We start from the raw sequence: 55895 nt of genomic DNA on the forward strand, positions 1-55895 counted from the left end.
CCCGCCGCGCACACCGCGCGCCTGGAGCGGGCACGGGAGGCATGGCAGCGGGCGCTGCTGACCCACGGCATGGTGCCCCACCTCCGCCGGTGCCTCGCCGAGGAGCCGTCGCCGCTCCCCGCGCCGGCCGCTCCCCCGCCCCAGCTGAAAGACACCGTTCCGCAGGCCGATCGGACCCGCCGCGCTCGCGCCCACCCGGCCGGGCCCCAGAGCAGACAGGACTCGCATCTCGCATGTTCGGACTGAGTGAACTCGCCGTCATCCTCATCGTCGTCATCCTGGTGATCGGCGCCAAGAAGCTCCCCGACCTGGCCCGCTCCGCCGGGAAGTCGGCCCGCATCCTCAAGGCCGAGGCCAGGGCCATGAAGGACGAGGACGAGCGGGCGGCGGCGCCGCCCAGGGTCGTCCAGGGGGAGACCGTCACGCGGGACGAGCCGCAGCACCCGGGCTCCCCGCAGCACCCGGGCTCCCCGCAGCCCCCGGGCTCCCCGCAGCACCGGCAGTGAGCCACGGAGCCCGCGCGGCCGTTCCCCGGACAGGGCGGGGGACGGTCGCGCGGCCGTTTCCCGGACAGGGCCAGGGGGACGGTCGCGGGCGCTGCCGGACCGGCCGGCCGGTGGCCGTGCCGCTGCCGGCGTGGTGTGCTGGGGGTGACGGGAAGGACCCGACGCGAGACGCGGGGAAGCGGCCCCGAGCCGCGCACCGCGCAATCCGGATCCGCGAGAAGCGGGTGGAGCCCTTCCCGTCCCCCCTGCCCGGAAGGACGTGCCGTCCGGCCCGTTCCCGCGCCCTCGCCGTGAGCGGCGGGGGCGTACGGGCCGCGCACCGGGCCGTCAGGCGCGGTCGTGCCCGGCCCTGGCGGCTTCGAGGCCGAGGATGACGACGCGCAGGCCGTGTTCGAAGCCCGCGTCCGCGTCCAGGCCGAGGAGGTCGGCGGACACCTGGGCGGTGAGCGGGAAGTGCTCGGCGTCGATGAGGCCGGCCAGCCGGCCGGGGGCGTACGGGTTGTCGTCGCCGTAGGCCGCGTTGCCGTGGGCCTGCTGCTCGATGGTCGAGCCGATCGTGTAGTGCAGGACCGCGGGGATGGAGCGGGCCGCTTCGGTGAGGGGGAAGCCGGCGTCCGTCAGGGTCCGCAGGCCCAGTTCGACGGAGCGGTGCACGGCCGGGTGGTTGACGTAGGTGCCGGCGAGGACGCGAGCGCCGTCGCGGTGGCCGAGCATCGCCTGCCGCAGGTGGCGGGCCCAGTCGGCGATCCAGTGCTGCCAGGCGTCGCCGTCGCGGGGCGGCTCCAGCCGCTCGGACGCCTCGGCGTAGACCAGGGTGGCCATGGCGTCGAGCAGTTCCTGCTTGTTCTTGAGGTGCCAGTAGAGGGTGGGGGCCCGGACGCCGAGTTCCTGCGCGACCAGGCGCATGGTGAGGCCGTCGAGGCCGACGCCGTCCAGCAGGCGCAGCGCCGCACGGGCGATCACCTCGGCATTGATCTTCATAGCGCTCGCGCTCCCTTTCCCGGACCGCTTGACACTCTAACAGCGTTAGGGGAAGTCTCTAACAGCGTTCGGGTCTCTAACGCCGTTAGAGGCGAGGGGCCCGGTGGGATGTCGTACGGGAGAGAGGCACGCGCAGATGAGCGGCATGAGGACGGACACGGACGTGGTGATCACGGGCGCGGGCCCCACGGGGCTCATGCTCGCCTGCGAATTACGGCTGGCCGGGGTCGACGTGGTGGTGGTCGACCGGCTCGCCGGGCGGACCGGCGAGTCACGGGCCGGCGGGATGCACGCGCGGACCCTGGAGGTGCTCGACCAGCGGGGCGTCCTGGACCGCTTCCTGGCGGCGGGCGTACCGCGTTCGATCGGCCACTTCTCGGGGCTGTGGCTGGACTTCGGGCGGTTCGACACCCGGTACACCCGGAGCCTGATGCTGCTCCAGTCCCGCATCGAGCGGCTGCTGGAGGAGTGGGCCGGAGAACTCGGCGTCCGGGTGCGCCGGTCGTCGGAGGTGACCGCCCTGCGCCAGGACGGCGACGGCGTCGAGGTCGCACTGGGCGGGCCCGGGGCCGTCCCCTCGGCACTGCGCGCCCGCTACCTCGTGGGCTGCGACGGCGGACGCAGTACGGTGCGCAGGCTCGCCGGCATCGGCTTCCCCGGCACGGAGGCCACCCTGACCGCGCTGCTCGGTGACGTCGAACTCGCCGACCCGCCGGCCGAGCCGGTGTTCATGCGGCGGCGAGCCGGGGGCGACTTCTCGGTGCTCGGCTTCGAGCCGGGCTGGTACCGGGTGATCACCACGGAGCACGGCCGTGTCGCCCCCGCGGGTTCCCCCGCGACGCTCGAGGAACTGAGGGAGTCACTGCTCAGGATCGCGGGCACCGACTTCGGGATGCACAGCCCACGCTGGGTGTCCCGGTTCGGTGACGCGGCACGGCAGGCGGAGCGGTACCGGGAGGGCAGGGTGCTGCTGGCGGGCGACGCCGCCCACATCCACTTCCCGTCCGGCGGCCAGGGCCTGAACCTGGGGGTGCAGGACGCGGTCAACCTCGGCTGGAAACTCGCGTCGGTGGTGCACGGCCGGGCGCCGGACACCCTGCTGGACAGCTACCACGCCGAGCGGTACCCCGTCGCGGAACGGGTGCTGCACAACACCCGGGCGCAGTCGGCGCTGAGCCGCCCCGGCCCGCAGACCGACGCGCTGCGCGACGTGCTCCGCTCCCTCATCGGGTACGACGACGTCAACCGGCACCTGGGCGGCATGATCACCGCGCTGGACGTCGGGTACGACCTGGGCGGCGGCCATCCGCTGACCGGCCTCCGCGTCCCCGACGCCGATCTGGAGACCGCCGACGGCCCCGCGCGCGTCTTCGGCCTGCTGCACGCCGCCCGCCCGGTCCTGCTCGACCTGCGCGGTGGCGGGGAGACGGCGGCCGCCGCGGCGGGCTGGGCCGATCGCGTCGACGTCGTGGAGGCGACGTCCGTGGCCGGTCACTGGCCCGTCTGGCCCGACGGCGGGACCCCCGCCCCGGACGCGCTCCTCATCCGCCCGGACGGCCATGTCGCCTGGGCCGCGTCCCCCGGGGCCGGCGGCCTCGACACCGGCGCCCTGCGCACCGCCCTCACGACCTGGTGCGGGCCGGCCACGGCGAAGGAGTGACCGGGGCCGCCGCGCATCCCACGACCTGCTGCCACCCGCGGCACGGCGACCGCGACGGCGACCGCGACACGGCGGACACGGCACGGCGGTGGCGGTACGGCGGTGGCGGTACGGCCTTCAGACTCGGCCCAGCTCGGCCGCGCCGAAGGACACGTCGAAGCGGTCGCACCAGATGCTCACGCTGCTGAAGGCGGACGGGTCGACGTCGGCGGGCACGGTGTAGTTCTGGCTGCCCTTGTTGCCCTTGAGCTTGCCGAGGCTGACGTACGCGCCGTCGTCGAAGACGTGCCAGCCGGCCCGTCCTTCCCTCACCGGCGCGTCGGTCAGCCAGACACGCAGGTCGGGGCCGTTGCTGGTGTCGAGGTTCTCCAGGCGTACGACATGGGAGCCGTCGGGCAGCCGGACCAGCTTCACCGTGCCGGAGGTGGAGTGCTCGTGGCTGATCAGCGCGCCGCCGGCCAGCGTCCGCGGATCCCGCGCGGGGGTCCGGGCCGGGTCCGGCGAGGCGTCCGGGGCCGGGTCCGCGGCGGACGCCGCGGCCGTCGGCAGGGCCTCACGCACGGTCTCGTCCTGCCACAGCTTCCACGGCTGGAACCAGTACAACCCGAATCCCGCGACGGCCACGGCCACCACCAGCACCCCGATGACCAGCGGCCTGCCCAGCGACGTCCGCACGCTTCTCCACCCCGCCTCACTCGTCGTCACCGCCCATTCAACGCGGCGGGCCGCCGCCGTGGGCCGCCGGAGGGATGACGAAACCCTTACGTCGTCGCGTCACGGGTCGCCCGGGGGACGAGTCCCCGCGCGCGCTTCCGGGGCCGTCGGCCGCAGTGCGCGCAGGATGCGGGTCAGGTCGGTCGGGGCGGCGGCGAGGCGGACCGGGGTGCCCGCGTCGTCCAGTTCGGCTATGTGCCAGGTGCGCGGGATCGTGTCGGGATCGCCGCCGCCTGCGCGTCGTGTCCGCTCGAGGGTGAGGCGCGACACCGGGACGGGCCGGGCCGCGAAGCGACCGGGTCCGGAGTGCGGGACCACCGCGGGCGGACCGTCGTCGCCCAGGACGATGTGGGTGCCGAAGTGGCGGGGGTTGTAGTCGGTGGCTTCCAGGAAGCGGGCCGGAAGGAAGACCTCGTCACCCGTCCTCTCCGTGGGGAGGGGTTCGGGCCCGCCCGGCGGGCGGAACCGGGTGGCGCGCCATGCCCAGGTCAGCAGGGCGATGGTGACGAGGGTTCCGGCCGCCGCCCACGCCGTCGTCACGGGGGAAGCGAACGGTGCTGTGGGATGCAGGAAGCACAGAGGAAGGAGCCACAGCGCCGTGAGGACCAGCGCCACCGCGAAGGGCAGGGCCGACGGCAGGACCTCGCCGTCGGGGCGCCGGCGACCGCGCAGCCGGATCAGTATCCGGGCGGCCGGGTAGCCCGCCCCCAGGGTCAGACCGGCCGCGACCATCACCACGTCTCCGGCGCCGGGGGTGTGGTCGCGCCACACATGGCGGTCCCCGGCGATCGTCTTCACCTCACCGCGCCAGAAGGTGAGCCGGACCCGGTCACCGGAGCGGAACTCCAGGGCCGCCTCCTCGGACACCGCCAGCCGCTCCAGCGGGCGGGCGTCGGTGAAGTACAGCCGGCTGGTCTTCTTGGGACGGCGGGGATCGGTGCGTTCGATCACGGCCGGTACGGTGCTCAGGCAGTCCCCGTGGTCCGCCCACGACGTCCCGGCCGCGCAGGGGGCCGCCGACTCCCACTCCCTCTCGTACGCCCCCACCTGCGGAACCATCCGCAGGGCCAGGCCCGCGCCCGCCAGCAACAGCACGCACAGGGCGAGTGAGCCGGTCCAGCCGCTCCCGGTGGTGCGGTGCGAGATGACGGTGAGGCGGGCCGGCTCCGCCGTCGTCCCCGCGGCACCGTGACGGCGGTGCAGCTCGCGCAGTGCGCTCAGCGTCGCGTCGAACTCCTCGGTGCGGGGGGTCCAGGTCCGCGGCAGCGGCAGGACCCATCCGCGTCCGTCACGGAGCAGCGCACTGACCCGGCGGCTCTCCTCACCGCGGGCCGTGTTCGCGTACTTCACCCGGAGGCGCAGATCCGCGACCTCGCTCCAGGGCACGCTGCGGCGGCGGAGCAGGGTGCGGGAGTGCAGGCCGTGGGCGTCGGCGCGGACCCGGGCGGTGACCCTGTGCAGTGCGGCGAAGCCCGCCAGGGCGAACAGCAGGCCTAGGGCCGGCCACGCGGCCGTACTCGTGCGCACCCCGAGCACCACCGCGGCCGCCGCCCCGGCCGCCCCGAGTCCGGCGAAGCACCACAGGGTTCTCGTCCATCGCGGACGGCAGGTCACTTCCCTGGCATCGATCACGGGAGAAGTCTGCCGACCCGTGCTGCCGGTGCGCTTGTGCACGGTGCGGCAACGTTGTGGCCGGTTACGTTGCCGACCGCCCTCACGTCTGGTGGGGTGGTTCGGGGCACTGCGGCTCGGGAAGGATCACGACATGATCATTTTTGGTACCAAGGGGTATCTGTACCAGCTCGCGATACTGACGCTGGTGTGCGCGCAATGCGGCAATCCCGCCGCGCACACGCTCAGGAAGCGGGTCACCAAGTTCACGCTGTTCTTCGTGCCGCTGTTCCCGGTCTCGACGAAGTACGCGACGCAGTGCACGTTCTGCGGCGCGGAGCACAAGGTGACCGGGGAGCAGGCCGAGCAGCTCCAGGCGCAGGCCGTCGGCGGGCCGGGCGGCGGCCAGGGGTACGGACAGCACCCCCAGCAGCAGCCCTACCAGCAGGGCTAGCCGTACGGGTCGGACGGGGGCGGGACCGGTTCGGCGGCCGTGACGTCGAAGTACGGGACCGGGCCGTCGTTGACGGGGTCCCTGGTGCGGCGCGGGGTGTAGGTGCCGGTGACCTCCAGCCAGGTGTCCGGCCGCAGGACCGGCGGGATCGCACCGGTCAGGGCGATCTTGACCGGCTGGGCGTCCGCGGCACAGCAGTTGAGGGTCATGCGGACCAGGTGGGGGGCGTCGGCGCGGTCCAGGGCCACGAAGCCGGTGATGCTGATGGGGCGGCCGCTCAGGTGGCGGCCGTCGTCGTAGACCGCGCGGGCCGCGTACTCCTCCACCCCCAGGCGCAGGGGGCCCCGCGCGGGGAGGTCAGGGAAGCCGAAGGGCTTCTGCAGGGCCGTACCGGTGTGGGTGGCGCTGTAGGAACCGAGGGCCGGCGGGGCCACCAGGATCAGCGCGAAGAGGGGAAGCGTCAGGAGCCACGAGATACGGGGCTCCCGGTGCGGCTCCGCGTCCTCCTCCCGGCGCCCGCGCCACTCGTACCGGAGCGTCGCCGCCGCCGTCGCGACCAGCACCGCGCCCGACAGCAGGAGCAGCGGGCGCAGGCCCGCCTTGACGTAGCGCAGGTGGAGGTCGGTCAGGCCGGCGTGCAGCACGGCCGCGCCGAGCAGGAACAGCAGCGCCGCCTGGGCCTGGCGGTTCAGGCGCACGCCCGGCACGCGGCCGGGGTGCGCGCCGGGGTCCGGGCGCCGGGTGGGCCTCACAGCAGTACCGCTCCCGTCACGGCCGAGACCGCCACCGCCAGGGCGAGGGTCACGGGGGCGAAGCGCAGGGCGAAGGCACGGCCGAACGTGCCCGCCTGCATGGCGAACAGCTTCAGGTCGACCATGGGTCCCACGACCAGGAAGGTGAGCCGGGCCGTCAGCGAGAACTGGGTCAGCGACGCCGCGACGAACGCGTCCGCCTCCGAGCAGATCGACAGCAGGACGGCCAGGGCGGCGAGCGCCAGCACCGACAGCACCGGGCTGTCCGCCGCCGCGCGCAGCCACTCCGCCGGGACCACCGCCTTCAGCGTCGCCGCCGCCATCGCGCCGACCACGAGGAAACCGCCCGCGTGGACCACGTCGTGCCGCACCGAGCCCCAGAACGCCGCGCCCCCGCTCCGTCCTTCGTAGGAGGCACGGGCCGGTGGGCGCAGCCAGTCCGTGCGGCCGAGGCGCTGCCACAGCCAGCCCATCGCGCAGGCCACCAGCAGGCTCGCGACGAAACGGGCGAGGACCATCCGGGGCTCGTCGGGGAAGGCGACCGCCGTCGCGGTCAGCACGATCGGGTTGACGGCGGGGGCGGACAGCAGGAACGTCAGGGCCGCCGCCGGGGCCACTCCCCTGCGCACCAGCGCGCCCGCCACCGGGACGGACGCGCACTCGCAGCCGGGGAGCACCGCGCCCGCCGCACCCGCGACCGGTACGGCCAGCCCCGTACGGTCCGGCAGGGCGCGGGCGAAGAACGACGGCGGGACGAACACGGCGATCGCCGCCGACAGCAGGACGCCGAGCACCAGGAAGGGCAGGGCCTGGAGGACCACCGCGACGAACACCGTCATCCAGCTCTGCGTCACCGGGGCGGCCAGGGCGCGGCGGACGGGGTCCTGGAACATCACGGCCGTGAGCAGGACCAGGGTGAGCAGGAGCGGGGAGGTGAGGTGGCGGGACTCCTCGGGGGGCGCCGCCCCGCCGTCGCCCTCGCGGTGCGGACCGGTTCCGCGCGGGGGCGTACTGGTGAGTGCCACGGGCCGGGTGCACCTCCAAGAGCGCGCGAGGGAGCGGGGTCGGTCACACCCCGTCCTCTTGTTACGGAAGGCGGGGCGCGGCCGTTCAGGCGCGGCCGGACCGGCCTGGAACCACCCGCCACGATGAGGCAGTCTCTACCCCTGTGGTGAGCCTCCTTCCCAACCCGGCCCTGCCCGACGACCCGTCCACGCAGATGGTGGTGTGCGGCGACGACGGGCTGGCGCACCGGCTCGCCGCCGAACTCCGGGGCGTGTACCGCGAGCAGGTCACCCTCGTCGTACGGCCGGCCGGGGGCCGGGTGCGGCAGCCGATGGTCGGGCGGGCCCGGGCGGCCTCCGCGGCCCTGCTGGACCGTGTCGTGACCGCCGTCAACCGGGGCAACGGCGGTGCCGACGGGACCGCCGTCGCCGGCGCACGGGTGGTGGAGGCCGCCGAACCGACGGAGGCCGTGCTCGCCGAGGTCGGTGTCGACCGGGCCGACGCGCTGGCGCTGGTGTACGACGACGACGAGACCAACATCCGCGCCGCCCTGACCGCCCGCCGGCTCAACCCCCGGCTGCGGCTCGTGCTCCGCCTCTACAACCGGCGGCTGGGGCAGCACATCGAGGAACTGCTCGACCAGGCCGCCGAGTTGGCCGGGGGCACGGCGGCCTCGCGCGGAGACGCCGAGGCCGACATCGCCACGACCGTGCTGTCCGACGCCGACACCACCGCGCCCGCGCTGGTCGCCACCGCGCTCGTCGGCACGAGCAAGGTCGTCGACGCGGAGGGGCTGCTGCTGCGGGCGGTGGAGCGCCGGCCCCCGCGGCCGGGGGAGGTGGCCGACCCGGGACTGTGCACGCTGGCGCTGCTGTCCGCGACGAGCAACGATCCGGCGGGCGCGGAGGGTTCGGAGGACAGCGGCGACCAGGGACCGCAACTGCTTCCCGACGCGGCGGCGGTGGCGGCGGCGACCGGGCGCGGCACGGTGGTGCTGGAGCAGGTGTCGTACTCCGGTACGCCGTTGCCGGCCGGGCGGGGCGGAGTGCCGCCGTTCGGGTCGCTGTTCTCGCGGCGGCTGCGGTGGTCGCTGGCCGGGCTGATCGCGGCCGTGTTCGCCCTCGCGGTGGCGCTGACCCTGGTGACCCGGGACCATCCGCTGCACGCCACGTACGTCACCCTGCTCGACCTGTTCGCGATCAACGAGCCCGCGCACAACGAGTCCACCGGACGGCAGGTGCTGCAACTGCTGTCCGGGCTGGTGGGGTTGCTGCTGCTGCCGGTGCTGCTCGCGGCGGTGCTGGAGGCACTGGGGACGTTCCGCACGGCGTCTGCGCTGCGCAAGCCGCCGCGCGGGCTGGGCGGGCACGTGGTGCTGCTGGGACTGGGCAAGATCGGGACGCGGGTGCTGACGCGGCTGCGGGAGCTGCACATCCCTGTGGTGTGCGTCGAGGCCGATCCCGAGGCGCGGGGGATGGCCACGGCGCGGCGGTTACGGGTGCCGGTGGTGGTCGGGGACGTCACGGCGGAGGGCGTCCTGGAAGCCGCGAAGATCCACCGCGCGGACGCGCTGCTCGCGCTGACCAGCGCGGACACGACCAATCTGGAGGCGGTGCTGTACGCGCGGTCCGTACGGCCCGATCTGCGGGCGGTGCTGCGGCTGTACGACGACGACTTCGCGAAGGCGGTGTACCGGACGCTGCGGACCGCGCACCCCGGTGCGCTGACCCGGAGCCGGAGCGTGTCCCACCTCGCGGCGCCCGCGTTCGCCGGGGCGATGATGGGGCGCCAGATCCTGGGCGCCATACCGGTCGAGCGGCGGGTGCTGCTCTTCGCGGCGGTGTCCGTGGGCGGGCTGACGCAACTGGAGGGCCGCACGGTCGGGGAGGCGTTCCGGCCGGGCGCCTGGCGGGTGCTGGCACTGGACACGGCGCGACGGGCGGACGACGACGGGCCGGTGGGGGAGGTACCGGCAGCGGGGCTGGTGTGGGACCTGCCCGATACGTACGTGCTGCGCGGGGAGGACAGGGTGGTACTGGCAGCCACCCGGCGGGGACTGGCGGAGCTGCTGGGCCGACGCCGCGGAACACGAGCCGCCCGCTGACCAACGGGAGGGACGCGAGCCGCCCTCCGACCGACGCGGGCGCATGGCGGGCACCGGGAGGCGGGGCAGACGCCAGGAGGCGGGGCAGGCGCCGGGAGACGGGGCAGGCGCCGGGAGACGGGGCAGGCGCCGGGAGACGGGGCAGGCGCCGGAAGGCGGGGCAGACGCCAGGGCCCGGTGCGGGCGCCACCGAGAGGCGCGGGCGCCGGGACGCGGCGCAGACACCAAGGCCCGGTGCAACCACCAGGGCGCTGGGCTCAACTCACCGGCGTCCGCGGGGTGCCGCCGCGCCCGCCCTCCCCCGTCGCCTCGGCAGCCCGACGCCCCGGCGACCGACCGACCGGCGGCCGGGCTGCCCGCAGCCGCGCAGCCGCGCGGCAGGCGCGGCAGGCGCGGCAGGCGCGGCCGCCGCCGCCGTCGGCCGACCGCTACTTCGCAGGAGGCAGGTGGCGGTCCGCGAAGTCCAGTTCCAGCCGTACCTGCTTGATGCGCTCGTCGACCACCAGGGAGCCGTGGCCCGCGTCGTAGCGGTAGACCTCGTGGACCGCGCCGCGGGACTCCAGGCGCTTGACGTAGTTCTCGATCTGGCGGATCGGACAGCGCGGGTCGTTGACCCCGGCCGAGATGTAGACCGGCGCCTTGACCCGGTCGACGTACGTGATCGGGGAGGACGCCTCGAAACGGTCGGGGACCTCTTCCGGCGTGCCGCCGAGCAGCGTGCGGTCCATCGCCTTCAGCGCCTCCATCTCGTCGTGGTACGCCGTGACGTAGTCGGCGACCGGGACCGCCGCGATGCCCAGCGCCCACGCGTCGGGCTGGGTGCCCAGGCCGAGCAGGGTGAGGTAGCCGCCCCAGGAGCCGCCGGTGAGGATCAGGCGGGCGGGATCGGCGAGGCCGGAGCCGACCGCCCACGCGCGGACCGCCGCGATGTCCTCCAGCTCGATCAGGCCCACCCGGTGCTTCAGCGCGTCGGTCCAGGCCCTGCCGTAGCCCGTGGAGCCCCGGTAGTTGACGCGGACCACCGCGTAGCCGTGGTCCACCCAGGCCGCCGGGCCCGCCGCGAACGAGTCGCTGTCGTGCCAGGTGGGACCGCCGTGGATGTCGAAGACCGTCGGCAGCGGACCGCTCGCGCCGGCCGGCTTCTGGACCAGGGCGTGGATACGGCCGCCCGGCCCCTCCACCCACACGTCCTCCACGGGCACCGAGCCGGGCGACTTCATCCCGGGCGGGTCGAGGACGACACCGCCCGCCGTGGAGCGGACCGCCGGCGGTTCCGCCGCCGACGACCACAGGTACTCCACACTGCCGTCGGGCCGCACCGTCGCCCCCGAGACCGCCCCGCGCGGGGTGGGGATCTCCACCAGCCGGCGCTCGGACAGGTCGTAGCGGAACAGCTCGCCGCGCGCCTCGAAACCGTGCGCGATGAGCAGGCCGGTGCCGTCCGGGTACCACTCGGCGCTCACGTCACCGGGCAGCTCCAGCGCGAGGTCCGTCTCCTCGCCCGTCGCCACGTCCCACACCATCGGCTCCCAGCGGCCGCGCCGCTGATGACCGACGAGCAGCCGGGTGTCCCCGGCGACCGGGGCGAAGCCCAGCACCTCGAGGCCCAGCTCCCGCGTGCCGCCCTCGGTGTCGTCGAGCTCGGCGACCGTCGTGCCGTCGGGGCGCAGCACCCGCAGCGCGGAGTGCATCGCGTCACCGTGCTCGGTGTGCTCCACGGCGATCAGCGAACCGTCGTGGGACAGGTCGCCGACGCCCGCCGACTCGCGGTGGCGGTACAGCTCGACCGGCGCCTCACCGGTGCGGGCCAGGTGGATCGTCGTACCGTCCTCGTCCGTGGAGCGGCCCACGACCGCCGTGCGGCCGTCCCGGCCCAACGCGAGACCGGCGGGGTAGGAGGGGTCCAGGCCGGGCGCGGCCAGCTCGTCCTCGCCGCCGGAGAACCGCTGGCGGCGCCAGACGCCGAACTCGTCGCCGTCCTTGTCGTCGAACCACCAGATCCACTCGCCGTCGGGCGAGAGCACGCCGTCGGTCGTGCCGTTGGGCCGGTCCGTCACCTGGCGCTGCTCACCCGTCGCCCGGTCCCAGGCATACAGCTCGTACGTCCCCGTCGCGTTCGACACGAACACGGAGCGGTCGGGGGCGTCCTCCGCCCAGTCGGGCAGGGACACCCGGGGCGCCCGGAAGCGCTTCTCCCAGTCGGGCATGTCCTCGGTCCGGTCCGGCAGGGCCGGCACCTCGGACCCGTTGCTCTCAGTCATGGCCCCATACTGCCCGTCCCGGGGGCCGTCGTGCCTCCGAGGTCCCCAGCCTGTGGACAACTTCCACGGGATCTTCCACCCGGCCTCCCACCGCATCGCCCACCGCATCGCCCACCGCATCGCCCGCCGCACCTCCCACCGCACCGCCCACCGCACCGCCCACGGGACCGCCCGACGGCCCCGCCGTCACGGCCCTCGGCGGCCGACCCCGCGGGTCGGGAACCACCCGCGGACCCGTACCGTTGAGAGCGTGTACCGGTTCCTGCTGACGCCCCGCTGGTGGGGGATCAACGTCTTCGTGCTGCTCGCCATCCCCTTCTGCGTCTTCATGGGGTCGTGGCAGCTCGGCCGGTTCGAGGACCGGGTGGACGACCACCGCGACGCCGAGGCGCGGGTCGCCTCGGACAAGCGGGAGAAGGCCCGTGCGCTGGAGTCGCTGCTGCCCGTGACCAAGGCCACCTCCGGCAGGCAGACCACCGCGACCGGCCGGTACGACACCCAGCTCCTCGTGCCCGACCGGACGCTGGACGGCAAGGACGGCTACTACGTGCTGACCCTTCTGCGCACCGACGGCGGCCGGGCCCTGCCCGTCGTCCGGGGCTGGCTGCCCGGCACCCCCGACCCCGCGAAGGTGCCCGCGGCGCCCACCGGCGAGGTCACCGTCACCGGCGCGCTCCAGGCGTCCGAGACCCCGGGCAACAACGGCGTCAGCGCCCGCGGCGGCCTGCCGGCCGGCCAGACCGCCGCGATCAGCGCGGCCTCGCTGGTCAACCTGGTCCCGTACGACGTCCACGACGCCTGGGTCACCCTCAACCGCGGGGACGCGGGGATGAAGGCGGTGCCGGCGACCGCGCCCGGCGGTACCGGCCTGGACCTGAAGGCGTTCCAGAACCTCGGCTACACCGCCGAGTGGTTCGCCTTCGTGGGCTTCGTGGTCTTCATGTGGTTCCGCCTGCTGCGCCGCGAGCTGGAGTTCGCCCGCGACGCGGAACTGGGCCTGCTCCCCGAGGAGGAGGAGCAGGAACAGCGGGGGCAGCGGGAGCACGAGCGGCCGAGTCCGTCCGGCGTCTGACGCCGGGCCGGTCCCGGTGGCGTCACATCGCGGACAGCAGTCCCGTCCAGTAGACCGTGCCCGCGCAGGCGTTGCTCACCGTCGTGGTGGCCGAGCTCGAGCCCGTCGACGCCGTGTACGTCACCGCCACGCTGCCGTCGGTCGTGCCGTCCTCCAAGACCAGCTGGGTGGTCATGCCGCTGTCGGTGCCGGTGCCCGTGCCCGTGCCGGCGGACGAACCGCTCGTGGTGGTCGGGTTCTCGGTGGGTGACGGGTCGGGCGAGGGACCGCCGGTGCCGCCCGAGTCGCCGCCCGGGGCGGGACAGGTCTCGGAGGGCACCCAGGCCCACTTCACCTCGTACGCCGAACCCGGCTCCAGCACCAGCCGCGCCGCCTCCAGGGAGGGGTCGGGCAGACCGGCCGCCGCGTCCCCCGCCACATGCCGCGCCGAGCCCACCCGGGTGCCGTCCGCGGCGCCCTGCGGGGTCGCCGACACCAGGCCGGCGCCGTCGACGCCACAGCTCGTGGTGGAGACGTTGGTGACGCGGAAGGAACCGTAGACCGCGCCCGTGGAGTCGGGGGCGGCGCTGCTCACGGCCGCCGGGCCCAGCTGGGCGGCGGTGCAGGCGGGCACCCCGGCCGCGGTGCCGGCCGAGGGGGCGGCCCCCTCCGTCGCACCCGTACCGGAGCCGGTGTTTCCGCCTCCGTCGCCCTTGTCCTCGTCCTTCTTGTCGCCCTTGTCGCTCCCCTCGACCTGGTCGGAGGAGCCGCCCGCGGTGCTCTCGCCGCCGTCCGGGCCCTTGCCCTCGCCGGTGCCGCCCTGCGCCTGCGAGGCGTGGCCGACGGCGGAGGGGTTGGCGTCGGATCCGGTGGTGGTGGAGACGTGGACGAGGGCGGGGACGGCGGTGCCGAGGAAGAGCGCGGCGGCGGCCGCGCCCACGAGGGCCTGGCGCTTGCGCGCCCGGCGGGCGGGCACGGCCCGGCGCAGGTAGTCCAGGGTGCCGTCGGTCGGCTCCACCTCCCGCACCACCTGGTGCAGCAGGGTGCGCAGTTCCAGCTCGTCCGCGTCGAGCCCTTCGGGGCTCTGTTCGTCCAGGCCGTGGTTCACAGTTCCGTTCCCAGCGTGCGTGTACTTCGGCTCCTGCTCGTGCGGTGTCACGAGCGCGCGCAGCCGCGCCGGCCCGCTCACGGGCCCGGGCGCCGGCCGCTCCGCGGACTCCGCCCCCGACCCGGGCGCGGCCCCGCTTCCGGCCCCCGACCCGAACCGGGCCGCGGACCCACTTCCCTCCCCCGCTCCGGAGGCCTCCACCCCGTCCCCGGTCACCGAGTCGTCCCCGGGCTCGGGCGCGGCAGCGGCGTCCGACGGGCGCGAGCCCTCCGGCTCGCGCTCCTCGGGCCGCGTGTCCTTGCCGTCGCTCATGCCGGCGCCCCCATGGCCAGCCGCAGCGCCGCGATCCCGCGCGAGCCGTACGCCTTCACCGAGCCCAGGGAGATGCCGAGCGTCTCGGCGACCTGCGCCTCGGTCATGTCCGCGAAGTAGCGCAGCACCAGCACCTCGCGCTGCCGGCGCTGGAGCCCCTTCATCGCCTGGATGAGGGAGTCGCGCTCCAGCTGGTCGTAGGCGCCCTCCTCCGCGCTCGCCATGTCGGGCATGGGCTTGGAGAGCAGCTTGAGGCCGAGGATGCGCCGGCGCAGCGCGGAGCGGGACAGGTTGACGACCGTCTGGCGCAGGTACGCCAGGGTCTTCTCGGGGTCCCGGACGCGTTTGCGGGCGGAGTGGACGCGGATGAACGCCTCCTGGACGACGTCCTCGCAGGAGGCGGTGTCGTCGAGGAGGAGCGCCGCGAGGCCCAGCAGCGAGCGGTAGTGCGCGCGGTAGGTCTCGGTGAGGTGGTCGACGGTGGTGCCGGCCGCCACGATGTCGTCGGCGCCGTCACGCTGACCGGGTATGCGGGCGGGGCGCGCTGCGGGCATGGGCGCGATCACCGGCATGCCACCGGACGCGCCGGGCATGCGGGGTCGTAGGGCCTGGCGGGGCGGCCTGAGGGCCGTGCCGCGCGGCGCTGTGAAATCGAGTACCTCAGCCACGTCAGTTGGACACGCTCCCCCCCGTAAGGGTTGTACGTGCCGGGCGTCACTTTTGCGGCGGCCGGTGACACCGGTCGGCCGCCCGCGTCAGGCAGCACCACCGACAGCACATCCGATGCCCTCATGCGTCCCGCTCTCCCCTGTGTCCCATGTGAACAGGCGTCCCCACGCCCGGTTCCAGACGTCCCCACGTCTGAAGGCAGCGTCCCCACGCCCCGGAAAGGGTGACCGCAAAGACGCTCCCCGCCCTCCGCTTGGTTGCGGAGGGCGGGGAGGTAAATCCTCGTGCAATCCTCGATCGTCGGACAGGCCGCGGACCCGACCGGAAATCCGGCTCACAAGACTTACACAGATCCTACAAATGAATCCTGTGTGATCCAGAACTTTTCACTGTTCAACCGCCACCAGTTCGGCGATCTGCGCGGTGTTCAGCGCGGCCCCCTTGCGCAGGTTGTCCCCGCACACGAAGAGTTCGAGCGCCGTCGGGTCGTCCAGGGCCCGCCGCACCCGGCCGACCCAGGTCGGGTCGGTGCCGACCACGTCGGCGGGGGTGGGGAACTCCCCCGCGGCCGGATTGTCGAACAACACGACCCCGGGGGCGGTGGCGAGGATCTCGCGGGCCTTGTCGACGGTGACCTCGCCCTCGAAGCGGGCGTGCACGGTGAGGGAGTGCGTGGTGACCACCGGGACCCGGACGCAGGTGACCGCGACGGGCAGCGCGGGCAGGCCGAGGATCTTGCGGGACTCGTCCCGGACCTTCATCTCCTCCGAGGACCAGCCGTCCTCCCGCAGCGACCCGGCCCACGGGACGACGTTCAGCGCGACCGGCTCCGGGAACGGCCCGGTGTTGTCCCCGACGGCCCGCCGTACGTCACCGGGGGCGGTGCCCAGCTCGGTGCCGGCGACCAGGGACAGCTGCTCGCGCAGGGTGCGCACGCCGGCGTGCCCGGCGCCGCTGACCGCCTGGTACGAGGAGACGACCAGCTCGCGCAGGCCGAACTCGGCGTGCAGCGCGCCCAGCGCGACGATCATCGACAGGGTGGTGCAGTTGGGGTTGGCGACGATGCCGCGCGGGCGCGTCCGCACCGCGTGCGGGTTCACCTCGGGCACCACGAGCGGAACCTGCGGGTCCATGCGGAACGCCGCGGAGTTGTCGACCACCACCGCGCCGCGTGCCGCGGCGAGCGGCGCCCACCGCGCGGCGACCTCGTCGGGGACGTCGAACATGGCGACGTCGACCCCGTCGAAGGCCTCCTCGGTGAGCGCGACGACCTCGACCTCCTCCCCGCGCACGGCCAGCTTGCGGCCGGCCGAGCGCGGGGAGGCGACGAGTCGGATCTCGCCCCAGACGTCCGCCCGCTGGGACAGGATCTGGAGCATGACCGTGCCGACGGCACCGGTCGCGCCCACGACCGCGAGCGTGGGCCGTCCGGCCCGTCCGGGCCGTGGGGTTTCGGCCATCAGCGGCCGGTGCCCCCGTAGACGACGGCCTCGTCGCTGTCGGAGTCGAGACCGAAGGCGGAGTGCACGGCGCGCACGGCCTCCGGGACGTCGTCCTTGCGGGTGACGACCGAGATGCGGATCTCGGAGGTCGAGATCAGCTCGATGTTCACACCGGCGTCGCTGAGCGCGGTGAAGAAGTCGGCGGTGACGCCCGGGTTGGTCTTCATACCGGCGCCGACCAGCGAGATCTTGCCGATCTGGTCGTCGTAGCGCAGGGATTCGAAGCCGATGGCGCCCTTGTTCTTCTCCAGCGCGTCGATGGCCTTGCGGCCCTCGGTCTTCGGCAGGGTGAAGGAGATGTCCGTCAGGCCCGTGGACGCGGCGGACACGTTCTGCACGACCATGTCGATGTTGATCTCGGCATCGGCGATCGTGCGGAAGATCGCGGCGGCCTCGCCGGGCTTGTCCGGCACGCCGACGACCGTGACCTTGGCCTCGGAGGTGTCGTGCGCGACACCGGAGATGAGAGCCTGCTCCACCTGCTTGTCCCCTTGCTTCGTCGGCTCGCTGCTGACCCACGTGCCCTGCAGTCCGCTGAAGGACGAGCGGACGTGGATCGGGATGTTGTACCGGCGGGCGTACTCCACGCAGCGGTGGAGCAGCACCTTGGACCCGGAGGCCGCCAGTTCGAGCATGTCCTCGAAGGCGATCCAGTCGATCTTCCGGGCCTTCTTCACCACGCGCGGGTCGGCGGTGAACACACCGTCGACGTCCGTGTAGATCTCGCACACCTCGGCGTCGAGCGCGGCGGCGAGGGCGACGGCGGTCGTGTCGGAGCCGCCGCGGCCGAGCGTGGTGATGTCCTTGGTGTCCTGGCTGACGCCCTGGAAGCCGGCGACGATGGCGATGTTGCCCTCGTCCACCGAGGCCTTGATCCGGCCCGGCGTGACATCGATGATGCGGGCTTTGTTGTGGACCGAGTCGGTGATGACACCTGCCTGGCTGCCGGTGAAGCTCTGGGCGTTGTGCCCCAGGTTCTTGATCGCCATGGCCAGCAGGGCCATGGAGATCCGCTCTCCGGCGGTCAGCAGCATGTCGAGCTCGCGCCCGGCAGGGATCGGGGAAACCTGCTCGGCGAGATCGATCAGCTCGTCCGTCGTGTCGCCCATCGCGGAAACCACGGCGACCACCTGGTGGCCGTTCTTCTTGGCTTCCACGATCCGCTTGGCGACGCGCTTGATGCCTTCGGCATCGGCTACGGAGGAGCCTCCGTACTTCTGCACGACAAGGCCCACGTGCGCTCCTCGCTCAGTCCGTCGTTTTCCACAGTCCGCACACACATGTGTCCGCTGCGGTCGGCTCAGTCTATCGAGCGTCCGAAAATCCCCTCCGTGATATCGCATGGTGAGATGTCCGGCCGCTCGTGCAGGGGGCTCCTGCCCAGCCCGGCACCGGCCACTCGGAAAAGCGACCCGCGTCACAGTCCCCACCGTCCGGACACATCGGCGGAGGGTCCCGGGCGGCCCCCAACCCCCGCCTACCTATTGCGGCAGCACACCCTTCCCATTGGTGACGTGTACATGAATATGGACCCGTCAGGCGCTCTTCCGGCCTCCGAAGGGATACGTGGTGACGGGAACGACAAGCCTCCGCCGCCGGCTCGCCGCAGTGGCGGGCACGATTGCTGGCGACCGCGGGAATCATGCTGTCCGGCGCCTCACCGGCCGCCGCCGCGGACTACTACTACGAACTCCCCTACCCGGCCGGCGAGTCCTACCTGGTCACACAGGGCCCGGAGGGCACCTACTCCCACACCGGCCCGTACAACGAGTACGCCTGGGACTTCGGGCTCCCCGCGAACTACGAGGTCTCCGCCTCGCAGGCGGGCACGATCATCGCCTCCGGCTGGTCCCCGTACTGGCAGAACGGCATCGAGGTGATCATCCGCCACTCCAACGGCAGGTGCACCCACTACGCGCACCTGAACCGGGCGCTCTACAACCCCGGCACCTGGGTCCCGCAGGGCCGGGTCGTCGGCTGGTCGGGCAGCACGGGCGCGTCGAGCGGACCGCACCTGCACTTCCAGGTGATCGACTGCAACACGCGGGTCGGCGTGCCGGCCACCCTCCAGGGCTGGACCCCGTACACCGGGACGTGGCCGGTCAGCGTCAACCACTACGCCTGAGCCGGCGCGGCTACTGGACCGGGCGCATCCCCAGCGGCCCGCCGATCTCCTCGGCCATGACCTTGCCCGCCTCGAACTCCAGGGTGTCGTCACCCATGCCCTGGTCGGTGTCGAGGCCGTCCAGTTCGGCCAGGGGCTGGTTCAGCCGCACGTGCGCCACGACCGACTGAAGGGCGCGCAGGCTCGCCGAGGCCGTCGAGCCCCAGTTGGAGAAGTAGGAGAACTGCCACCACCACAGGGCCTCCGAGGTGCGGCCGGCCCGGTAGTGGACCATGCCGTGCCGGAGGTCGGTGATGACGTCGGTCAGGTCGTCGGAGATCCGGGCCGGGACGGGCGCCTTGCGGGGCTCGTACGGGTCGAAGACCTCGGAGTAGACGTCGATGGGCTCCAGCAACCGCGCGAGGTTCTCGCGGAGTTCGTCGACGTCGGCCTCCGGGCCCGGGTCGGGCTCGTAGCGCTCGTCGGGGACGATGTCCTCGTGCGCGCCGAGCCGGCCGCCGGCCAGCAGCAGCTGGGAGACCTCCAGCAGCAGGAAGGGGACCGCCGAGTCCGGTTCGTCGCCCTTGGCGACCTCCGTGACGGCGACCAGGAAGCTCTCGATCTGATCCGCGATCTGGACCGCGAAGTCGTCCGGGTCCTGATGCGTCGCGTGCAGCGTGGCGTCAGACATCTAGGAGTCGTCTCCCCTCGAAGGCGCGGCCGAGGGTCACCTCGTCCGCGTATTCCAGGTCGCCGCCCACCGGGAGGCCGCTGGCCAGGCGGGTGACCTTGAGGCCCATGGGCTTGATCATGCGGGCGAGGTACGTCGCCGTGGCCTCGCCTTCCAGATTCGGGTCCGTGGCCAGGATCAGCTCCGTGACCGTGCCGTCGGCGAGCCGGGCCAGCAGTTCCCTGATCCGCAGGTCGTCGGGGCCCACGCCGTCGATCGGGCTGATCGCGCCGCCCAGCACGTGGTAGCGGCCCCGGAACTCACGGGTGCGCTCGATGGCCACGACGTCCTTCGGCTCCTCCACGACACAGATGACGGCGGGGTCGCGGCGGGCGTCGCGGCAGATGCCGCACTGCTCCTCCTGCGCGACGTTGCCGCAGGTCGCGCAGAACCGGACCTTCGCCTTGACCTCCATCAGCGCGTGCGCGAGCCGGCGTACGTCCGTCGGTTCCGCCTGGAGGATGTGGAAGGCGATCCGCTGCGCGCTCTTGGGACCGACGCCGGGCAGCCGCCCCAGCTCGTCGATGAGGTCCTGGACCACGCCTTCGTACAACGGACTGCCGTCCTTCCTGGTGTTCCTTCAGTACGTACGGTAAAGGCCCGCGGCCCGTCTTAGAAGGGCAGACCGGGGATGCCGCCGCCGCCGAGGCCCTGGGCGAGCGGGCCGAGTTTCTGCTGCTGGAGGGTCTGGGCGTTCTCGTTGGCCGCCTGGACCGCCGCGACGATCAGGTCGGCGAGGGTCTCGGTGTCCTCCGGGTCCACCGCCTTCGGGTCGATCTTCAGCGCCCGCAGCTCGCCGGATCCGGTGACGGTGGCCCGCACCAGACCGCCGCCCGCCTGGCCGTCGACCTCCGTGCGCGCCAGTTCCTCCTGCGCCTCGGCCAGGTCCTGCTGCATCTTCTGGGCCTGCTGGAGCAGTTGCTGCATGTTGGGCTGGCCACCACCGGGGATCACGATTCAGCTCCTTGGTCGATCGTTCCGCCGGCCCATCGGGTCCGCCGGTCCGGGTTTTGCCGTTCGGCACGAGCCTACGTGGTCGGAGCAGCCGTCGCCGCAGCACTCTTTCGAGTGAGCCGGGGTCGGGGCCCTATACCTGATCAGGGCCATCTTCCGGGCGAAAAAAGGCCCGAACCCCCGGCGCCGCCACCCATTGGGAGGTAGGAAGGGTCAGGCCCGCGCATACCGGGCGTCACACTGCACATACGGACAGTACGCGGGATCAGTCGGGGTCAGCAGGGTCAGCAGGGGTCAGTAGGGAGATACCGGGTGGGTCAGCCGGAGATGCAGCCCGAGGGTCGGCCTCAGGACGGGCGGGGTGAGGGGGCGGCCGGGCTGCGGCCGGGCGATCCGGCCGGGCGGGAGTTCCCGCTCGGGGACTGGGGCGAGCCGGCGGCCCGGCTGGACGAGCTGTACCGGTGGGTCGAGCGCGGGGCGCTGGACACGGCCGCCTGGTACCTGGAGGAGCGGTGGTGGAAGCGCCGGTGCGCCTGGGTGCTGCGGGCCGGGACGGCCGTGGGGGCGCTGACCGGGGCCGCGCTGCCGCTGCTCGATCTGACCGGGGTGGCCGACGGGGCCACGCCCTGGGGGTATCTGGCGCTGCTGCTCGGGGCGGCCTGTGTGGCCGGGGACCGCTTCTTCGGGATGACGTCCGGCTGGATGCGGGACATGGCGACGGCGCAGGCCGTGCAGCGGCGGTTGCAGGCGTTCCAGTTCGACTGGGCGTCGGAGTGCGTCCGCGAGGTGCTGGGCCCGGCGGAGGGCACGGCGAGCGAGGCGGCCGAGCGCTGTCTGACGGTGCTGCGGCGGTTCTCGGAGGACGTGACGGAGCTGGTGCGGGTCGAGACGGCCGACTGGATGGTGGAGTTCCGCAGCGGGGGCGCGCCGCTGGGCCTGCAGACGGCGCTGCCGGGCGCCGGGCGCCCCGAGGGCTCCGCCCCGCACGGCCGGTTCCCCGCCCCGCCGGGTCCGGCCCGCCCGAACATGCCGCGGCAGCGCCCCCCGGAGCCGAGGTGAACCGGCGCGTCACCGCGTGGGCGGCGCGCACAGCTCCATGCCCTCCGGCGTCCAGCACGGCAGATGGCCGTGGGTGCGGATCACGTCCTGGCCGTTGCCGCGCGTGAGATACGTCAGGAAGCTCGACGTCAGCGAGTTCGCCGGGGGCTGCCCGTAGGTGTAGGCGTACTCGATCTCCCGGTACGGGTAGGAGCTGTTGCCGTGCGCGAGGGCGTCGACGGACGGGGGCTCGCCGTCGAGGTCCACCAGGTGCAGCCCCTTCGCGCGGGTGGCGAGGCCGAGTTCGCTGTAGCCGATCGCGCCGGGGGTCCCGGCGACGGTGGCCAGCACCTGGTCCGTGGAGTCGAGTTCGCAGCGGATGACGGGGGCGGTGGGGTCGTCCTTGTGCACGCAGTCGACGGAGGAGTGGGCGATCTCGCCCCGGCCCAGCACCCGGCGCTGGAAGACCTGCCGGGTGCCCGAGTTGGCGTCCCGGCTGACCAGGTGGACGGCCAGGTCGGGGCCGCCGAGTTCGCTCCAGTTGGCGATCTCCCCCCGGTACAGCCGCCGTACGTCCGTCGTCGACAGGTTCCGCAACCCCACCTCCTCGTTCACCACGAGGGTGAACACCGATACCGCCACCCGGTTCTCGCGCAGGTCCGGCAGCCCGCCCGGCTTGGGTCCGTCCGAGAGGGCCACCAGCGCGGGCGAGCCGCCCTCCGCCTCCGCTCCGGCCGCCGCCAGGTCCCGTATCCCGGCCGTCGAACCGTGCGGGTTCGCCACCTCGATGTCCGGGTCGTCGTCCGCGCAGTCCCGCTCGTACTTCTCCGCGACCTCCCTGAGCACCGGGGCGAACGCCGTCGAGCCGGTGAGCGTCAGGGAGCCGCCCTCGCAGCCGATGGGGGGCGGGGTGTCGTCCTGGGCCACGACGATCACCGCGAGGGCCACCACGCACAGCGTGAGCGCGATGGTGATCAGCCGGGACGCCCGGCTGAACAACGGGGCCTTCTCGTCCGGGGTGGCGCTGCGGTTGCGGTGCACCTCGCCCTCGCTGAGGTCGCCGCTCAGCTGGATCTCGTCGCCCACGCTGCCGCCGGAGAGCAGCACCAGCAGCTTGTAGTAGGCGCCCCGGTTGAGCGGGACGCGCGGCAGGCGCAGGGTGCCGCCCTGGTAGCCGAAGCCCCGGTCCCGGGTGAAGTGCTCCAGGAGGTGGCTGGTCGCCGACGGCTGGGTGACCGAGACGCCGAGGATGGTGCGCTCGCCGAACTCCACCGTCAGGCCGTGGCTTCCCGGGCTCTGGTAGTCGTCGCGGACGATGGTCTGCGAGCCGTCGTTCTCGATGCGCAGCAGCACCATGCTGGCGTGCGTCATGCCCGCCGCCGTGTCGAACCAGCCCTCCCGCCGGTTGGTGCGGCCGCCCGGCCCCTGGCCGTCACCGATCGCGGTGTCCAACTGCACGCGGTAACCAATGCGTTTGCGGCGCGGCACCCGTCGCTCGTACCAGATCATGACGGCGGAGGCGACGATACCGAGCACCGCCGTCGCCACGGCCACCAGGTTCTCCGCGCTCAGCCACTCCATCGTGCCGCCCCCGCCACTGCCCGCACGCTCGACCGGGTGGCCACCGTACGGCCGTACGGGCGCGGGGGCGGTGTGCGGCCACGGAAGTTCACCGGCGTTCGCCGAACGTTCAACCGTCCGGTGGGGGCGGCGAGTTGGGCGGGTCCGCCGGGTCAGTCCCGGGTGTAGGTGAGCTGTTCGCCGTTGCTGGAGTTCACGCGCTTCAGGGAGCCGTCGGGCAGCAGTGTGATCTCGCTGGAGGAGCCCGGGGTGCAGGCGCTGCGCGGCTGTCCGACGGTCACCGTGGACGGGCCGATCTCCAGCCGGTCCCCGCCGCCCGGGACGGCGGTGAGTTCCGCCTCGAAGACGCAGTGGTAGGTGCCGTTCCCGGCGGGCCCGTCGGCGACGAGGGACATGACCGTGTCGCCGACCTCGCCCTGCTGGACGGTCAGCCGGCGGCTGTGCCGGCCGCTCGTGTTGTCGATGGTGGTGGACCAACTGCCCAGGTAGTCCGCCGGGATCGTGCCGTCCGCCGGGGCGGAGGTGCTGGGCGGCCCGGTCTCGCCCGGCTGCCCGGCACCGGGCGTGCCGGCGGCGGTGCTCTGCGGCGCGCCGGTGGGCGACGGCGGCGTGGTGGGGTCGCCCCCGGCGTGGTCGCCGCCGCCGCTCATCAGCGCGTACACGGTGCCGCCCGCGGCGAGCGCGACGACCAGCGCGATCACCACGAGCAGCACGCTGGAACGGGCGTCCCGGCGCGGTTCGGGCCCCGGCCCGTAGGGCGGGTTCGGCCCGAACGGCGGCGGGCCGTAGGGCGGGGTCTGGCCGTAGCCGTTGTACGGGTAGCCGTAGGCGGCGTGCTGCGGATGTCCGTACGGGCCCGGGCCCGGGGCGGGGGCCGGGGGCGGGGTGGGGGTGTTCTGGCCGACGACCACGGTGGGCAGGTGGTTCACGCCCGGCTGTCCCGGCGGGGGCGGGGCGGGCGTGCCGGGGGGTGCCGCGGGCGGCGGCGGGGCGGCGGAGTCGTCGGCGGCACGGGCGTGTTCGGGGGTGGCGGCGGGCGGCGCGGCGGGCGGTCCGCCGGGGGCGGCCGCGTCCGGGGCCGGGCCGGCGGGGGCCGGTGACAGCGCGGTGGGTGTGGGGCGCTGCGGGGCCTCGGGGTCCTCCGCGGCGAGCAGCCGCACCGCGTGGCGGCCGAGCTGTGCGACCAGGGCGCCCGGCAGCCAGGGGTCGCGGGAGCGGCCGTCGGCGACGGTGTCCTCCGCGCCGGTGCGTTCCAGCACCCGGTCGAGGGTGGGCCGGGCCGCCGGGTCCTTCTTCAGGCAGTCCCGTACGAGGTCGGCGAGGCCCTCGGGCACGCGCTCCAGGTCGGGTTCCTCCTGGGCGATGCGGAACATCAGGGCGTGCACCCCGCTGTTGGCGGTGCCGAAGGGGAGCGTGCCGGTCGCGGCGTAGGCGAGCACCGAGCCGAGGCAGAACACGTCGCAGGCGGGCGTGATGCGGTCGCCGCGCACCTGCTCGGGCGCCATGAAGCCGGGCGAGCCGACGAGCGCGCCGGTGCGGGTGAGCCCGCCGTCGGTCACCGTCTCCAGCGCCCGCGCGATCCCGAAGTCGATGACGCGCGGCCCGTCGATGGTGACGAGCACGTTGGACGGCTTGAGGTCGCGGTGGATGATCCCGGCGGCGTGGATGTCCTTCAGCGCGTGCGCCAGACCGGCGCCGAGGATGCGCACCGACCGCTCGGGCAGCGCCCCGTGGTCGTGTCCGACCACCTGCTGGAGGCTGGGTCCGGCGACGTATCCGGTGGCGACCCAGGGCACGGCGGCCTCGGTGTCGGCGTCCAGCACCGGCGCCGTCCAGGCGCCGCCGACCTGCCGGGCGGCCTGTACCTCCTGGCGGAAGCGGGCCCGGAACTCCTCCTGCCGGGCCAGTTCCTCGCGCACCAGCTTCACGGCGACGGTGCGTCCCCGGTCGGAGCGGGCGAGGTAGACCTGTCCCATGCCGCCGGCCCCGAGCCGCGCGAGCAGCCGGTAGGCACCGATGAGCTGTGGATCCCCGGCCCCGAGCTTCTCCATCGCCGCGCCGCCTTCCCCCCGCAGTGAGCAACAGATCGAGGATAGTGCGGGGGCGGGGCCGGGTGAGCTGGGCGTTGTCTACGGTTCCGTAACAGGCGGTCCGAGGTCGTCGAGCACCGTGGACAGGCGTTCCAACGCCTGTACCGCGCGGGCCAGCTCGGCCTCCCCGCGCTCCTCGCCGTACGCCGCCTCGTACGCCCGCAGCAGCCGCTCGGCGAAGGCCGCGTGACCGGGGTCGATGCGGCCGATCGCGGCGCGGCCCGCGTCGGTCGGGGCGAGGAGCTTGGCGCGGCGGTGGGCGGGGTTGGGCCGGTACTCGGCGAGGCCGCGCTCCACCAGCAGGTCGGCGATGCGCTGCACGCTCTGCCGGGTGATGCCCATGGCCCGGGCGATGCCGGAGACCGGCAGCGGCTCGCGCAGGACCGCGCCGAGCACCTGCCACCAGGCGGCGGTGAGGCCGGCGGGCCGGGCCAGTTCCTCGGCGACCGCGAGGAACTGGCCGTTGAGCCGGAAGGTGCCGAGGGCGCCCCGGCTGAGCAGGTCCTGGTGCTCCCGGTTCACCGGGCGGCCAGTGCCGTCTCGTACTCGGCGTACGCCTCCGGGTCGGAGTCGTGGAACAGCCGGTACCAGGCGTCGTTCACCCGGTCGTCGTGGACGCCGAGCAGCCGGAACACCTCGCGGGCGAAGGCGACGGGCTCGGTCGGCCCGGCGGTGACGAGAGGGCCGTCGGTGACGGCGTCGGCCTCGACGTACCGCTCGCCGCCCGCGTAGCCGGTCAGGGCGAGGTAGGGGGCGGCGGCGCCGGTGTGCGCCCGCTCGTCGAGCAGTCCCTCGCGGGCGAGGCCGGCGGTGGCCCCGCAGATCGCGGCGACGGGCACACCGGCGTCGAGGAAGGCGCGGGCGGTGCGGGCGAGGGGCGCGAGGTCGTCGCCCTCGTCCCAGCGGGTGCCGCCGGGCAGGATCAGCAGCGCGCTGCCCTCGGGCCGCAGGTCCGCGAGCGCGAGGTCGGGGAGGACGCGCAGTCCGCCGATGCTGGTGGCCGGCTCCCCGTCCGGGGTGACGGTGAGCACCTCGTAGCCGGCGAGCGCGAGGTGGGCGGTGGTGTGACCGGTCTCCCAGTCGGCGAAGGTGTCGAAGAGGACGAGGTGGACGGGCTTGCGGGTCATGACCGCTCCCTGGGGGTACGCCATCAGATGACAGCATTCTGCCGATACGACAGCAGGCTGTCAACAATCCCTGCCGTCCGGCCCGCCACCGCGGCGCCTGTCGACAACCTGTCGCGGAAAGTCCCCGACCACAGACAGGCCGCCGATGTCGCGGCCCCGCCGCCGGCCCCTACCCTCGGCCGCATGACCCCTCAGCCGAACCCCGAGGTCGGGGCCGCCGTGAAGGCCGCCGACCGTGCGCACGTGTTCCACTCCTGGTCCGCCCAGGAGCTCATCGACCCGCTCGCCGTCGCCGGGGCGGAGGGGTCCTACTTCTGGGACTACGACGGCCGGCGCTACCTCGACTTCACCAGCGGCCTCGTCTTCACGAACATCGGCTACCAGCACCCGCGGGTCGTCGCCGCGATCCAGGAGCAGGCGGCGCGGATGACGACGTTCGCGCCCGCGTTCGCCGTCGAGGCGCGGTCGGAGGCGGCCCGGCTGATCGCCGAGCGCACCCCGGGTGACCTGGACAAGATCTTCTTCACCAACGGCGGCGCCGACGCCGTCGAGCACGCGATCCGCATGGCCCGGCTGCACACCGGGCGCCCCAAGGTGCTCTCCGCCTACCGCTCGTACCACGGCGGCACCCAGCAGGCGGTGAACGTCACCGGCGACCCGCGCCGCTGGGCCTCCGACACCGGCACGGCCGGGGTCGTGCACTTCTGGGCGCCCTTCCTGTACCGCTCGCGCTTCTACGCCGAGACCGAGGAGCAGGAGTGCGCGCGGGCGCTGGAGCACCTGGAGACGACGATCGCCTTCGAGGGGCCGTCGACCGTCGCCGCGATCGTCCTGGAGACGATCCCGGGGACGGCGGGCATCATGCTGCCGCCCGCCGGTTACCTCGCCGGGGTCCGCGAGCTGTGCGACAAGTACGGCATCGTCTTCGTCCTCGACGAGGTCATGGCCGGGTTCGGACGCACCGGCGCGTGGTTCGCGGCCGACCTGTACGACGTGGTCCCGGACCTGATGACCTTCGCCAAGGGCGTGAACTCCGGCTACGTGCCGCTGGGCGGTGTCGCCGTCTCCGGGGCGATCGCCGAGACCTTCGGCAAGCGGCCCTACCCCGGCGGGCTCACCTACTCGGGGCACCCGCTGGCCTGCGCGGCCGCCGTCGCGACGATCGGCGTGATGGCCGAGGAGGGCGTCGTGGAGCACGCGGCGCGGCTCGGCGCGGACGTCGTCGGCCCCGCGCTGCGGGAGCTCGCCGAGCGGCACCCCTGCGTGGGCGAGGTCCGCGGCGTCGGCATGTTCTGGGCGCTGGAGCTGGTGCGCGACCCGGAGACCCGGGAGCCGCTGGTGCCGTACAACGCGTCCGGCGAGGCGAACGCCCCGATGGCCGCCTTCGCCGCCGCCGCGAAGGAGGCCGGCCTGTGGCCCTTCGTGAACATGAACCGGACGCATGTGGTGCCGCCGTGCAACGCGAGCGAGGCGGAGCTGAAGGAAGGGCTGGCGGCGCTGGACACGGCACTGTCGGTGGCGGACGACTACGTGGGGTGACCGCTCGGGGCGGGCGGCGTACCGGGACGGAGCGGGCGCGGGGCGGGCGCGGGGCGGCTTCTCCCCGCGCCCGTTCGAACGCCCCGCGCCCCACCCGACCGCGTAAGGTGGCGTGCTCGTGGACCTTTGCGTGCACGTCACTCGAACGCGACGAGGGAGACGCCCCGACCATGCCCGGCACCAGCGGCACCGGCGCCGTGACCCGCAGCACCCTGCGGCAGCAGATCGCCGACGCGCTCCGTGACGAGGTGCTGGCCGGGCGGCTGACGTCGGGGCAGGAATTCACCGTCAAGGAGATCGCCGACCAGTACGGGGTGTCCGCGACCCCCGTCCGGGAGGCGCTGGTCGACCTGTCGGCGCAGGGGCTGCTCGACGCCGACCAGCACCGGGGCTTCCGGGTGCACGAGTACTCCGCCGACGACTTCCGCGGCATGATCGAGGCCCGCGGCCTGGTGACCGACGGCATGTTCCGGTCGCTGACCGGCGGCCGCCTGGCCCATCTCCAGCCGGACGAACCCCGGATCGCCGCCGCGCTCGCCGGAGTGCGCCGGCGCGGCGAGGAGGCGCAGCGCGCGGCCCTCGCCGGGGAGGTCACCGTGCTGATCGGCTACGACCTGCGCTTCTGGCGCGAACTCGGGTCGCTGTTCGGCAACCCGTATCTCACCGACTTCCTGCACCGGCTCCGGGTCCAGACATGGGTGTGCGTGGTGCAGCATCTGCGGCGGCTGCCCGATCTCCGGGGACTGCTGTGGGCCGAACACACAGATCTGGTCGATGCGTTGTCGCGGCGTGACACCGATTCCGCCCGCGCGATCGTTCACTCGTACAACGCGCACGCGCTCTCCCTCGTCGAAGGGCTGACGGCCGGTGGTATGGGTAAGGGACCTGCACGACAGGAGCCGCCCCCGCCGGGCGCCGATACCCTTCCCTGACCACGACGACCACCCGACGACCGTGCTGTGTGAGGAGCCCTCTTTGGCCTGTGACCTGTGGCTGGTGCCGCTCGTCGACGTCCTGTGCCACACGCCCGACAATCCGTTCGCCGAGGAACTGGCGCAGTACAACGCGGTGCTCGCGGAGGCGGGACTGCCGCCGGTGCCGGTCTACCAGTACATGCCGGGGCTCTCCGGCGAGGTGGGCCCGGTCGCGGGCTTCGACTACGACGCGCTGCACTTCCTGCGGCGCGTGTACCTGCTCCAGCTGTGCGGGCTGCCGGTCACACCGGTGGACGAACTGGGCGGCGACTACGAGCAGTTGCTGGAGATGTTCGAGGCGACGGCGCAGCAGTCCCATCTGGTCTGGCACTACGACCACGCGGGTGCCTACGTCCCCGTCGACTTCCCGCACCCGCTCTCCAGCGACGAACTCCTCGTGGGCGGCGGCCCGTTGGGCTCCTCGCACGCCCTGCTGCGGGAGCTGGAACTGGTCGCCCCGGCCATCGGCATCGACCCGGCGAACCCCCCTGCGGCACCCGAGCCCCCGCTCGGACCCACCGAACTGGAGGAACCGGCCGTCCCGGCCCCGTACGACCCCAGCCCCTTCGCCCGCGAACGCCACGTCTGGCTCGGCCTGCACGCGGCGGCGACGCGGAGTCTGGCGCAGGGGTCGATGATCGTCTTCAGCTGAGCCTCAGTGCAGCTGCGCGAGTCCCTTCTGCAGGTCCTCCGCGTTCATGATGGGGGTGACCTCGAGACGGGCGTTCATCTCGGTGAAGAACGGCTCGCCCGTCGGGGGGAGTTGCGAGCTGTCCTGCATGTCGAAGACCAGCAGGATCGTCCGTTGCCCGCCCACGGGGCCGAAGTAGGCGGCCTCCGGCTGGAGCCGGTCGAGAACACCCTTCACCACCTCGGGCATCCTCCCCTCACGGATCAGCTCGTTCGCCTTCGCCGTGTCCAGGGTGGCCCTGAGCAACACGCGCATCGCACTCACCTTCTTCCGGTCGATGCACGCACCGAATCTCAGCATATGCCCGTTCCGTACACCGGGCGGTCCGGCCCGGACGCGGAACGTCCCGGCGACCACAGGGGTCGCCGGGACGCGGCGCACACCACCCGGCCCACGGGGCAGGGGACTACAGGAACGAGTTGATCTCGATCGTCTCGTCCCGGCCCGGGCCCACGCCGATCGCGGAGATCGGGGCGCCGGACATCTCCTCCAGCGCCTTGACGTACCCCTGGGCGTTCTTCGGCAGGTCGGAGAAGGACTTCGCCTTGCTGATGTCCTCGGACCAGCCCGGCAGCATCTCGTAGACCGGCTTCGCGTGGTGGAAGTCCGTCTGCGAGTACGGCAGCTCCTCGACGCGCCTGCCGTCGATCTCGTAGGCGACGCAGACCGGGATCTGCTCCCAGCCGGTGAGGACGTCGAGCTTGGTGAGGAAGAAGTCGGTCAGGCCGTTGACGCGGGTGGCGTAGCGGGCGATGACCGCGTCGAACCAGCCGCAGCGGCGGTCACGGCCGGTGGTGACGCCCCGCTCGCCGCCGATGCGGCGCAGCGCCTCGCCGTCCTCGTCGAACAGCTCCGTCGGGAACGGGCCGGAGCCGACGCGGGTCGTGTACGCCTTGAGGATGCCGATGACCCGGCTGATCTTCGTCGGGCCGACGCCGGTGCCGGTGCAGGCGCCGCCCGCGGTCGGGTTCGACGAGGTGACGAAGGGGTACGTGCCGTGGTCGATGTCGAGCAGGGTGCCCTGGCCGCCCTCGAAGAGGACCACCTTGTCCTGCTCCAGCGCCTCGTTCAGCACCAGCACGGTGTCGGCGACGTACGGCGCCAGCTTGTCCGCGTAGCCCAGCAGCTCCTCGACCACCTGGTCCACGGCGATGGCGCGCCGGTTGTAGAGCTTGGTGAGGATCTGGTTCTTGGCGTCGAGGGCCGCCTCGACCTTCTGGGTGAGGATCGACTCGTCGTACAGGTCCTGGACGCGGATCCCGACGCGGTTGATCTTGTCGGCGTAGGTCGGGCCGATGCCGCGGCCCGTCGTCCCGATCTTCCGCTTGCCGAGGAAGCGCTCGGTCACCTTGTCCACCGTCACGTTGTACGGCGTGATGATGTGCGCGTTTCCGCTGAGCAGGAGCTTGGACGTGTCGACGCCGCGCTCGTTCAGACCGCTCAGCTCGGAGAGCAGGACCGACGGGTCGACGACGACGCCGTTGCCAATGACCGGCGTACAGCCGGGGGACAGGATTCCGGAAGGGAGCAGGTGCAGGGCGTACTTCTGGTCGCCCACGACTACCGTGTGGCCGGCGTTGTTGCCGCCCTGGTAGCGCACCACATAGTCGACGGATCCACCGAGCAGGTCCGTCGCCTTTCCCTTGCCTTCGTCACCCCACTGAGCACCGAGCAGCACAAGTGCGGGCACGCGCGTACACCCCTTCCGGGCGGGGCATGTCCAGGGTCAGGGGCGCACACGGAGGATCTCCGCCGCGTGCACCGCGACCGTCGTTGGCCGCCAACCGTCGGACCGGATGCCCCGGAATAGACGAAGCCCCTGGCGCAATAGCGCAAGGGGCTCTTGCACACCGATGCTACCCGAGGAAGCGAGGCAGGGCCGAGGTGGCGACTTCCGCGACGTCCGATCAGCTCCTGGTGGTCATCGACCCGGTCGCCCGTCGGACGGACGGCGAGTCGGTCCGCATCGCGAAAGACGTGCTCAGCGCGGGTGCGGCGGGCACGAAGGTGTGTCTGCCCGACGGCCCGGAGGAGTTCGCCCGGGCGCTGGCGCGGCGCGGTTCGCGGCGGCCGGTGGTGATCGGCGACGACCGGGCCCTGGTGCGGGCGGTGGGGCTGCTGCACCGGCAGCGGGAGCTGGCCGGCTGCGCGCTGTCGCTGGTGCCGGTGGGCGGTGCGCTGGCGCTGACCCGGTCGCTGGGGGTGCCGGCGGGGGCGGTGGCCGCGGCGCGGGCCGTGCTGGACGGGGCCGAGCGGCGGATGGACCTGCTGGTCGACGACAGCGACGGGGTGGTGCTCGGCGCGCTGCGGATCCCGCCGGTGGGCGGCGTGACGCCGGTGCGGGAGGTGGTGGCCGACGGGGCGGGGCATCCGTGGCTGCGGACGTGCCGGTCGCTCGTACGGACCCTGGTGCCGGCGCGGCCGTCCGGGATCGACCCCGCACCGGAGGCGGGACCGGCCCGGCTGCGGGTGGAGGTCGACGGCCGGACGCTCGTCGACCTGGGGCAACCGGTGGCGGGCGTCTCGGTCGTGCCCGGCGTCCCGGGGGCGGCCCGGGTGGAGGTGCGCCCGGCGTCGGTGGGCGCGGAGGCGACCCCGCTGTCGGCCGAGGGCCGCACGGTGACCGTGTCCGGCGCGCACTTCCGCTACCGGGCGGACGCGATCGTGTCGGGGCCGGTCCGGACGCGGACCTGGGTGGTGCGTGAGTCCGCCTGGGGCCTGATCCTGCCGCCGGGGTAGGGCGGGCGGACGCGTCCCGTCAGGGGCCGTGAACCCGGCCGTGTCCGGCAGGCGGTCGAAGGGCGCGGGAAGCGGCAGCTCCTCGCCGGCCCGGTGCGGCTCGGTGCCGTGTCGTCGGTCGCCCTGCCACGACCGTCATGGTGCGGCCACCCCTCGCGACGGACCAGCCGCAGCTCAGAGCATCCGGTCCCCTGCGCATCGGGGGCGTCGTCCCGGCCGCCCTCACCCCCGCCCGAACCGCTCCTCCCGGTGGGCCCGCCAGCGGGACATCATCGCCGCGACCTCCTCGTCGACGAACTCGAAGAAGGCCAGGGTCTCCTCCAGCCGGCGGCCCGCCGGGGTGTCCGCGCCCAGGCTGGTCACGCCCTCCCGGAGGGCGTCCTCCCAGCGCTTGATGACCGCCTCGCGGTTGGCGAGCGCCTCGTACCACTGGTCGCCGTGGACCCGGTACCGCTCCCGGCGCGAACCGGGCTCGCGCTCGCGGGAGACCATGTGCACCTGCGCCAGGTAGCGCACCGCCCCGGAGACTGCGGCCGGTGAGATCTTGAGCTGTCCGCCCAGTTCGGCGGAGGTCATGACCCCGGCGTCGGAGGCGAGCAGGGCCCCGAAGACACGGGCGGGCATGCGCGGGAGCCCCGCTTCCACGAGCTGCGCAGCGAAGTGCTCCACGAACCGTGAGACCGCCTCCGGGTCGCGGGCCGCACCGCTCGGTTCCGCCATGATCCGTTCATCTCCCCTGCTCGGACGCCACGGCGCAGTCCAGTCGTCGTTCATACGCTTCCTTAACTTCACAAAGTTCTGAAGCAAGCGTACGTTCCGAAGCATGACCAAGGCCATCACCGTGTCCGGACTGCACAAGTCGTTCGGCCGGACCCACGCACTGGACGGACTCGACCTGAGCGTCGGGGCCGGCGAGGTCCACGGCTTCCTCGGGCCCAACGGCTCCGGGAAGTCCACGACCATCCGCGTCCTGCTCGGCATGCTGCGCGCCGACTCCGGCGCCGCTCAGGTGCTCGGCCGCGACCCCTGGGCCGACGCCGTGGAGATCCACCGCCGGATCGCCTACGTCCCCGGTGACGTGACGCTGTGGCGCAACCTCTCCGGCGGGGAGGTCATCGACCTGTACGGCAGGCTCCGCGGCGGGCTCGACACCGCGCGCCGGGCCGAGCTGGTCGAGCGGTTCGAGCTGGACCCGACGAAGAAGGGGCGCACCTACTCCAAGGGCAACCGGCAGAAGGTCGCGCTGGTCGCCGCGTTCGCCTCCGACGTCGACCTGCTGATCCTGGACGAGCCGACGTCCGGTCTCGACCCGCTGATGGAGGAGGTCTTCCAGCGCTGTGTCGCCGAGGAACGGGAGCGCGGGCGGACCGTGCTGCTGTCCTCGCACATCCTCAGCGAGGTGGAGGAGCTGTGCGACCGGGTCAGCATCATCCGCAGGGGGCGGACCGTGGAGAGCGGTTCGCTGGCCGAGCTGCGGCACCTGACCCGGACCAGTGTGAGCGCCGAACTCGCCGGCCCGCCCGACGGTCTCGCCACCCTGCCCGGCGTGCACGATCTCGACGTGCGGGGGCGCAGGGTGCGGCTCCAGGTCGACACCGACAAGCTGGACGCGGTGCTGCGCTCACTGAGCGAGACCGGCGTGCGGTCGCTGACCTCCACCCCGCCGACGCTGGAGGAGCTGTTCCTGCGGCACTACCAGGACGGGGCGGCCGAGGCGGGGGTGAGCGCCCGATGAGCGCCACCGCCTTCGCCGTACGGCCCGCCGGCTCCCGCCACCTCGCGGGCACGGCGATCCTGTTGCGCTTCGCGCTGCGCCGGGACCGGCTGATGATGCCGGTCTGGGTCGGGGTGAACGCCCTGATGGTGCTGTCCATGCCGAACACGCTGAAGGGGCTCTACGGCACCCCGGCCGAACGTGCCGACCTGGTCGGCCAGATGGCCACCAACTCCTCGCTGCGCGCGATGGTCGGCCCGGTCTTCGGCGACTCCCTCGGCGCGCTGACCGCCTGGCGGGTCGGCGTGTACGCGGGCGCGCTGGCCGCGGTGACGGCGCTGCTCGTCGTCGTACGGCACACCCGCGACGAGGAGGAGAGCGGGCGTCAGGAGCTGGTGGCCTCCGGGATGGTGGGCCGCCGGGCCCCGCTGACCGCGGCGCTGCTCGCGGCGGCGGTCGCGAGCGGTGTGCTGGCGCTGCTGGTGGCGGTCGGGCTGGCCGGGCAGGGCGCGGGCGGCGCGCTGGCGTTCGGGCTCGGACTGGCCGGCGTGGGCATGGTGTTCGCGACCATGGCGGCGATCGTGGCGCAGCTGACGGAGAGCGCGCGGCTCGCGCGGGGACTGACGGCGGCGGTGCTCGGGGCGGCGTTCGTGCTGCGGGCGGCCGGGGACTCCGCGACGGACGGGGGCTCGTCACCGCTGACCTGGGCGTCGCCGCTGGGCTGGCTGGAGAACCTGCGGGCGTTCGCCGGTGAGCGGTGGTGGGTGCTGGGCCTGTTCGCCGGAGCGGCGCTGCTCCAGGGGGCGGTGGCGTACGCGCTCGCCGGGCGCCGGGACCTCGGCATGAGCTTCCTGCCGAGCCGTCCCGGACCGGCCGCCGGGCGGCTCGGCGGCGCGGGGGCGCTGGCCTGGCGGCTGCAGCGGGGCGGCGTGCTCGGCTGGAGCGTCGGCTTCCTGCTGGCGGGGCTGGTGTACGGCTCGCTGGCGGACGGGGCGGCCGAACTCGTCGGCGACAACGAGAGCGCCCGGGAGATCTTCCGGCGGATGGGCGGGCGGTCCGGGCTGACGGACGCCTTCCTCGCCACCATGGCCGGGATGCTGGGACTGGTCGCGGCCCTGTTCGTCGTGGCGTCGGTGCTGCGGCTGCACGGCGAGGAGACCTCCGGGCGGGCCGAACCGGTCCTCGCGGGCGCGGTGGGACGGCTGCGCTGGGCGGCCGGGCACCTGATGGTGGCGTTCGGCGGGTCGGTCCTGCTGATGCTGCTCGCCGGGGCGGGGCTCGCGCTCGGTCACGGTGAGCGGGCGGGCCCGGTCCTGGGGGCGTGTCTGGTGCAGCTCCCGGCGGTGTGGGTGATCGGCGGGGTGGCGGTGCTGCTGCACGGGCTGGTGCCCGGGGCGGCGATGGGCGCGTGGGGCGTGGCCGGTGCGGCGCTGCTGATCGGCTGGGTCGGCCCGGCGCTGGACGTGCCGGGGGCGGTGCTGGACCTGTCGCCCTTCGGTCATCTGCCGAAGCTGCCGGGCGGGAGCATGGAGTGGCCCCCGGTGCTCATCCTCACGGCTCTCGCCGCGGCTCTGGTGACGGCGGGGCTGGCCGGGCTGCGGCGGCGGGACATGACGACGTGACGGGGATCCTCGGCCCAGGACCGCTTGAGCTCCCGGGCGGGTCGGCGGCCCGACCGTCCGGACGCGTGGTCACCCCACCTCCACGGCCAGCCCCTCCAGCCCCCGGATCACGAAGTTCGGCTTCCGCCGCGGTTCCGCCGCCAGGCGCAGGGTCGGGGCCTTCTCCAGGAGGGCCGTCATCGAGGCGGCCAGTTCGATGCGGGCCAGCGGTGCGCCGATGCAGTAGTGGATGCCGGCGCTGAAGGAGATGTGCGGGTTGTCGGCGCGGGCCAGGTCCAGGCGGGACGGGTCGGTGAAGACCGCCGGGTCGTGGTTGGCGGAGCCGAAGAGCAGCGCGATCTCCGCGCCCCGCGGGATCACCTGCCCGTCGATCTCGATGTCGTCCAGCACCCAGCGCTCGAAGAGCTGGAGCGGGGTGTCGTAGCGCATCAGCTCCTCGATCGCCGTGGGGACCAGGGAGTGGTCGGCGCGCAGGGCCGCCAGCTGGTCGGGGTGGCGGAACAGCGCCCACCAGCCGTTGACCGTGGAGTTCACGGTGGCCTCGTGGCCCGCGTTCAGCAGCAGCACGCAGGTGGAGATCATCTCCTGCTCGGTGAGCCGGTCGTCCTCGTCGTGGGCGGCGATCAGGCCCGAGATCAGGTCGTCGCCGGGTGCCTTGCGGCGCTGGGCGATCAGGTCGCGCAGGTAGTCGGAGAACTCGACCGACGCCCGGACCGCCCGCGCCGCCGCGTCCTCGGACGGGTTCAGCTCGTACATCCCGCAGATCTCCGCCGACCAGGGGCGCAGCGGGGCACGGTCGGCCTCCGGGATGCCCAGCATCTCGGCGATCACCGCGACCGGGAGGGGTTCGGCGACGTCCTTGAGGAGGTCGCCGCCGCCCGCCTCGACCAGCGCCCCGACCAGCTCGTCCGCGAGGGTGCGGACGTACGGCTTGAGGCGCTCCACGGTGCGCGGGGTGAACGCCTTCGACACCAGGCGCCGGATGCGGGTGTGGTCCGGCGGTTCGAGGTCGAGCATGCCGTGGTCGTTGAGGGTGTGGAACGGCTCGTGCTCCGGCGGGGGCGGCGTGCGGCCGAACTCCTCGTGGGTGAAGCGGTGCAGGTACGTCCGGCCCAGGCGCCGGTCGCGCAGCAGCGCCGAGACGTCCGCGTGGTGCGCGACCAGCCACTGGTCCGTCGGCTCGAAGTACCGCACCCGGCCCCGCTCCCGCAGTCCGGCGTAGGCGGGGTAGGGGTCGGCGACGAACGCCGGGTCCCACGGGTCGAACGCGAGGTCGTCAGGAGCAGCCATGGACGGACGGTAGCCCGGCACCCGGCCCGCTGACCAGGGTCAACCCGGGGTGACCAGCCGTGCCTCGTAGGCGAACACCGCCGCCTGGGTGCGGTCCCTGAGGCCCAGCTTCACCAGGATGCGGCTGACGTGCGTCTTGATCGTCGACTCGGCGACCACCAGCCGCCCGGCGATCTCGGAGTTCGACAGGCCCTGCGCGATCAGCACCAGCACCTCCGTCTCCCGCTCGGTCAGGTCGCCGTACGCCGCCTGCGCGGACGGCATCAGCCGCGGTGCCTCGGACAGCTTGGAGAACTCGGTGATCAGGCGCCTGGTCACCGTCGGGGCGAGCAGCGCCTCCCCGGCCGCGACGACCCGCACCCCGTCGGCGAGCTGGCGGGCGGAGGCGTCCTTGAGCAGGAAGCCGGAGGCGCCCGCGCGCAGCGCCTGGTAGACGTACTCGTCGAGGTCGAAGGTGGTGAGCACGAGCACCTTCGCCGTGCCGTCGGCGGCGACGATCTCCCGGGTCGCCTCGATGCCGTTCAGCTCGGGCATGCGGATGTCCATGAGGACGACGTCGGGGGCGAGTTCGCGGACCCGCTCGATCGCCTGGCGGCCGTTGACCGCCTCGCCGACGACCTCGATGTCGGGCATCGCGTTCAGCAGGACGGAGAAGCCCTCGCGCACCATCATCTGGTCGTCGGCGATCAGGACCCGGATGGTCATGCGTCACCCTCGTTCACCGTGGCGACCGGCAGGAACACGGCCACCTCGTAGCCGCCGTCGTCGGCCGGACCGGCCGTCATCTCCCCGTTGAGCATGGTGACCCGCTCGCGCATGCCGGTGATGCCGTGACCGGCACCGGGCGAGGGCTTCACCAGGCCGGGCTCGGGCATCGGGCCGTTCACCACGCGCACCCCGAGCCCGCCGAGGACGTACCCGATCTCCACGCGGGCGCTCGCGCCGGGCGCGTGCCGCAGGCTGTTGCTCAGCGCCTCCTGCACGATCCGGTACGCCGACAGTTCCACGCCCTGCGGCAGCTCCCGCACCGCGCCGGTCACCACCTTCTCCACGTCCAGACCGGCGTCGCGCACGTTGACCAGCAGGGAGTCGAGGTCGGCGAGGGTGGGCTGCGGGGCGTCCGGGGCCTCGTAGTCCTCGGCGCGGACCACGCCGAGGATGCGGCGCAGCTCGGTGAGGGCGGCCACCGCGTTCTCCCGGATGGTGGCGAAGGCGCGCTCCAGCTCCGGCGGCGGGTTCTCCACCCGGTAGGGGGCGGCCTCGGCCTGGATGGCGACCACCGACATGTGGTGGGCCACCACGTCGTGCAGTTCGCGGGCGATGGTGGTGCGCTCCTCCAGCGCGGTGCGCCGCGAGCGTTCGTGCGCGGTGACCGTCTGCTGGGCGGTCACCTCCTGCTGCGCGGTGCGGCGGACGTGCCAGAGGGAAACCAGGAGCAGGGCGAACGCGGACGTCACCATCATGGGCCCGCTGTTGGTGTAGTAGTACGCGCCGCTGAAGACGATGTCCGAGAGGAAGGCGTAGGCGGCGGTCAGCACCCACATCCAGGCCGCGGTGCGGGGCCGGGTGCGCAGCGCCACCACGACCAGCACCGCCAGGTGGCAGACGAACGCGCCGGGCACCCACGGCCAGTCGGCCCCGCTCTGGTTGAGGACGGCGACCACCGGGGTCGCCGCCAGCGACAGCCAGAACGCGCCGACCGGCCGGAACAGGGTGGCGAGCACCGGGAGCGCGCACAGCACGCCGGTCAGGAGGGCCGCCACGTCCCCGCCGGGCAGGCTGCCGCCCACCGCGCCGGCCAGGAAGGCGATCAGCGCGACGGCCCCCACCACCGCGTGCGGGAGCCGCCGCGCGGACGACCGCAGCCCGCCGGGCAGCCGGCGGACGAACGGGCCGTCGGTGTGCCGGCGCGGCAGCGGGCGGAAGGCGAAGGCGTCGTGGAAGAGGTCCTGGCGCAGTCCGCTCAGGGCGTCCTGGGCGAGCCGGTACTCCGGGCTGCGCGTCCTGGCGCCGGCCGCGGACGTCGCGGCCCGGGAGCGTGTGTGGGTCGTCTCGGTCACGCTCACACGGTAGGCCGACCGGGGGACGCCGGTCGTCCCCGCTGAGACGGGTATCGGGAGGTCCCCCTCAGGTACTACGCGGCCCGCCCCGGGCGCCGTTCAGTACCCGGAGGGGCGGACCAGGCCCGACTCGTACGCGAAGACCGCGGCCTGGGTGCGGTCCCGCAGGCCGAGCTTGACCAGGATGCGGCCGACGTGGGTCTTCACGGTCTGCTCGGCCACCACCAGCCGGACCGCTATCTCCGCGTTGGACAGGCCCTGCGCGATCAGCGCGAGCACCTCCGTCTCCCGCTCGGTGAGGTCCCCGACGCGTTGCTTGAGCGGGGTGCGGGGGCGGTCGTCCAGCCGGGAGAACTCGGCGATCAGCCGGCGGGTGATGCCGGGCGCGAGCAGGGCGTCCCCGGCCGCCACCACCCGGACCGCCTCGGCGAGCTGATCGGCGGAGGCGTCCTTCAGCAGGAAGCCGGAGGCACCGGCGCGCAGCGCCTCGTAGACGTACTCGTCGAGGTCGAAGGTGGTGAGGACGAGCACCTTGATGTGCGGGGTGGCGGTGGTGATGCGGGCGGTGGCCTCGATGCCGCCGAGTTCGGGCATGCGGATGTCCATCAGGACGACGTCCGGGGCGAGTCCGGCGACCTGCGCGACCGCGTCGAGTCCGTCCACCGCCTGGCCGACCACCTCGATGTCGGGCTGGGCGTTGAGCAGCACGGTGAAGCCCTGACGGACCATCTGCTGGTCGTCGGCGATCAGTACGCGGATCATGCGGGTCCGTCCTGGGGAAGGGGGTGGGTGGCGGGCGGGGCGGCGACCGGGAGGTAGGCGTCGACCTGGTAGCCGCGGCCCGGGAGGGGGCCGGCCGTCAGGCTGCCGCCGAGCATCGCGGCCCGTTCCCGCATGCCGAGCAGCCCGTGACCGGCGCCGGGTGACGGGGCCGCCCGACGGGTCGCGCCGGTGTCGGTGACCTCCACCCGCAGCCCGCGCGGATCGTAGGCGAGGGCGACCCGGGCGCTCGCGCCGGGTGCGTGCCGCAGGACGTTGCTCAGCGCCTCCTGCACGATCCGGTACGCCGACAGTTCCACCCCGGGCGGCAGCGGGCGCCGTCTCCCGCTGATCCGGGTGGTGACGGTCAGTCCGGCGGCGCGGGTGTTCTCCACCAGCGCCTCCAGCCGGTCGAGGGTGGGCTGCGGGGCGTCCGAGCGCTCGCCGGGGGCGGGGTGTTCGGAGCGCAGCACGTCCAGCACGCGGCGCAGCTCGGTCAGCGCCTCGACGGCGTTCTGCCGTATGCCGGCGAGGTTCTCCTTGAGTTCGTCCGTCGGGTCCCGCACGAGGTGCGGGGCGACCTGGGCCTGGATGGAGATCACCGACATGTGGTGGGCCACCACGTCGTGCAGTTCCCGCGCGATCCGGCTGCGCTCCTCCAGGAGGGTGCGCCGGGCGCGTTCCTCGGCGGTGAGCGTGGTCTGCCGGCCGAGTTCGACACGGGCCTCGCGGCGTCCGCGCAGGGCGGTGCCGAGGACGACGACGACGGCGAACAGGGTGACGGCGAGGTGGCCGGTGGGCTGGTAGTTCCGCCCTCCCACCAGCCCCTGGACGACATAGGTGAGCAGCGAGGTCAGCGCCACCGCCTCGGCCGAGACGCGGCTGCGGACCCGCAGGGCGAGCAGCAGCAGCACGAACAGGTGGGCGATCAGCCCGGCCGAGGTCCAGGGCCAGGTGAACTTGTACTCGCCGGGGGCCATCCGGGCGCGCACCGCCATCGCCCCGAACACCGTGACCAGGAGCGACAGCCACCATGCCGGCACCGGCCGGCGCAGCGCGAGCACCATCGCGCCGCTCTGCCCGAGCGCGATCAGCAGGGCGGCCCCGAGGCCCAGTCCGCCGTGTTCGTACAACTGGGCCAGGTCGCCGACGAAGACACCGAACGCGGCCAGGCACACGAACCCGTGCGGCACCCAGCGCAGCCACACCGACGGGGGCAGCGGGTCCGCCCGCCAGGTCCACAGGTCGTCCCGCAGCACGCCCAGCCACCGCCGGACGAGCGCCACCCCCTCGTTCGCCACGCGGTTCAGCCTAGACATGGCGTACGTCCTTCGTCGCCGGCCGGTGCGCACGGACCACCCGGGACCGGCCCCGCCGCCCGCCCCCGCCCCGCTCCCACGACCGGAAGGCCGCCCGGCAGACCGCGAGGGCGAGGAGGAACACCGGCAGCCACGCCAGCCGGGCGGCGACCCAGCCGAGGCCGTCGGGCACCGTGTGCAGGCCGGGCAGACGGCCGGCCAGGAGGCCGGTGGCGGTGGTCGCCATCAGGGCGGTCTGGTGCCAGAGGAAGACGGTCATCACGGAGAGGTTGACCAGCGCCACCGCCGCCCACGCGACCGGACGGCGCATCGCACGGCGCAGCCGTTCCCGCAGCAGCAGCGCGAGCCCGCACTGGGCGACGCCGAAGGTGACGGCGGCCAGCGTCGGCGGGTCGAGGTTGGAGACGGCGGCGCCCGGGACGCCGACCATCGACGCCGGATAGCCGGCCCAGGCGACCAGCGCGGCCGTGACGGCCGTACCGGAGAGCAGCAGGATCCAGCCGGACCTGCGGCGTTCCAGCTCGCCGCGCGTCCAGGCGGCGCCGAGGGCGTACGGCACCAGCCAGCCGGCCGCCAGGTTGAGCCAGCCGAGCCAGGCGGGGGCTCCGAAGCCGAAGCGGAGCAGGTCGACGTGGAGGACGACGGCGAGCGGCCACAGCGGGTGGAGCCGGGCCAGCAGCGGGGTCGCGGCGGTGAGCGCGGCGAAGACCAGCAGGAACCACAGCGGCGACAGGGCGAGCTTCACCAGGGTGCGGACGGTCGCGTACTCGGCGCCGGAGAGCAGCAGGACGGCGGTGACGGCCGTCCACAGGACGAGGACGGCGGCGACCGGGGTGAACAGCCGGGTCAGCCGGCCGCGCAGCCAGCGGTGGTACGGGATGCCGCGGGCACGGGACGAGGCGTACCCGCGCGTCGCCACATGCCCGCCGACCAGGAAGAACACGGCGAGGGTCTGGAAGGCCCAGGAGACGGGGGCCAGCCACGGCAGGTGCTGGAGGGGGCTGGCGGTGCGCAGGGTGCGTCCGTCGGCGACCAGGGCGGTCACCAGCCAGTGGCCGAGGACGACACCGAGGACGGCGCCGGCGCGCAGGGCGTCCACGGCCCGGTCGCGATGGCCGGGGGTGGCCGCGTCGACGCGCGCGGCGGTGTCGCGTACGACGGCCGGCAGGCGGCTCATGAGGTCACCGCCCGCGTCTCGCCGAGGACGATCCGGGTCAGGTTGGCCAGGGAGGCGGAGCCGGGGGTGAAGTAGTCGCTGTGGCCGCCGTCACCGGCCGCGAAGACACGGGCGCCGAACGCCGGGGAGACGGGGTCGGTGCCGAAACCGACGGTGGTGCCGAAGAGGCCGGCGCTGAGGTGCGGCACGTGCTCCACCCAGTCGTCCTCGCCCCGGGCGGCCCAGACGCGGGCCCGGGTGCGCAGTGCGGCGGCGGTGTCGGCGCCGGTGCCGGGGCTGCCGACGAGGGCGAGGTCGTCGACGTCCGGACCGGCGGCGGCCCGGGCGCAGACGACGGATCCGTAGGAGTGGCACAGGAGCGAGACGCGGGGGCCCCGGCCGACGACGGCCCGCAACTCCCGTATGAAGGCACGAAGTTCGGGGGCGGCTTCCTCCGCCCGGTCCGTGGTGGCGACGGCGGTGCCGACGGTGCCGGGGGTCTCGTAGCCGAGCCAGGCCACGACGGCCGTGCGCGTGCCCGCGGGGGCTTCCCGGGTGAGCCGCTCGTGCAGGGCGAGGGCCCCGGCGCGGAACCGGCCGTAGGTGTCGAGGCCGGTGTCGGAGCCGGGGACCAGGACGGCGACGCGGTCGGCGTGCGCGAGGTCGCCGAGGACCTCGGTGACCAGCCCGGGGCCACGCCCGTCGAAGGCCAGCAACTGCCGCTCGGGCGCGGCCAGTTGCCGGTCGGTGGCGGCCCGTTCGCGGTGGCCGTGCGCGGCGGCGGTACGGGCCGCGGCGCCGGCGTTCGCACGGTGGGCCGCGTAGGTCGCCTCCAGGGTCGCCGCGGTCGGTGGTGCGGGCGCGGCGGGCGGCGGCGCGGGCACCCTCGGCCGCCCCGCCCCCGCGAGCGGCACGGCCACCGCGCAGGCGACCAGCGACGCGAGCACCCCGCGCCGCCACCGCCGCCCTGGCGCACGGCCTCCGCCGTCCGGTCCCCGTCGTCGCCCCATGCCCGTCGCCCCTCCCCGTCCGCCCGCCGATCGGGCCGCCGGGAAGGCAAGTTACGGAGCGGCGCGCGTAACCCGCGTCCCACCGGGGGACTCACCTGCGGGGTAGCTCTCAGGTATGAGGGGTATGACCGGACCGGCCCGCGGGCGGCGGGGGTTCACCAGGCGAGCTGGGCGATCTCCTCCGCGACCACCGCGCAGGCGTCCGCCGCCGGATCGATCAGCGGGAAGTGGCCGACGCCGTCCAGCAGCGTCACCCCCACCACCTCGCCCGCCTTCGCGGCCGCGTCCGCGTAGGACTCGGCGACCGCCGGGGGGACGTCGAGGTCGGTGCGGCCCTGGACCAGGGTGGTGGCGATCCCGGTGGGCAGCAGCAGCGCCGGGTCGGCGTAGGGCCGACGCTCCGCGAAGTGCTCGTCACCGCCCAGGAGTTGGCGTACTCCGGCGCCGCAGACGTCCAGCTTGTCGGCGACCGCGAAGTCGGCGACCGGGGCGAGCGCGACGACGCCGCGCAGGGGTGCGGGGCCGTCGGTGCGCCAGGGCGCGTCGGCCGGCAGGAGGTGCCGGGCGGCGGCCCACAGCGCGAGGTGGCCGCCGGCCGAGTGGCCGGTGAGGACCGTGCGGCCCGGGTCGGCCCCCGGCAGGTGCGTGCGGACCAGGGGCTCCAGCGCGTCCAGCGCGGCGGCGACGTCGTCGAAGGTCTCCGGCCACCGCCCGGCGACCGCGTCCCCGCCGCCCCGCTCCCCCGCGCCGCGCCGGTACTCGACACTGGCCACCGCGAAGCCGCGCCCGGCCAGGAAGGCGGCGAACGGGCTGATGTGGCGCCGGTCGTAGGGGGCGCGCCAGGCCCCGCCGTGCAGGACGACGACCACGGGGGCGGGACCGCCGGGTCCGCCGGACCGGCGCGGCGCGTAGAAGTCGATCAGCTGGTCCGGGGCGTCGCCGTAGGCCGCGGTGGCGTCGGGGTCGACGGGCGGATGGGAGAGAGCGGACCTCTCCTCGGCTGCGGCCCGGGCGGCTGCGACGTCGTCCGACATGCTCAACCTCTCAGCGATGAAACGAGGGCGGCCCACCGGTGGAGAACGCGGCCGTTGGCCGGGACGGTATCAGGACGGCGACCCGCCCCGACATCGGGATATCACGCACGGTGAACCCCAGGGGAAGGGGTGGCGGGGCAGCCCGCCGCCCCCCTCCCCGGCCCGCACCGGACCGGGTTACTCCGCCAGCACCTCCGCCAGCACCCGCGCCGCCCGCTCCACGTCACCGAAACCGACGTACAGCGGGGTGAAGCCGAAGCGCAGCACGTCCGGACGGCGGAAGTCGCCGACCACGCCGCGGCGGATCAGCCGCTCCATCACGTCCCCGGCGTCCGCGCAGCGCAGGGCGATCTGGCTGCCCCGCTCCGCGTGCGCCCGCGGGGTCACGCACTCGACCCGCCCCTCGGGCACGTACGCCTCGACGCACTCCAGGAAGAAGTCCGTCAGCGCGAGGGACTTGGCGCGCACCGCGTCGACCGTGACACCGTCCCAGACCTCCAGGGCCGCCTCCAGGGCGAGCATGGAGAGGATGTCCGGGGTGCCGACCCGCCCGCGCACCGCACCAGCCGCCGGCTCGTACCCGGAGCGCATCCCGAAGGGCTCCGCATGCGAGTTCCAGCCCGGCAGCGGGGAGTCGAAGCGGTCCTGCGACTCCCCGCGGACATAGAGGTACGCCGGTGAACCCGGCCCGCCGTTCAGGTACTTGTAGGTGCAGCCGACCGCCAGGTCCACGCCGTGCTCGTCCAGGCCCACCGGCAGCGCGCCCGCGCTGTGGCACAGGTCCCAGACGACCGGCGCGCCCACCGCGTGCACGGCGGCCGTCAGCGCCGGCAGGTCGTGCAGCCGGCCCGAGCGGTAGTCGACGTGGTTCAGCAGCACCGCGGCCGTGCGGTCACCGAGCACGCCCGGCACCTCGGCCGGGGCGACCGGGCGCAGGGCGCAGCCCGTCATCCGGGCCGCCGACTCCGCGATGTAGCCGTCGGTGGGGAAGGTGGTCGCGTCGACCACGATCTCGTCCCGGTCCCGGCCGTCGAGCCGCGCCAGCCGCACCGCGCCCACCAGCGCCTTGAACACGTTGACACTGGTCGAGTCGCCGACCACGATCTGCCCGGGCGCCGCGCCGACCAGCGGCGCGATCCGGTCGCCGATCCGCTCCGGCGCCGTCCACCAGCCGCCCTCCGTCCAGGACCTGATCCGCGCCTCGCCCCACTGCCGGCGCACCACGTCCTCGACCCGGCCGGGGACCACGGCGGGCAGCGCGCCCAGCGAGTTGCCGTCGAGGTAGACGACGTCGTCGAGGACGAACTCGTCCCGCTTGCCGGCCAGCACGTCGGCCCCGTCGAGCTTCTCCGCCCTCATCACCAGCTCAGACATGGGACCGCGCCGTCCACAGCTCGGGGAACACGCTCTTCTGCGCCCGCTTCTCCAGCCAGGCCACCCCGGCCGAGCCGCCCGTGCCGGTCTTGGCGCCCATCGCGCGGCGGGTGGCGACCAGGTGGTCGTTGCGCCAGCGCCACACCAGCTCGGCGACATCGGTCAGCGCCTCACCGAGACGGGCGACCTCGTCCCGCTCGTCGCCCGCGTACACGGCCGTCCAGACCGCCTCCACCTCGGCCGAGGGCTCGTACTTCCGCGCCACGTCGCGCCGCAGCACCCCGTCCGGGACCGCGTGGCCGCGCCGCGCGAGGAACCGCAGCACCTCGTCGTACAGGCTCGGCTCGTGCAGCGCCTTCTCCAGCTCCGCGTGCACCCGCGGCGCGCCGCGGTGCGGGACCAGCATGGACGCCGACTTGTCGCCGAGCAGGAACTCCATCCGCCGGTACATCGCCGACTGGAATCCGGACCCCTCGCCGAGGGCGCCCCGGTAGGAGTTGAACTGCGCCGGGGTCAGTCCGCCCAGCGGCTTCCAGGAGGCGTTCAGCGCCTCCAGCTCGCGCACCGACCGCTTCAGCGCGTCGACGGCGGTCGGCACGTCGTCCTCCCGCAGCGCGTTCGCCGCGGTCTCCCACTCGTGGACGATGACGGTGAACCACAGCTCCATCACCTGGGTGGTGACCAGGAAGACCATCTCTCCGGGATCGTCGGAGAGGGTGTGCTGGAGGTGGGTGAGGACGTCGGCCTTGACGTAGTCCTCGTAGGGGGTCGTCCCCTCGAAATCGAGATGCGGGGTCTCCGGCTCGTGAGCCTCGTGGGACATCGCTGTCTCCTGAAATGTACTCCGGGTAGCGGTCCGCCCCTGCCGTTACCGGCACGGGGGCCCCGGTCCCCACGGTGCATCCTCCGCAATCCTCCCCCACAGCCGCAAGGCCCGCCCGGTCACGGGCGGGCCTCACGCGCGGGCGCGGCTCAGCCGAGGACCTGGGCCGCCGTCGGCGAGGAGTCCTTCAGGAACTGCGCGCAGCGCTCGTACTCCTCCTGCTCGCCGATCGACTGCGCGGCGCGGGCGAGGGCGTGCAGGGCGCGCAGGAAGCCGCGGTTGGGCTCGTGCTCCCACGGCACCGGGCCGTGGCCCTTCCAGCCGTTGCGGCGCAGCGCGTCCAGTCCGCGGTGGTAGCCCGTACGGGCGTACGCGTACGACTCCACGACGCCGCCCCGCTCGTACGCCTCGTCGGCGAGCCGGGCCCAGGCCAGCGAGGAGGTCGGGTACCGGGCGGCGACGTCGGCGGGCGAGGTACCCGAGGCGAGCAGTTCGCGCGGGCCGGGGTCGTCGGGGAGGTGGGTCGGGGGCGGTCCCCCGAGCAGGTTCTCGTGAATGGACATGGGTCCAGTCTGGTACATCAGCCCGGCTCGGTGCCGGGCGGCCACGACGCCCCCTTGCCGTGCTCCTCCGCGCGGTCCGTCTCCGCCTCCAGCGGGGGCACCGCCACGCTGCCGTGGGTGTGGCACTCCGGGTGCCGGCAGTCCGGCGCGGGGCGGCGCACGGTCGCCCAGGCGATGGCCGCTCCGGCCACCAGGACGGCCGCGCACAGCGCCATCGCCCGCCGGAACGCGTCGTCGAAGGCGTCGGGGAGCCGGTACGCCTCCGGGCCCATCCCGGCCAGCAGCGGCAGCGCGGCCACCGCCACCAGGCCGGCCGCGCGGGCGGCGGCGTTGTTGATGCCGCTGGCCAGACCGGCCCGCGCGGTGTCCACGGAGGCGAGGACGGTCGCGGTGAGCGGCGCCACCAGGGTGACCATGCCGAGGCCCAGCACCAGCAGCGCGGGCAGCACCTCGGCGGCGTACGAGGCGCCCGGCCCGACCCGCAGCATCAGCAGCATCCCGGCCGCGCACAGCAGCGGGCCCACGGTGAGCGGGATGCGCGGACCGATCCGGTCGCCCAGCTCGCCGGAGCGGGCGGAGAGCAGCAGCATCAGCGCGGTCGTGGGCAGCAGCGCCGTACCGGCGGCCAGCGCGGACCAGCCGACGACGACCTGGAGCTGGAGCGCGGCGAGGAAGAAGAACCCGCCGAACGCCGCGTACACGCACAGCGTGACCAGGTTGACGGCGGTGAACTGCCGGGAGGCGAAGATGTCCGGCGGCATCATCGGGTGCGGGCGGCGCTTCTCCACGAGGACGAAGGCGACGGCGGCGGCCAGCCCGGCGGCCCCCGCGACCACGACCACCGGGGAGCCGTCCCCGGCCTCGATCAGCGCGTACGTCACCAGCGCGAGCGCGACCGCGCCGAGCGCGGCACCGAGCACGTCGAACCGGCCCTCGTGCTCCCCGCCCACCGACTCCGGCACGTGCCGGACGGCGACGGGGGCGCACAGCAGGGCGAGCGGCACGTTGAGCAGGAACACCCAGCGCCAGCCGGGCCCGTCCACCAGCCAGCCCCCGACGAACGGGCCGACCGCCGCGCCGATCCCGCCGAACCCGGACCACAGGCCCACCGCGCGGCCCCGGTCGTCGGGGTGGAAGGTGGCCTGGATGAGGGCGAGCGAGCCGGGGGTGAGCAGCGCCCCGCCGACGCCCTGGAGCGCCCGGGCGGCGATCAGCACCCCGGCGTTCGGGGCGAGGCCGCACAGCAGGGAGGCGGCGGCGAACCACAGCACGCCGATGACGAACACCTTCCGCCGCCCGTACCGGTCGCCGAGCGCCCCGCCGAGGAGGATCAGCCCGGCCAGCGTGACCATGTACGCGTTGACGGTCCACTGGAGCGCGGCGAGGTCGGCGTCGAGGTCGCGGCCGATGCGCGGCAGGGCGACGTTGACCACGGTGGAGTCGAGCAGCGCCATGCTGGAGCCGAGCACCGTGGTGAGCAGGATCCACTTGCCCCGCGGGGAGGACAGCCGGACGTCGGGCATGGTGCGAGCATACGGAAGAGCCCGGCACCGCGGGCGGTACCGGGCTCCCGTGCTGCGGGCGGTTACTTGATCCGGGTGCCCGTCGAGCGCAGGTTCCGGCAGGCCTCCACGACGCGGGCCGACATGGACGCCTCGGCCAGCTTGCCCCAGGTGCGCGGGTCGTAGGTCTTCTTGTCGCCGACCTCGCCGTCGACCTTCAGGACGCCGGCGTAGTTGCGGAACATGTGGTCGACGACCGGACGCGTGAAGGCGTACTGGGTGTCGGTGTCGATGTTCATCTTCACGACGCCGTTCTCCAGCGCGGTGAGGATCTCCTCCGGGGTGGAGCCGGAGCCGCCGTGGAAGACGAAGTCGAACGGCTGGGAGCCGGCCGGCTTGCCGTACTTGGCGGCGACGCCCTCGTTGAGCTCCTTCAGCAGCTCGGGACGGAGCACGACGTTGCCCGGCTTGTACACGCCGTGCACGTTGCCGAAGGACGCGGCGAGCAGGTAGCGGCCCTTGTCACCGAGGCCGAGGGCCTCGGCGGTGCGGACGGCGTCGTCGACGGTGGTGTAGAGGGAGTCGTTGATCTCGTGGGAGACGCCGTCCTCCTCGCCGCCGGTCGGGGTGATCTCGACCTCGAGGATGATCTTCGCGGCGCGGGCGCGCTCCAGGAGCTCCTGGGCGATGGACAGGTTGTCGGCGAGGGTCTCCGCGGAGCCGTCCCACATGTGGGACTGGAACAGCGGGTTGCGGCCGGCCTTGACGCGCTCCTCGGACACCGCGAGCAGCGGACGCACGTACCCGTCGAGCTTGTCCTTCGGGCAGTGGTCGGTGTGCAGGGCGATGTTGACGTCGTACTTCTCGGCGACGATGTGCGCGAACTCGGCGAGCGCGACCGCGCCGGTGACCATGTCCTTCTGGTGCTGGCCGCCCAGGAACTCGGCGCCGCCCGTCGAGATCTGGACGATGCCGTCGCTCTCCGCCTCGGCGAAGCCGCGCAGTGCCGCGTGCAGGGTCTGGGACGAGGTGACGTTGATGGCCGGGTAGGCGAACTTCTCCGCCTTCGCCCGGTCGAGCATCTCGTTGTAGACCTCGGGAGTTGCGATGGGCATCTGTCCGCTCCTTAAGCGTGCGGGTTGGCGTGCTGCGTACGGTCGGCCCTGACCTGGAACCTTGGATGCGACGTCATTGTCGGCCCCATCTTCCCAGACTCGTCCGGCAGGTCGACCGCGCAGCTCAAGTCGTTATGACGGGTGATGCCGGGCCCGGCGGGATCAGTCGAGGCCGAGTTCGTCCTTGGAGTAGGCGAAGAGGTACGGCACCCCGGCGCCGTCCTGGATCTTCCGGTCGGCGCCGGTGGCCCGGTCGACGATGGTCGCCACGGCGACGACCTCGGCACCGGCCTCCCGCACGGCCTCGACGGCGGTGAGCGGGGAACCGCCGGTGGTGGAGGTGTCCTCCACCACCAGCACGCGGCGGCCCTTGATGTCGGGGCCCTCGACGCGCCGCTGCAACCCGTGCGCCTTGGCGGCCTTGCGGACGACGAAGGCGTCCAGCTTCCGGCCGCGCGCGGCGGCGGCGTGCAGCATGGCGGCCGCGACCGGGTCGGCGCCCATGGTCAGCCCGCCGACCGCGTCGAAGTCCAGCTCCGCGGTCAGGTCCAGGAGCACCTGGCCGACCAGCGGGGCGGCCTCGCCGTCGAGGGTGACGCGGCGCAGGTCGACGTAGTAGTCGGCCTCCAGACCGGAGGAGAGGGTCACCTTGCCGTGCACCACGGCCTTGTCCTTGATCTGCTGCAGCAGCTCGCCGCGTGTGCCTGGCGGCATTACTGCGTTGACGTCACTCATGACAGCCAGCTTAGAGGCGGGTCCACGTCCAGGTCGTCGAGGCCTCCAGCGGCTCCAGCGGGGTGACCAGGCGCGGGTGGCTGTTCAGCCCGTCGGGCGGTCCGGTCTGCGGCTCGACGCACACGGCCTCGCGCTGCTCGTCGTACACCACCACCCACTCCTCGCGGCTGGTCACCCTCAGCTCCAGCTGCTCCGGCCAGGTGAGGGTGACGTCGACACCGCCGGGCATCCCGAAGCAGTCGTCCCACGGCCCGGGCCCCGGCTCGATCCGCCGCCCCGTCGGCAGGTGGTCGTCCCCGCGTTCCTCCTGCCAGGCGGGCGCGAAGCCGATCCGCACGTCCTCACCGCCGCCGAGGGAGCGGTTGAACCACGGGTGCCAGCCGATCTGCGCCGGGAAGGACGACTCGTACGTCTCCACGCTCATCGTCAGCGTCAGGGAGTCCCCGGTCAGCGCGATCTGCTGGGTGACGCGCCCCGGATACGGCCACGGCTCCGCGAGGTCGTACGTGATCACGGCCTCGTCGGTGCCCGTACGGGCGGTGCGCCAGGCGGCGTCGCGGGCGGTGCCGTGGATGGCGTGCGGCGGGGCGTTCAGCGGCATCCGGTGGACGGTGGCGCCGTCCCGGAACCGGCCCTCACGGATCCGTCCGCACCAGGGCACCATCGGGAAGCACCCGTACCGCTCCCCCTGGCGCAGCAGCTCGACGCCCCCGACCCGCAGCCCTCCGACCCGCCCGCCGTTCCCCGGCAGCACGGTCACCTCCGCGTCACCCGCGGTCAGCGTGATGTCTCCGTTACTCACGCCACGACCCTACTGGGGTGATCAAGGGGGCGGGGTGTGACGGGGGGAGCGCCATGGCGGCGGAGTTCAGCGGCGTCGGCGCAGGGCTCTGACGGCGACCACCGCGGAGGCGACGGCCAGGGCCGCCACCGGGGCGGCCCAGCGCAGGGGCGTGGGGGACGCGACGGTCTGCGGGGCGGGGACCGGGGCGTAGCGGCCGCGGGGCGGCGCGTGGTCCACCTCCTCGGCGCTGCGGCCGATCATCGTGCGCCGGGCGTGGGCCGCCTCGGCGATCGAGTCGTCGTCCTCGGCGCCCGCGTCCCGCGCGTCGGGGTCGAGGGAGGGCGGCGGGACCTCGGCGTCGAAGACGGACGGGCCACCGGCGTCCGCCGCGGGCCCGGGGGCGGGCGGCGGTGTCTCCTCCGCGGCCCGAGGGGGCTCGGGGGCGGGCGGGGGCGTGTCCTCCGCGTCCGGGGTGGTCTCGAAGTCGGTGGTGGCCCGGGGCTCGAAGTCCCCGGCACCCAGCAGTTCCGGCGACTCCGGTCCCGACGTCTCCGCGCCGGGCGACTCCGGGCTGGGCGCATCCGCGCCGGGCGACTCCGCGCCCGGCTCCCGCCGCCCGGTTCCGGGTGTCTCCGTCGCCACCGTGCCCAGGTTCTCCGCGAAACGGTCCAGCAGGCGGGAGACCGCCCCGCTCACCGCGTCCGGGGGAAGTTCCGTGACCCGGCCGTCCGCGGTCGCCGTGCCGGTGACGGTGAGGGTGGCGCCGCCGTCGGTGTCCCGCAGGCGCAGCCGCAGCGCCAGCTCGACCGAGCCGCTGCCCCGGGTCTCCACCGCGTCGCCCTCGACGGCGTAGGACCCGTCCTCGCGCGCGGACACCCGTACCGCCCCCCGGTAGGTCACCGAGTGGCTGCCGACGCGGACCTTCAGCCGGCCGGCGACGGGATCCGCCCCGGCGTCGTGCTGGAGCCCGGGCACCGCCCGGGCGACCCGCGCGGGGTCGTCCAGCACCTCCCTGAGCCGCTCCACCTCGACCGGAACGAACACCTCGTGCTCCATGAGTGCGGAGCCTACCCACGCGACGCGGGGCTGTACCCCCGTCGGCGGGAAGTCGCGGCGCGTCGGGCCGGGACACGGTAAGGGGACTCAGCCGGCGTACCGGGGGTGCACCAGGGTGGACGGCGGCAGACCGGTGACGCGGGTGCGCTCGGCCGCCCGGGCGTCCGCCGCGAGGGAGGCGCCGGTGAGCGTGCGCGGGCGCGGACCCGACGGATCGAGGCGCGGCCCGGGGGCGTGCCGGGCGGCCAGCACGAGCCCCCAGTCGCGGTACGCGTGCGCGGTCTTCGCCGCCCCCCGGTCGGGGCCGACGGCGAAGCCGTCCTGCCGCCCGCGCACGCGGTACGCGGCGGTGCGGAACCCCGCCGCGCGGAGCGTCGCGTCCACCGTCCAGAAGTCGCGGGGCCGGGACGCGACCGCGCCCCCGTGCACCACGAGCCGCCCGCGCGGCGCCAGCACCCGCCGGGCCAGTCCGTAGAACTCCTGCGAGTACAGCTTGGTGCTCGCGGTGATCCCGGGGTGCGGCAGATCCGAGACCACCACGTCGTACGCCGCCGCGGGCGCCCCGCGCAGCCAGTCGAAGGCGTCCGCGACGGTCACCCGCACGCGCGGGTCGTCGAGCGCCTGCGCGTTCAGCGCGGACAGCGCCGGGTCCCGGCGCGCCAGCCGCACCACGCCCGCGTCGAGCTCGACGACATCGACCCGGTGCACACCGGTGTGCCGCAGCACCTCGCGGACGGCCAGCCCGTCGCCGCCGCCGAGGACGAGCACCCGGGTGTGCGGCCCGCTCATCGCCGGGTGCACCAGCGCCTCGTGGTAACGGAGTTCGTCCCGGCCGCTGACCCGCAGCCGCCCGTCGAGGAACAGGTTGAGGGGCCGCCCGTCCCGCCCGCCGGTGAGCAGGACCTCCTGCACGTCGGTCTGCACGGCCACCCGGACGTCGGCGCCGTACATGGCGTGCCGGGCGGCCCGTTCGAAGTCGTCGACGAGGACGGCGGCCGAGGCGAGGAGCGCGAGCACGCAGACGTTGGCGGCCACGAGCAGCCGGCGGGCGCGCCGTGTGAGGTCCCGCCGGAACAGGCCGAGGACCAGCGCGCCGCCGACGACCGCGTTGACCGCGCCGGTGATCAGCGCGCCGGTGAGCTGGCCGAGGAACGGCAGCAGGAGGAAGGGGAAGGCGAGCCCTCCGACGAGGGCGCCCACGTAGTCCGCGGCGGACAGGTCGGCGACCGCGCCGCCCGCGTCCTGCCGGCGGATCCGCTGGATCAGCTCCATCAGCAGCGGCACCTCGGCACCGATGAGCAGCCCGGTGGCGAGGGAGAAGGCGACCAGCAGACAGCGCGGGCCGTTCGCCCACATGCCGCCCCAGTCGCCCGTCCAGGCGAACACCGCGTACAGGGCCATCGCACTGCACCCGCCGACCAGGGCGAGGAGGGCCTCGACGGCGCCGAACGCGGCCGCCGCGTGCCGCCGCAGCCGTTTCGCGGCGAGGGACCCGATGCCCATGGCGAACACCATCACGGACAGCACCACGGACGCCTGGGTGACCGAGTCGCCCATCAGGTACGTGGCGAGCGCGACGAGTTCCAGCTCGTACACGAGTCCGCAGGCCGCGCAGACGAACACCCCCGCCAGGACCAGGAACCGCCCCGTCCCCTGCCGCACGGGCAGCCGCACGGAGCTGCCCGCCGCGCCGCCGGTGCCGCGCCGCCCTTCCCGGGACGGTGCGGAGCCGGGCGGGGCGGGGGCCTGCGGTTCGATCACCCCAGCGACGTTACGTCACGTCTCCACCGCTCAGCGTCACCCACACGCGTGATGTTTGTTTACACTCGCCCCGGATTGGTATGAGCAACGACCCGCACGCCCACCTTGGTCCGCGTCACCACCAACTGCCCGTCCTGCGGATAGGCGTGCCAGGTCCGCCAGTGCACCTGCCCCTCGTGACACTGGGCGAGCATCGCCGTGAACGCGTGCGGGCTGCCGGGGAAGACGCCGACGAGGCCCTGCGGATGGTCGGAGACCAGAGCCAGCAACTCCTGGGCCCTGCCCGCGAACGACCCCGGGGAGAGCGCCTCGACCCGGGCCGCGAACTCGTACTCCCAGTCCCCCATCCGCTTGGCCACCCCCAGCGGCAGCGGTGTGCTGCTGCCCGGAATGCACGCCACCGTCTCCGAGCAGACGCCCCGCTCCTCCTCCACGAGGACCTGGTGGGACGCTCCGAGCAGCCTCAACTGGAGCCTGGTCCCGGCCAGTTCGAGGTCGAGCACGGCCAGCGCGGGCAGCGGCTCGCGTCCCAGGGCCCAGGCGAGGTCGGCCGCGCGCGTGTCGGAGTAGGAGGTGTTCAGGGTCGTGAGCATGGATCGGCTCCGCAGGCACACAAGGAAGGGAGATATGGGTCCGCGCACCCCGGCCCCACCGGGGAACTCGGCCCGTCAGCCCGGTCGCCCGGCCGGAAGAACGGTCCGCGGGGAGCCCGAGGGCTGCGTTGGCGATTTATAGGGAATCATGAACTGTGGCGCCACCACAGCGTTTTTACCCAACTTCGTGGGCTTTCCATCCCCTAGGGGGCTCCTCAGCTCACCTGTTCAACCCCGGCGTACGCCCCGAGGTGACGGCCCGCTCCGCCGCGCCACGCCGCGCGCCCCGCGCGACCGGCTCCACCACCCGCGCTCGACAACGCGGCGGGGCCCGCCCCAGGTGCGGACCCCGCCGTCGCGGATGCGTCATCCCCCGACGTGGGGGCAGGCTGCCCGTGTCAGCTGCCGCCCCCGCCGCATCCGCCGCCGCCTCCGCAGGACGACCCGCCTCCGCAGGACGAGCCTCCGTCGGAGGACGATCCACAGGAACTCCCGGCGCCCCCGCCACCGGCCCACCAGCCGCCGTCACCGCTCCCGCCGTGCGTGGACGATCCGGCCCGGCTGCGCGCCGGCCGGCCCGCCGACCGGCGGGCCGCCTTCACGGCGAACCCGACGACCAGCGCGAAGATCACCACCAGGATGATGCCGAAGGTCATGGCGCCACCCTCCTTCCGTTCCCCCGTGAGTCGGCTGGAGCGGCCCCCCGTGGGCGCCCCGCTCACGTGCGTGACCGGGAGATGCCCTCCGCCCGCGCGGCCCAAAGCAGAGTTGAGGAACTCCAGAGCTTCGGCGCAGGATGACCGGCATGACCTCCAGCGCGCGCCCCCTCCTGAACCGCCGGCTCGCCGAGTTCGGGACGACGATCTTCGCCGAGATGTCCGCCCTGGCCCTGCGGACCGGCTCCCTCAACCTGGGCCAGGGCTTCCCCGACACCGACGGCCCCGAGGAGGTCAGGGAAGCCGCCGTACGGGCCCTGCGGGACGGCCGCGGCAACCAGTACCCGCCGGGCCCCGGCGTTCCCGAGCTGCGCACCGCCGTCGCCGCGCACCAGCGGCGCCGCTACGGCCTCGCCGTCGACCCCGACACCGAGGTCCTGGTCACCGCCGGCGCAACCGAGGCGATCGCCGCCGCGCTGCTCGCGCTGGTGGAGCCCGGCGACGAGGTGATCGCCCTGGAGCCGTACTACGACTCCTACGCGGCCTGCGTCGCCATGGCCGGCGGCACCCGCGTCCCGGTCACCCTGCGCCCGCGCGAGGGACGCTTCCACCTCGACCTCGACGAACTGCGCGACGCCGTCACCGACCGCACCCGGCTGCTGCTGCTCAACACCCCGCACAACCCGACCGGCACCGTCCTCACCCGCGAGGA

54 protein-coding genes (2 of these 54 cut by a window edge) are annotated in these 55895 nt (G+C 73.9%); 15 read left to right on the plus strand and 39 right to left on the minus strand.

The window, feature by feature from the left end:
- Together FHX78_RS15900 and tatA are read left to right on the plus strand one after the other, a co-directional pair.
- Positions 1-246: the 3' portion of a hypothetical protein gene (locus tag FHX78_RS15900; RefSeq protein WP_189908561.1), read on the plus strand. It extends 471 nt beyond the left edge of the window; 246 of the gene's 717 nt are visible here — the last part of the coding sequence; its start codon lies beyond the left edge, outside the window; its stop codon occupies positions 244-246.
- Positions 234-506: a Sec-independent protein translocase subunit TatA gene (gene tatA / locus FHX78_RS15905; protein ID WP_145868118.1), complete on the plus strand. Its 273-nt coding sequence runs from the start codon at positions 234-236 to the stop codon at positions 504-506. Before FHX78_RS15900 ends, tatA begins: the two co-directional genes overlap by 13 nt.
- 327 nt (positions 507-833) lie before the next feature.
- Here the strand turns inward: tatA and FHX78_RS15910 are convergent, their stop codons facing one another.
- Entirely contained in the window at positions 834-1487 is a 654-nt protein-coding gene (locus FHX78_RS15910) for a TetR/AcrR family transcriptional regulator C-terminal domain-containing protein (protein WP_145868119.1), read from the minus strand.
- Positions 1488-1632: 145 nt separating this feature from the next.
- On the opposite strand from FHX78_RS15910, the gene FHX78_RS15915 reads away from it, so the two are divergent.
- A complete protein-coding gene (locus tag FHX78_RS15915; protein WP_145868120.1) occupies positions 1633-3147 on the plus strand; it encodes an FAD-dependent monooxygenase in 1515 nt (504 codons plus the stop codon).
- A 117-nt stretch (positions 3148-3264) separates the two neighbouring features.
- Here the strand turns inward: FHX78_RS15915 and FHX78_RS15920 are convergent, their stop codons facing one another.
- Together FHX78_RS15920 and FHX78_RS15925 are read right to left on the minus strand one after the other, a co-directional pair.
- Positions 3265-3822: a DM13 domain-containing protein gene (locus FHX78_RS15920; protein ID WP_145868121.1), complete on the minus strand. Its 558-nt coding sequence runs from the start codon at positions 3820-3822 to the stop codon at positions 3265-3267.
- A gap of 99 nt (positions 3823-3921) precedes the next feature.
- Positions 3922-5493: a PH domain-containing protein gene (locus FHX78_RS15925; protein ID WP_145868122.1), complete on the minus strand. Its 1572-nt coding sequence runs from the start codon at positions 5491-5493 to the stop codon at positions 3922-3924.
- A gap of 133 nt (positions 5494-5626) precedes the next feature.
- On the opposite strand from FHX78_RS15925, the gene FHX78_RS15930 reads away from it, so the two are divergent.
- Positions 5627-5926 carry a zinc-ribbon domain-containing protein gene (locus FHX78_RS15930; protein ID WP_145868123.1) on the plus strand — a complete coding sequence of 100 codons (300 nt, stop codon included), beginning with the start codon at positions 5627-5629 and terminating at the stop codon, positions 5924-5926.
- On the opposite strand, the gene FHX78_RS15935 is transcribed toward FHX78_RS15930, so the two are convergent.
- A complete protein-coding gene (locus FHX78_RS15935) occupies positions 5923-6618 on the minus strand; it encodes a TIGR03943 family putative permease subunit (protein ID WP_145872008.1) in 696 nt (231 codons plus the stop codon). The two genes, FHX78_RS15930 and FHX78_RS15935, sit on opposite strands and share 4 nt — an antisense overlap.
- Before the next feature lie 56 nt (positions 6619-6674).
- On the minus strand, positions 6675-7703 hold the full coding sequence (locus FHX78_RS15940; RefSeq protein ID WP_167531772.1) for a permease: 1029 nt from the start codon (positions 7701-7703) through the stop codon (positions 6675-6677).
- A gap of 194 nt (positions 7704-7897) precedes the next feature.
- On the opposite strand from FHX78_RS15940, the gene FHX78_RS15945 reads away from it, so the two are divergent.
- Positions 7898-9787, plus strand: a complete 1890-nt coding sequence (locus tag FHX78_RS15945) for an NAD-binding protein (protein ID WP_145872011.1) — start codon at positions 7898-7900, stop codon at positions 9785-9787.
- Positions 9788-10215: 428 nt separating this feature from the next.
- Here the strand turns inward: FHX78_RS15945 and FHX78_RS15950 are convergent, their stop codons facing one another.
- On the minus strand, positions 10216-12048 hold the full coding sequence (locus tag FHX78_RS15950; RefSeq protein ID WP_145868124.1) for a S9 family peptidase: 1833 nt from the start codon (positions 12046-12048) through the stop codon (positions 10216-10218).
- A gap of 250 nt (positions 12049-12298) precedes the next feature.
- Here FHX78_RS15950 and FHX78_RS15955 point away from each other — a divergent pair, with 250 nt between their 5' ends.
- On the plus strand, positions 12299-13120 hold the full coding sequence (locus tag FHX78_RS15955) for an SURF1 family protein (RefSeq protein WP_145872012.1): 822 nt from the start codon (positions 12299-12301) through the stop codon (positions 13118-13120).
- Between the two features lie 22 nt (positions 13121-13142).
- On the opposite strand, the gene FHX78_RS15960 is transcribed toward FHX78_RS15955, so the two are convergent.
- From FHX78_RS15960 to FHX78_RS15975, 4 genes are all read right to left on the minus strand, one after another.
- Positions 13143-14519: a hypothetical protein gene (locus FHX78_RS15960; RefSeq protein WP_145868125.1), complete on the minus strand. Its 1377-nt coding sequence runs from the start codon at positions 14517-14519 to the stop codon at positions 13143-13145.
- Positions 14516-15187, minus strand: a complete 672-nt coding sequence (locus FHX78_RS15965) for a SigE family RNA polymerase sigma factor (RefSeq protein ID WP_167531773.1) — start codon at positions 15185-15187, stop codon at positions 14516-14518. The genes FHX78_RS15960 and FHX78_RS15965 overlap by 4 nt, the downstream gene beginning before the upstream one ends.
- Before the next feature lie 387 nt (positions 15188-15574).
- Entirely contained in the window at positions 15575-16648 is a 1074-nt protein-coding gene (locus FHX78_RS15970) for an aspartate-semialdehyde dehydrogenase (protein ID WP_145868127.1), read from the minus strand.
- The gene (locus tag FHX78_RS15975; RefSeq protein ID WP_145868128.1) at positions 16648-17925 is read right to left on the minus strand and encodes an aspartate kinase; all 1278 of its coding nucleotides are present in this window, start codon (positions 17923-17925) and stop codon (positions 16648-16650) included. Before FHX78_RS15975 ends, FHX78_RS15970 begins: the two co-directional genes overlap by 1 nt.
- Positions 17926-18332: 407 nt before the next feature.
- On the opposite strand from FHX78_RS15975, the gene FHX78_RS15980 reads away from it, so the two are divergent.
- The gene (locus FHX78_RS15980; RefSeq protein ID WP_145868129.1) at positions 18333-18815 is read left to right on the plus strand and encodes a M23 family metallopeptidase; all 483 of its coding nucleotides are present in this window, start codon (positions 18333-18335) and stop codon (positions 18813-18815) included.
- Between the two features lie 10 nt (positions 18816-18825).
- On the opposite strand, the gene FHX78_RS15985 is transcribed toward FHX78_RS15980, so the two are convergent.
- The 3 genes from FHX78_RS15985 to FHX78_RS15995 are packed head-to-tail and all read right to left on the minus strand — an operon-like array spanning position 18826 to position 20478.
- Positions 18826-19485 (minus strand): DUF5063 domain-containing protein, encoded by a 660-nt coding sequence (locus tag FHX78_RS15985; RefSeq protein WP_145868130.1) that lies wholly within the window; start codon positions 19483-19485, stop codon positions 18826-18828.
- Positions 19478-20077 carry a recombination mediator RecR gene (recR, locus tag FHX78_RS15990; RefSeq protein WP_145868131.1) on the minus strand — a complete coding sequence of 200 codons (600 nt, stop codon included), beginning with the start codon at positions 20075-20077 and terminating at the stop codon, positions 19478-19480. Before recR ends, FHX78_RS15985 begins: the two co-directional genes overlap by 8 nt.
- Positions 20078-20136: 59 nt before the next feature.
- Entirely contained in the window at positions 20137-20478 is a 342-nt protein-coding gene (locus tag FHX78_RS15995; RefSeq protein WP_145868132.1) for a YbaB/EbfC family nucleoid-associated protein, read from the minus strand.
- A 312-nt stretch (positions 20479-20790) separates the two neighbouring features.
- Here FHX78_RS15995 and FHX78_RS16000 point away from each other — a divergent pair, with 312 nt between their 5' ends.
- Positions 20791-21537 carry an SLATT domain-containing protein gene (locus FHX78_RS16000; RefSeq protein ID WP_145868133.1) on the plus strand — a complete coding sequence of 249 codons (747 nt, stop codon included), beginning with the start codon at positions 20791-20793 and terminating at the stop codon, positions 21535-21537.
- A 9-nt stretch (positions 21538-21546) separates the two neighbouring features.
- Here the strand turns inward: FHX78_RS16000 and FHX78_RS16005 are convergent, their stop codons facing one another.
- The 4 genes from FHX78_RS16005 to FHX78_RS16020 form a co-directional block, all read right to left on the minus strand.
- Entirely contained in the window at positions 21547-23097 is a 1551-nt protein-coding gene (locus FHX78_RS16005) for a substrate-binding domain-containing protein (protein WP_145868134.1), read from the minus strand.
- A 152-nt stretch (positions 23098-23249) separates the two neighbouring features.
- The gene (locus FHX78_RS16010; RefSeq protein ID WP_145868135.1) at positions 23250-25148 is read right to left on the minus strand and encodes a serine/threonine-protein kinase; all 1899 of its coding nucleotides are present in this window, start codon (positions 25146-25148) and stop codon (positions 23250-23252) included.
- A gap of 78 nt (positions 25149-25226) precedes the next feature.
- Positions 25227-25709: a MarR family winged helix-turn-helix transcriptional regulator gene (locus tag FHX78_RS16015; protein ID WP_145868136.1), complete on the minus strand. Its 483-nt coding sequence runs from the start codon at positions 25707-25709 to the stop codon at positions 25227-25229.
- Positions 25706-26314 carry a DJ-1/PfpI family protein gene (locus tag FHX78_RS16020; protein WP_145868137.1) on the minus strand — a complete coding sequence of 203 codons (609 nt, stop codon included), beginning with the start codon at positions 26312-26314 and terminating at the stop codon, positions 25706-25708. The genes FHX78_RS16015 and FHX78_RS16020 overlap by 4 nt, the downstream gene beginning before the upstream one ends.
- Positions 26315-26497: 183 nt before the next feature.
- Here FHX78_RS16020 and FHX78_RS16025 point away from each other — a divergent pair, with 183 nt between their 5' ends.
- The 3 genes from FHX78_RS16025 (at position 26498) to FHX78_RS16035 (ending at position 29479) form a co-directional block, all read left to right on the plus strand.
- Positions 26498-27853, plus strand: coding sequence for an aspartate aminotransferase family protein (locus FHX78_RS16025; protein WP_145868138.1), 1356 nt, complete (start codon positions 26498-26500; stop codon positions 27851-27853).
- A gap of 170 nt (positions 27854-28023) precedes the next feature.
- A complete protein-coding gene (locus tag FHX78_RS16030) occupies positions 28024-28785 on the plus strand; it encodes a GntR family transcriptional regulator (RefSeq protein ID WP_145868139.1) in 762 nt (253 codons plus the stop codon).
- 43 nt (positions 28786-28828) lie between these two features.
- A complete protein-coding gene (locus FHX78_RS16035) occupies positions 28829-29479 on the plus strand; it encodes a hypothetical protein (RefSeq protein ID WP_145868140.1) in 651 nt (216 codons plus the stop codon).
- 3 nt (positions 29480-29482) lie between these two features.
- On the opposite strand, the gene FHX78_RS16040 is transcribed toward FHX78_RS16035, so the two are convergent.
- Together FHX78_RS16040 and FHX78_RS16045 are read right to left on the minus strand one after the other, a co-directional pair.
- Positions 29483-29773, minus strand: coding sequence for a hypothetical protein (locus FHX78_RS16040; RefSeq protein ID WP_145868141.1), 291 nt, complete (start codon positions 29771-29773; stop codon positions 29483-29485).
- 151 nt (positions 29774-29924) lie between these two features.
- Positions 29925-31208, minus strand: coding sequence for an adenylosuccinate synthase (locus FHX78_RS16045; protein WP_145868142.1), 1284 nt, complete (start codon positions 31206-31208; stop codon positions 29925-29927).
- Positions 31209-31402: 194 nt separating this feature from the next.
- On the opposite strand from FHX78_RS16045, the gene FHX78_RS16050 reads away from it, so the two are divergent.
- Positions 31403-32257: a diacylglycerol kinase gene (locus FHX78_RS16050; RefSeq protein ID WP_145868143.1), complete on the plus strand. Its 855-nt coding sequence runs from the start codon at positions 31403-31405 to the stop codon at positions 32255-32257.
- 222 nt (positions 32258-32479) lie between these two features.
- Here FHX78_RS16050 and FHX78_RS16055 read toward each other — a convergent pair whose 3' ends face one another.
- Positions 32480-32977, minus strand: a complete 498-nt coding sequence (locus FHX78_RS16055) for a GbsR/MarR family transcriptional regulator (RefSeq protein ID WP_145868144.1) — start codon at positions 32975-32977, stop codon at positions 32480-32482.
- A 103-nt stretch (positions 32978-33080) separates the two neighbouring features.
- On the opposite strand from FHX78_RS16055, the gene FHX78_RS16060 reads away from it, so the two are divergent.
- Both FHX78_RS16060 and FHX78_RS16065 read left to right on the plus strand, forming a co-directional pair.
- The gene (locus tag FHX78_RS16060) at positions 33081-33992 is read left to right on the plus strand and encodes an ABC transporter ATP-binding protein (RefSeq protein WP_145868145.1); all 912 of its coding nucleotides are present in this window, start codon (positions 33081-33083) and stop codon (positions 33990-33992) included.
- The gene (locus FHX78_RS16065) at positions 33989-35593 is read left to right on the plus strand and encodes an ABC transporter permease (protein WP_145868146.1); all 1605 of its coding nucleotides are present in this window, start codon (positions 33989-33991) and stop codon (positions 35591-35593) included. Before FHX78_RS16060 ends, FHX78_RS16065 begins: the two co-directional genes overlap by 4 nt.
- A gap of 69 nt (positions 35594-35662) precedes the next feature.
- Here the strand turns inward: FHX78_RS16065 and FHX78_RS16070 are convergent, their stop codons facing one another.
- From FHX78_RS16070 to FHX78_RS16160, 19 genes are all read right to left on the minus strand, one after another.
- Complete coding sequence (locus FHX78_RS16070; RefSeq protein ID WP_145868147.1) at positions 35663-36883, minus strand: cytochrome P450; 1221 nt, start codon at positions 36881-36883, stop codon at positions 35663-35665.
- Positions 36884-36922: 39 nt separating this feature from the next.
- A complete protein-coding gene (locus FHX78_RS16075) occupies positions 36923-37588 on the minus strand; it encodes a response regulator (RefSeq protein ID WP_145868148.1) in 666 nt (221 codons plus the stop codon).
- Entirely contained in the window at positions 37585-38943 is a 1359-nt protein-coding gene (locus tag FHX78_RS16080) for a sensor histidine kinase (RefSeq protein ID WP_189908562.1), read from the minus strand. The genes FHX78_RS16075 and FHX78_RS16080 overlap by 4 nt, the downstream gene beginning before the upstream one ends.
- A 99-nt stretch (positions 38944-39042) precedes the next feature.
- The gene (locus FHX78_RS16085) at positions 39043-39705 is read right to left on the minus strand and encodes a response regulator (protein ID WP_145868150.1); all 663 of its coding nucleotides are present in this window, start codon (positions 39703-39705) and stop codon (positions 39043-39045) included.
- Positions 39702-41021 (minus strand): sensor histidine kinase, encoded by a 1320-nt coding sequence (locus FHX78_RS16090; RefSeq protein WP_145868151.1) that lies wholly within the window; start codon positions 41019-41021, stop codon positions 39702-39704. Before FHX78_RS16090 ends, FHX78_RS16085 begins: the two co-directional genes overlap by 4 nt.
- A complete protein-coding gene (locus FHX78_RS16095; protein WP_145868152.1) occupies positions 41014-42198 on the minus strand; it encodes an acyltransferase family protein in 1185 nt (394 codons plus the stop codon). The genes FHX78_RS16090 and FHX78_RS16095 overlap by 8 nt, the downstream gene beginning before the upstream one ends.
- On the minus strand, positions 42195-43187 hold the full coding sequence (locus FHX78_RS16100) for an alpha/beta hydrolase (protein ID WP_145868153.1): 993 nt from the start codon (positions 43185-43187) through the stop codon (positions 42195-42197). Before FHX78_RS16100 ends, FHX78_RS16095 begins: the two co-directional genes overlap by 4 nt.
- A 155-nt stretch (positions 43188-43342) precedes the next feature.
- Positions 43343-44221 (minus strand): alpha/beta hydrolase, encoded by an 879-nt coding sequence (locus tag FHX78_RS16105; RefSeq protein WP_145868154.1) that lies wholly within the window; start codon positions 44219-44221, stop codon positions 43343-43345.
- A gap of 177 nt (positions 44222-44398) precedes the next feature.
- Positions 44399-45595 (minus strand): kynureninase, encoded by a 1197-nt coding sequence (gene kynU / locus FHX78_RS16110; protein ID WP_145868155.1) that lies wholly within the window; start codon positions 45593-45595, stop codon positions 44399-44401.
- A complete protein-coding gene (locus FHX78_RS16115) occupies positions 45588-46418 on the minus strand; it encodes a tryptophan 2,3-dioxygenase family protein (protein WP_145868156.1) in 831 nt (276 codons plus the stop codon). The genes kynU and FHX78_RS16115 overlap by 8 nt, the downstream gene beginning before the upstream one ends.
- A 149-nt stretch (positions 46419-46567) precedes the next feature.
- Complete coding sequence (locus tag FHX78_RS16120; RefSeq protein WP_145868157.1) at positions 46568-46981, minus strand: DUF3151 domain-containing protein; 414 nt, start codon at positions 46979-46981, stop codon at positions 46568-46570.
- Positions 46982-46998: 17 nt separating this feature from the next.
- A complete protein-coding gene (locus tag FHX78_RS16125; protein WP_145868158.1) occupies positions 46999-48504 on the minus strand; it encodes an MFS transporter in 1506 nt (501 codons plus the stop codon).
- 62 nt (positions 48505-48566) lie between these two features.
- Positions 48567-49598: a class II fructose-bisphosphate aldolase gene (gene fbaA / locus FHX78_RS16130; RefSeq protein ID WP_145868159.1), complete on the minus strand. Its 1032-nt coding sequence runs from the start codon at positions 49596-49598 to the stop codon at positions 48567-48569.
- Positions 49599-49760: 162 nt separating this feature from the next.
- Positions 49761-50312: an orotate phosphoribosyltransferase gene (gene pyrE, locus FHX78_RS16135; RefSeq protein WP_189908568.1), complete on the minus strand. Its 552-nt coding sequence runs from the start codon at positions 50310-50312 to the stop codon at positions 49761-49763.
- A gap of 31 nt (positions 50313-50343) precedes the next feature.
- Complete coding sequence (locus FHX78_RS16140) at positions 50344-51135, minus strand: aldose epimerase family protein (protein ID WP_145868161.1); 792 nt, start codon at positions 51133-51135, stop codon at positions 50344-50346.
- A gap of 66 nt (positions 51136-51201) precedes the next feature.
- Positions 51202-52173, minus strand: a complete 972-nt coding sequence (locus FHX78_RS16145; protein WP_145868162.1) for an SRPBCC domain-containing protein — start codon at positions 52171-52173, stop codon at positions 51202-51204.
- Between the two features lie 87 nt (positions 52174-52260).
- Entirely contained in the window at positions 52261-53934 is a 1674-nt protein-coding gene (locus FHX78_RS16150; protein ID WP_145868163.1) for a polyamine aminopropyltransferase, read from the minus strand.
- A 59-nt stretch (positions 53935-53993) separates the two neighbouring features.
- Positions 53994-54527, minus strand: a complete 534-nt coding sequence (locus tag FHX78_RS16155; RefSeq protein ID WP_167531774.1) for a DUF2617 family protein — start codon at positions 54525-54527, stop codon at positions 53994-53996.
- A 398-nt stretch (positions 54528-54925) separates the two neighbouring features.
- Positions 54926-55183: a hypothetical protein gene (locus FHX78_RS16160; protein ID WP_145872013.1), complete on the minus strand. Its 258-nt coding sequence runs from the start codon at positions 55181-55183 to the stop codon at positions 54926-54928.
- A gap of 140 nt (positions 55184-55323) precedes the next feature.
- Here FHX78_RS16160 and FHX78_RS16165 point away from each other — a divergent pair, with 140 nt between their 5' ends.
- Positions 55324-55895, plus strand: partial view of a pyridoxal phosphate-dependent aminotransferase gene (locus FHX78_RS16165; RefSeq protein WP_145868165.1) — the 5' portion only. It continues 622 nt past the right edge of the window; the window shows 572 of its 1194 coding nt (coding positions 1-572); its start codon is at positions 55324-55326; its stop codon lies beyond the right edge, outside the window.

Origin of the sequence: Streptomyces capillispiralis (assembly GCF_007829875.1) — a bacterium.
Classification (GTDB): domain Bacteria; phylum Actinomycetota; class Actinomycetes; order Streptomycetales; family Streptomycetaceae; genus Streptomyces; species Streptomyces capillispiralis.

What these genes read in the sequence shown, in the direction of transcription:
- tatA (WP_145868118.1), top strand. Translation starts at nt 234, where the DNA reads ATGTTCGGACTGAGTGAACTCGCCGTCATCCTCATCGTCGTCATCCTG.
- FHX78_RS15910 (WP_145868119.1), bottom strand. Translation starts at nt 1,487, where the DNA reads ATGAAGATCAATGCCGAGGTGATCGCCCGTGCGGCGCTGCGCCTGCTG.
- FHX78_RS15915 (WP_145868120.1), top strand. Translation starts at nt 1,633, where the DNA reads ATGAGGACGGACACGGACGTGGTGATCACGGGCGCGGGCCCCACGGGG.
- FHX78_RS15930 (WP_145868123.1), top strand. Translation starts at nt 5,627, where the DNA reads ATGATCATTTTTGGTACCAAGGGGTATCTGTACCAGCTCGCGATACTG.
- FHX78_RS15945 (WP_145872011.1), top strand. Translation starts at nt 7,898, where the DNA reads ATGGTGGTGTGCGGCGACGACGGGCTGGCGCACCGGCTCGCCGCCGAA.
- FHX78_RS15950 (WP_145868124.1), bottom strand. Translation starts at nt 12,048, where the DNA reads ATGACTGAGAGCAACGGGTCCGAGGTGCCGGCCCTGCCGGACCGGACC.
- FHX78_RS15960 (WP_145868125.1), bottom strand. Translation starts at nt 14,519, where the DNA reads ATGAGCGACGGCAAGGACACGCGGCCCGAGGAGCGCGAGCCGGAGGGC.
- FHX78_RS15970 (WP_145868127.1), bottom strand. Translation starts at nt 16,648, where the DNA reads ATGGCCGAAACCCCACGGCCCGGACGGGCCGGACGGCCCACGCTCGCG.
- FHX78_RS15980 (WP_145868129.1), top strand. Translation starts at nt 18,333, where the DNA reads ATGCTGTCCGGCGCCTCACCGGCCGCCGCCGCGGACTACTACTACGAA.
- FHX78_RS15985 (WP_145868130.1), bottom strand. Translation starts at nt 19,485, where the DNA reads ATGTCTGACGCCACGCTGCACGCGACGCATCAGGACCCGGACGACTTC.
- FHX78_RS16005 (WP_145868134.1), bottom strand. Translation starts at nt 23,097, where the DNA reads ATGGAGTGGCTGAGCGCGGAGAACCTGGTGGCCGTGGCGACGGCGGTG.
- FHX78_RS16010 (WP_145868135.1), bottom strand. Translation starts at nt 25,148, where the DNA reads ATGGAGAAGCTCGGGGCCGGGGATCCACAGCTCATCGGTGCCTACCGG.
- FHX78_RS16020 (WP_145868137.1), bottom strand. Translation starts at nt 26,314, where the DNA reads ATGACCCGCAAGCCCGTCCACCTCGTCCTCTTCGACACCTTCGCCGAC.
- FHX78_RS16025 (WP_145868138.1), top strand. Translation starts at nt 26,498, where the DNA reads ATGACCCCTCAGCCGAACCCCGAGGTCGGGGCCGCCGTGAAGGCCGCC.
- FHX78_RS16030 (WP_145868139.1), top strand. Translation starts at nt 28,024, where the DNA reads ATGCCCGGCACCAGCGGCACCGGCGCCGTGACCCGCAGCACCCTGCGG.
- FHX78_RS16040 (WP_145868141.1), bottom strand. Translation starts at nt 29,773, where the DNA reads ATGCGCGTGTTGCTCAGGGCCACCCTGGACACGGCGAAGGCGAACGAG.
- FHX78_RS16055 (WP_145868144.1), bottom strand. Translation starts at nt 32,977, where the DNA reads ATGGCGGAACCGAGCGGTGCGGCCCGCGACCCGGAGGCGGTCTCACGG.
- FHX78_RS16060 (WP_145868145.1), top strand. Translation starts at nt 33,081, where the DNA reads ATGACCAAGGCCATCACCGTGTCCGGACTGCACAAGTCGTTCGGCCGG.
- FHX78_RS16065 (WP_145868146.1), top strand. Translation starts at nt 33,989, where the DNA reads ATGAGCGCCACCGCCTTCGCCGTACGGCCCGCCGGCTCCCGCCACCTC.
- FHX78_RS16070 (WP_145868147.1), bottom strand. Translation starts at nt 36,883, where the DNA reads ATGGCTGCTCCTGACGACCTCGCGTTCGACCCGTGGGACCCGGCGTTC.
- FHX78_RS16075 (WP_145868148.1), bottom strand. Translation starts at nt 37,588, where the DNA reads ATGACCATCCGGGTCCTGATCGCCGACGACCAGATGATGGTGCGCGAG.
- FHX78_RS16085 (WP_145868150.1), bottom strand. Translation starts at nt 39,705, where the DNA reads ATGATCCGCGTACTGATCGCCGACGACCAGCAGATGGTCCGTCAGGGC.
- FHX78_RS16090 (WP_145868151.1), bottom strand. Translation starts at nt 41,021, where the DNA reads ATGTCTAGGCTGAACCGCGTGGCGAACGAGGGGGTGGCGCTCGTCCGG.
- FHX78_RS16095 (WP_145868152.1), bottom strand. Translation starts at nt 42,198, where the DNA reads ATGAGCCGCCTGCCGGCCGTCGTACGCGACACCGCCGCGCGCGTCGAC.
- FHX78_RS16100 (WP_145868153.1), bottom strand. Translation starts at nt 43,187, where the DNA reads ATGGGGCGACGACGGGGACCGGACGGCGGAGGCCGTGCGCCAGGGCGG.
- FHX78_RS16105 (WP_145868154.1), bottom strand. Translation starts at nt 44,221, where the DNA reads ATGTCGGACGACGTCGCAGCCGCCCGGGCCGCAGCCGAGGAGAGGTCC.
- kynU (WP_145868155.1), bottom strand. Translation starts at nt 45,595, where the DNA reads ATGTCTGAGCTGGTGATGAGGGCGGAGAAGCTCGACGGGGCCGACGTG.
- FHX78_RS16115 (WP_145868156.1), bottom strand. Translation starts at nt 46,418, where the DNA reads ATGTCCCACGAGGCTCACGAGCCGGAGACCCCGCATCTCGATTTCGAG.
- FHX78_RS16120 (WP_145868157.1), bottom strand. Translation starts at nt 46,981, where the DNA reads ATGTCCATTCACGAGAACCTGCTCGGGGGACCGCCCCCGACCCACCTC.
- FHX78_RS16125 (WP_145868158.1), bottom strand. Translation starts at nt 48,504, where the DNA reads ATGCCCGACGTCCGGCTGTCCTCCCCGCGGGGCAAGTGGATCCTGCTC.
- fbaA (WP_145868159.1), bottom strand. Translation starts at nt 49,598, where the DNA reads ATGCCCATCGCAACTCCCGAGGTCTACAACGAGATGCTCGACCGGGCG.
- pyrE (WP_189908568.1), bottom strand. Translation starts at nt 50,312, where the DNA reads ATGCCGCCAGGCACACGCGGCGAGCTGCTGCAGCAGATCAAGGACAAG.
- FHX78_RS16145 (WP_145868162.1), bottom strand. Translation starts at nt 52,173, where the DNA reads ATGGAGCACGAGGTGTTCGTTCCGGTCGAGGTGGAGCGGCTCAGGGAG.
- FHX78_RS16155 (WP_167531774.1), bottom strand. Translation starts at nt 54,527, where the DNA reads ATGCTCACGACCCTGAACACCTCCTACTCCGACACGCGCGCGGCCGAC.
- FHX78_RS16160 (WP_145872013.1), bottom strand. Translation starts at nt 55,183, where the DNA reads ATGACCTTCGGCATCATCCTGGTGGTGATCTTCGCGCTGGTCGTCGGG.